49 protein-coding genes, 1 tRNA gene and 1 pseudogene (1 of these 51 running past the window's edge) are annotated in these 57215 nt (G+C 72.8%); 34 read left to right on the top strand and 17 right to left on the bottom strand.

Translation table 11 applies throughout. From position 1 onward, the window contains the following. Window positions 1-765 (top strand): PAS domain-containing protein (locus PATMI_RS0115415; RefSeq protein WP_026911533.1); only part of this gene is annotated, 765 nt, incomplete at its 5' end. A 35-nt stretch (window positions 766-800) separates the two neighbouring features. Here PATMI_RS0115415 and PATMI_RS30550 read toward each other — a convergent pair. Further along, the gene (locus PATMI_RS30550; RefSeq protein WP_036725960.1) at window positions 801-1490 is read right to left on the bottom strand and encodes a hypothetical protein; all 690 of its coding nucleotides are present in this window, start codon (window positions 1488-1490) and stop codon (window positions 801-803) included. A 139-nt stretch (window positions 1491-1629) separates the two neighbouring features. On the opposite strand from PATMI_RS30550, the gene abc-f reads away from it, so the two are divergent. Beyond that, window positions 1630-3750 (top strand): ribosomal protection-like ABC-F family protein, encoded by a 2121-nt coding sequence (gene abc-f, locus PATMI_RS0115425; protein ID WP_026911534.1) that lies wholly within the window; start codon window positions 1630-1632, stop codon window positions 3748-3750. Window positions 3751-3907: 157 nt separating this feature from the next. After that, window positions 3908-4867: a chorismate-binding protein gene (locus PATMI_RS30555; protein ID WP_051472385.1), complete on the top strand. Its 960-nt coding sequence runs from the start codon at window positions 3908-3910 to the stop codon at window positions 4865-4867. 3 nt (window positions 4868-4870) lie between these two features. Here the strand turns inward: PATMI_RS30555 and PATMI_RS0115435 are convergent, their stop codons facing one another. Continuing rightward, a complete protein-coding gene (locus PATMI_RS0115435) occupies window positions 4871-5752 on the bottom strand; it encodes an alpha/beta fold hydrolase (RefSeq protein ID WP_026911535.1) in 882 nt (293 codons plus the stop codon). Between the two features lie 75 nt (window positions 5753-5827). Here PATMI_RS0115435 and PATMI_RS0115440 point away from each other — a divergent pair, with 75 nt between their 5' ends. Then, window positions 5828-6418: a TetR/AcrR family transcriptional regulator gene (locus PATMI_RS0115440; protein WP_157260794.1), complete on the top strand. Its 591-nt coding sequence runs from the start codon at window positions 5828-5830 to the stop codon at window positions 6416-6418. A 61-nt stretch (window positions 6419-6479) separates the two neighbouring features. Here the strand turns inward: PATMI_RS0115440 and PATMI_RS0115445 are convergent, their stop codons facing one another. Beyond that, window positions 6480-7448 (bottom strand): GlxA family transcriptional regulator, encoded by a 969-nt coding sequence (locus tag PATMI_RS0115445; protein WP_026911537.1) that lies wholly within the window; start codon window positions 7446-7448, stop codon window positions 6480-6482. Between the two features lie 81 nt (window positions 7449-7529). Here PATMI_RS0115445 and PATMI_RS0115450 point away from each other — a divergent pair, with 81 nt between their 5' ends. Then, the gene (locus tag PATMI_RS0115450) at window positions 7530-9050 is read left to right on the top strand and encodes an aldehyde dehydrogenase family protein (RefSeq protein WP_026911538.1); all 1521 of its coding nucleotides are present in this window, start codon (window positions 7530-7532) and stop codon (window positions 9048-9050) included. 15 nt (window positions 9051-9065) lie between these two features. Here the strand turns inward: PATMI_RS0115450 and PATMI_RS0115455 are convergent, their stop codons facing one another. Then, on the bottom strand, window positions 9066-11546 hold the full coding sequence (locus PATMI_RS0115455) for a glycoside hydrolase family 31 protein (protein WP_026911539.1): 2481 nt from the start codon (window positions 11544-11546) through the stop codon (window positions 9066-9068). Window positions 11547-11735: 189 nt separating this feature from the next. Here PATMI_RS0115455 and PATMI_RS30560 point away from each other — a divergent pair, with 189 nt between their 5' ends. Next, window positions 11736-14174 carry a glycosyltransferase gene (locus PATMI_RS30560; RefSeq protein ID WP_036725963.1) on the top strand — a complete coding sequence of 813 codons (2439 nt, stop codon included), beginning with the start codon at window positions 11736-11738 and terminating at the stop codon, window positions 14172-14174. Between the two features lie 351 nt (window positions 14175-14525). On the opposite strand, the gene PATMI_RS0115465 is transcribed toward PATMI_RS30560, so the two are convergent. Further along, window positions 14526-15161 (bottom strand): DUF47 domain-containing protein, encoded by a 636-nt coding sequence (locus PATMI_RS0115465; protein WP_051471746.1) that lies wholly within the window; start codon window positions 15159-15161, stop codon window positions 14526-14528. 125 nt (window positions 15162-15286) lie between these two features. On the opposite strand from PATMI_RS0115465, the gene PATMI_RS30565 reads away from it, so the two are divergent. The 16 genes and pseudogenes from PATMI_RS30565 (at window position 15287) to PATMI_RS38790 (ending at window position 32479) form a co-directional block, all read left to right on the top strand. Next, window positions 15287-15646: a winged helix-turn-helix domain-containing protein gene (locus PATMI_RS30565; protein WP_051471749.1), complete on the top strand. Its 360-nt coding sequence runs from the start codon at window positions 15287-15289 to the stop codon at window positions 15644-15646. A 223-nt stretch (window positions 15647-15869) separates the two neighbouring features. Continuing rightward, entirely contained in the window at window positions 15870-17009 is a 1140-nt protein-coding gene (pstS, locus tag PATMI_RS30570; protein ID WP_051471751.1) for a phosphate ABC transporter substrate-binding protein PstS, read from the top strand. Window positions 17010-17138: 129 nt separating this feature from the next. Continuing rightward, window positions 17139-19142: a phosphate ABC transporter permease subunit PstC gene (pstC, locus tag PATMI_RS34730; RefSeq protein ID WP_051471753.1), complete on the top strand. Its 2004-nt coding sequence runs from the start codon at window positions 17139-17141 to the stop codon at window positions 19140-19142. Then, the gene (pstB, locus tag PATMI_RS0115485; protein WP_084269986.1) at window positions 19139-20029 is read left to right on the top strand and encodes a phosphate ABC transporter ATP-binding protein PstB; all 891 of its coding nucleotides are present in this window, start codon (window positions 19139-19141) and stop codon (window positions 20027-20029) included. Before pstC ends, pstB begins: the two co-directional genes overlap by 4 nt. A gap of 38 nt (window positions 20030-20067) precedes the next feature. Then, on the top strand, window positions 20068-20871 hold the full coding sequence (gene phoU / locus PATMI_RS30585) for a phosphate signaling complex protein PhoU (protein WP_084269987.1): 804 nt from the start codon (window positions 20068-20070) through the stop codon (window positions 20869-20871). Between the two features lie 165 nt (window positions 20872-21036). Continuing rightward, window positions 21037-21921 (top strand): response regulator transcription factor, encoded by an 885-nt coding sequence (locus PATMI_RS34735; RefSeq protein ID WP_084269988.1) that lies wholly within the window; start codon window positions 21037-21039, stop codon window positions 21919-21921. Between the two features lie 75 nt (window positions 21922-21996). Continuing rightward, window positions 21997-22353: a hypothetical protein gene (locus PATMI_RS0115500; RefSeq protein ID WP_026911542.1), complete on the top strand. Its 357-nt coding sequence runs from the start codon at window positions 21997-21999 to the stop codon at window positions 22351-22353. 98 nt (window positions 22354-22451) lie between these two features. After that, on the top strand, window positions 22452-22814 hold the full coding sequence (locus PATMI_RS30595; RefSeq protein WP_036725967.1) for a TadE/TadG family type IV pilus assembly protein: 363 nt from the start codon (window positions 22452-22454) through the stop codon (window positions 22812-22814). Beyond that, the gene (locus PATMI_RS0115510; protein ID WP_026911543.1) at window positions 22811-23200 is read left to right on the top strand and encodes a hypothetical protein; all 390 of its coding nucleotides are present in this window, start codon (window positions 22811-22813) and stop codon (window positions 23198-23200) included. Before PATMI_RS30595 ends, PATMI_RS0115510 begins: the two co-directional genes overlap by 4 nt. After that, window positions 23200-25164 (top strand): lytic transglycosylase domain-containing protein, encoded by a 1965-nt coding sequence (locus tag PATMI_RS34740; protein WP_051471757.1) that lies wholly within the window; start codon window positions 23200-23202, stop codon window positions 25162-25164. The genes PATMI_RS0115510 and PATMI_RS34740 overlap by 1 nt, the downstream gene beginning before the upstream one ends. A 110-nt stretch (window positions 25165-25274) precedes the next feature. Further along, window positions 25275-27374 carry an excinuclease ABC subunit UvrC gene (uvrC, locus tag PATMI_RS35990; protein WP_084269989.1) on the top strand — a complete coding sequence of 700 codons (2100 nt, stop codon included), beginning with the start codon at window positions 25275-25277 and terminating at the stop codon, window positions 27372-27374. Window positions 27375-27668: 294 nt separating this feature from the next. Next, window positions 27669-28667 (top strand): type I glyceraldehyde-3-phosphate dehydrogenase, encoded by a 999-nt coding sequence (gap, locus tag PATMI_RS0115525; protein WP_026911544.1) that lies wholly within the window; start codon window positions 27669-27671, stop codon window positions 28665-28667. 90 nt (window positions 28668-28757) lie between these two features. Then, a complete protein-coding gene (locus PATMI_RS0115530; protein WP_036725970.1) occupies window positions 28758-30005 on the top strand; it encodes a phosphoglycerate kinase in 1248 nt (415 codons plus the stop codon). 77 nt (window positions 30006-30082) lie between these two features. Further along, entirely contained in the window at window positions 30083-30841 is a 759-nt protein-coding gene (gene tpiA, locus PATMI_RS0115535; RefSeq protein WP_026911546.1) for a triose-phosphate isomerase, read from the top strand. After that, window positions 30838-31773, top strand: a pseudogene (locus PATMI_RS38785) (2,3-bisphosphoglycerate-independent phosphoglycerate mutase); the annotation flags it as partial. The gene tpiA and the pseudogene PATMI_RS38785, both read left to right, overlap by 4 nt. 121 nt (window positions 31774-31894) lie before the next feature. Next, window positions 31895-32479 carry an alkaline phosphatase family protein gene (locus tag PATMI_RS38790; protein ID WP_051471761.1) on the top strand — a complete coding sequence of 195 codons (585 nt, stop codon included), beginning with the start codon at window positions 31895-31897 and terminating at the stop codon, window positions 32477-32479. A gap of 121 nt (window positions 32480-32600) precedes the next feature. Here PATMI_RS38790 and wrbA read toward each other — a convergent pair whose 3' ends face one another. Next, window positions 32601-33221 carry an NAD(P)H:quinone oxidoreductase gene (gene wrbA, locus PATMI_RS0115545; RefSeq protein WP_026911547.1) on the bottom strand — a complete coding sequence of 207 codons (621 nt, stop codon included), beginning with the start codon at window positions 33219-33221 and terminating at the stop codon, window positions 32601-32603. A gap of 58 nt (window positions 33222-33279) precedes the next feature. Between wrbA and PATMI_RS0115550 the strand changes: the two genes are divergently transcribed. Both PATMI_RS0115550 and tgt read left to right on the top strand, forming a co-directional pair. Further along, window positions 33280-33765, top strand: a complete 486-nt coding sequence (locus tag PATMI_RS0115550; RefSeq protein WP_026911548.1) for a MarR family winged helix-turn-helix transcriptional regulator — start codon at window positions 33280-33282, stop codon at window positions 33763-33765. A 64-nt stretch (window positions 33766-33829) separates the two neighbouring features. Then, a complete protein-coding gene (gene tgt / locus PATMI_RS0115555; RefSeq protein ID WP_026911549.1) occupies window positions 33830-35101 on the top strand; it encodes a tRNA guanosine(34) transglycosylase Tgt in 1272 nt (423 codons plus the stop codon). Here the strand turns inward: tgt and PATMI_RS34755 are convergent, their stop codons facing one another. Genes PATMI_RS34755 through PATMI_RS0115570 form a run of 3 tightly spaced genes read right to left on the bottom strand, consistent with a single transcriptional unit; the run spans window position 35102 to window position 37828 of the window. Further along, entirely contained in the window at window positions 35102-36424 is a 1323-nt protein-coding gene (locus tag PATMI_RS34755; protein WP_051471762.1) for a protein kinase domain-containing protein, read from the bottom strand. Next, the gene (locus tag PATMI_RS0115565) at window positions 36421-37074 is read right to left on the bottom strand and encodes a hypothetical protein (RefSeq protein WP_026911550.1); all 654 of its coding nucleotides are present in this window, start codon (window positions 37072-37074) and stop codon (window positions 36421-36423) included. The genes PATMI_RS34755 and PATMI_RS0115565 overlap by 4 nt, the downstream gene beginning before the upstream one ends. A gap of 22 nt (window positions 37075-37096) precedes the next feature. Continuing rightward, window positions 37097-37828, bottom strand: a complete 732-nt coding sequence (locus tag PATMI_RS0115570) for a metallophosphoesterase family protein (protein WP_026911551.1) — start codon at window positions 37826-37828, stop codon at window positions 37097-37099. 194 nt (window positions 37829-38022) lie between these two features. On the opposite strand from PATMI_RS0115570, the gene PATMI_RS0115575 reads away from it, so the two are divergent. Together PATMI_RS0115575 and PATMI_RS0115580 are read left to right on the top strand one after the other, a co-directional pair. Beyond that, complete coding sequence (locus PATMI_RS0115575; RefSeq protein ID WP_026911552.1) at window positions 38023-38439, top strand: 23S rRNA (pseudouridine(1915)-N(3))-methyltransferase RlmH; 417 nt, start codon at window positions 38023-38025, stop codon at window positions 38437-38439. A gap of 35 nt (window positions 38440-38474) precedes the next feature. Then, window positions 38475-40220, top strand: coding sequence for an arginine--tRNA ligase (locus tag PATMI_RS0115580; RefSeq protein ID WP_026911553.1), 1746 nt, complete (start codon window positions 38475-38477; stop codon window positions 40218-40220). Window positions 40221-40290: 70 nt separating this feature from the next. Here PATMI_RS0115580 and PATMI_RS30625 read toward each other — a convergent pair whose 3' ends face one another. The 3 genes from PATMI_RS30625 to PATMI_RS34765 are packed head-to-tail and all read right to left on the bottom strand — an operon-like array spanning window position 40291 to window position 42244. Next, entirely contained in the window at window positions 40291-41049 is a 759-nt protein-coding gene (locus tag PATMI_RS30625) for a cytochrome c biogenesis CcdA family protein (protein ID WP_051471764.1), read from the bottom strand. A 2-nt stretch (window positions 41050-41051) separates the two neighbouring features. After that, window positions 41052-41666 carry a cytochrome c-type biogenesis protein gene (locus tag PATMI_RS34760; protein WP_051471766.1) on the bottom strand — a complete coding sequence of 205 codons (615 nt, stop codon included), beginning with the start codon at window positions 41664-41666 and terminating at the stop codon, window positions 41052-41054. Further along, window positions 41663-42244, bottom strand: coding sequence for a peroxiredoxin family protein (locus PATMI_RS34765; RefSeq protein ID WP_084269991.1), 582 nt, complete (start codon window positions 42242-42244; stop codon window positions 41663-41665). The genes PATMI_RS34760 and PATMI_RS34765 overlap by 4 nt, the downstream gene beginning before the upstream one ends. Window positions 42245-42390: 146 nt before the next feature. On the opposite strand from PATMI_RS34765, the gene PATMI_RS0115600 reads away from it, so the two are divergent. The 3 genes from PATMI_RS0115600 (at window position 42391) to PATMI_RS36785 (ending at window position 46326) form a co-directional block, all read left to right on the top strand. After that, window positions 42391-42463, top strand: a tRNA-Gly gene (locus tag PATMI_RS0115600). 690 nt (window positions 42464-43153) lie between these two features. Further along, window positions 43154-44092 carry a HamA C-terminal domain-containing protein gene (locus tag PATMI_RS34770; RefSeq protein WP_084269992.1) on the top strand — a complete coding sequence of 313 codons (939 nt, stop codon included), beginning with the start codon at window positions 43154-43156 and terminating at the stop codon, window positions 44090-44092. A gap of 2 nt (window positions 44093-44094) precedes the next feature. Further along, window positions 44095-46326, top strand: coding sequence for a DEAD/DEAH box helicase (locus tag PATMI_RS36785; RefSeq protein ID WP_157260795.1), 2232 nt, complete (start codon window positions 44095-44097; stop codon window positions 46324-46326). 100 nt (window positions 46327-46426) lie between these two features. On the opposite strand, the gene PATMI_RS0115620 is transcribed toward PATMI_RS36785, so the two are convergent. Beyond that, the gene (locus PATMI_RS0115620) at window positions 46427-46735 is read right to left on the bottom strand and encodes a hypothetical protein (protein ID WP_026911556.1); all 309 of its coding nucleotides are present in this window, start codon (window positions 46733-46735) and stop codon (window positions 46427-46429) included. After that, window positions 46732-47025, bottom strand: a complete 294-nt coding sequence (locus PATMI_RS0115625; protein ID WP_026911557.1) for an AbrB/MazE/SpoVT family DNA-binding domain-containing protein — start codon at window positions 47023-47025, stop codon at window positions 46732-46734. The genes PATMI_RS0115620 and PATMI_RS0115625 overlap by 4 nt, the downstream gene beginning before the upstream one ends. Before the next feature lie 151 nt (window positions 47026-47176). On the opposite strand from PATMI_RS0115625, the gene PATMI_RS0115630 reads away from it, so the two are divergent. Both PATMI_RS0115630 and PATMI_RS0115635 read left to right on the top strand, forming a co-directional pair. Then, window positions 47177-47416, top strand: coding sequence for an AbrB/MazE/SpoVT family DNA-binding domain-containing protein (locus tag PATMI_RS0115630; protein ID WP_026911558.1), 240 nt, complete (start codon window positions 47177-47179; stop codon window positions 47414-47416). 172 nt (window positions 47417-47588) lie between these two features. Next, window positions 47589-47813, top strand: coding sequence for a helix-turn-helix domain-containing protein (locus tag PATMI_RS0115635; RefSeq protein ID WP_084269993.1), 225 nt, complete (start codon window positions 47589-47591; stop codon window positions 47811-47813). Here PATMI_RS0115635 and PATMI_RS0115640 read toward each other — a convergent pair. After that, on the bottom strand, window positions 47810-49186 hold the full coding sequence (locus PATMI_RS0115640) for a tyrosine-type recombinase/integrase (RefSeq protein ID WP_026911560.1): 1377 nt from the start codon (window positions 49184-49186) through the stop codon (window positions 47810-47812). The genes PATMI_RS0115635 and PATMI_RS0115640 overlap by 4 nt on opposite strands. Window positions 49187-49865: 679 nt before the next feature. On the opposite strand from PATMI_RS0115640, the gene PATMI_RS0115645 reads away from it, so the two are divergent. Further along, window positions 49866-51689 (top strand): CHAP domain-containing protein, encoded by a 1824-nt coding sequence (locus PATMI_RS0115645; RefSeq protein WP_026911561.1) that lies wholly within the window; start codon window positions 49866-49868, stop codon window positions 51687-51689. A 100-nt stretch (window positions 51690-51789) separates the two neighbouring features. On the opposite strand, the gene PATMI_RS0115650 is transcribed toward PATMI_RS0115645, so the two are convergent. Then, a complete protein-coding gene (locus PATMI_RS0115650; protein WP_026911562.1) occupies window positions 51790-52140 on the bottom strand; it encodes a hypothetical protein in 351 nt (116 codons plus the stop codon). Between the two features lie 81 nt (window positions 52141-52221). Between PATMI_RS0115650 and PATMI_RS0115655 the strand changes: the two genes are divergently transcribed. After that, window positions 52222-53718 (top strand): hypothetical protein, encoded by a 1497-nt coding sequence (locus PATMI_RS0115655; protein ID WP_026911563.1) that lies wholly within the window; start codon window positions 52222-52224, stop codon window positions 53716-53718. 136 nt (window positions 53719-53854) lie between these two features. Here PATMI_RS0115655 and PATMI_RS30645 read toward each other — a convergent pair whose 3' ends face one another. Next, entirely contained in the window at window positions 53855-54754 is a 900-nt protein-coding gene (locus PATMI_RS30645; RefSeq protein ID WP_036725976.1) for a LysR family transcriptional regulator, read from the bottom strand. A gap of 93 nt (window positions 54755-54847) precedes the next feature. Here PATMI_RS30645 and PATMI_RS30650 point away from each other — a divergent pair, with 93 nt between their 5' ends. Beyond that, window positions 54848-57215 carry the 5' portion of an AAA family ATPase gene (locus PATMI_RS30650; RefSeq protein ID WP_036725978.1) on the top strand. 407 nt of this gene lie beyond the right edge of the window, so 2368 of the gene's 2775 nt are visible here — the first part of the coding sequence; its start codon is at window positions 54848-54850; the stop codon falls past the right edge of the window.

The raw sequence follows: 57215 nt of genomic DNA on the forward strand, positions 1-57215 counted from the left end.
GACGACGGCGGCGCCGCGCCGCCGCCGGGCGCGATCGGCGGCGACCCCGTCGCCGCCGCGCTGGCCGGCACGATCGACGACGTGCCGGGGCTCTCGGTGCTCGTCCTCGACGGCGAGCAGCGGATCACCGCCGTCGCCGGAGCCGTGCCGGTCGAGGGCACGGTCCTCGTCGGCCGCCCCGTCGGCGACGCGTTCGCCCCCGACGCCCGGGCGGCCGTCCTCCCCGCGGTCGCGGAGGCGCTGGCCGGGACGGCCACGACCGTGCTGCTGCCGGACGACGACCAAGGCGGCCTCGAGGTGCGGTGCCGACCGGTCGGCGGCGGACATCCGGGTGCGGTCTGCCTCGTGCAGGACCTCGCCGCCCAGGCGGACACCTCGCTGCTCCTGGAGGCCACCCGGGCGTTCGAGATCACCTTCCGGCACTCCCCGATCGGGCAGGGCCTGCTGTCCCGGAGCGGCCGCTGGCTGCGGGTCAACGGGGCGCTCAGCGAGCTCGTCGGACGCTCCGCCGACGACCTCGTCGGCGCCGAGATGGGCGAGACGCTCCACCCCGAGGATCGCGACGCCGAGCGCGAGCGGCTGCGGCGGCTGGTCGACGGGCCCGACGACCACCACGTCGTCCGCGCCCGGTTCCTGCGCGCGGACGGCCGTGCGGTCCACACGCACACGCGGATGACCCGGATCACCGACGACGGCGGCACGGTCCGGGGGTTCGTCGCCCAGGTCGTCGACGCCGCGGCCTGGAAGCGGTTCAGCGGCCGCTGAGCGCTCCGGGCCGCCCGGGCACGGCCGTCCGTCGGTCAGCTCTTCTCGACGTCCGCCTCGCACGGGGCGGGGTCGGAGGCCTCGAGGTCGGTGTCCAGGCGCTCCAGCGCCCCCGCGGCGGCCTCGAAGCGCTTCGCGGCGGCCTCGACCCGGTCCCCGGTGGCGTCGCCCCCTGCGGTCGCCTTCTTCTGCGCCGTGAGGAGCTCCCGGCCCGCGTCCCGGACGGCGGCGAGCGCGTCGCGGTCCTCCTCCGGCCCGCGCAGCGCGGCGCGGCACCGCTCGCTCGCCTCGATCCCGTCGATCGCCTTCGCGCTCTCGTCGTAGGCGCGCACGACCCGGTCGCTCCCGGTGACCAGCCCCTCGACCGCCTCGTCGAGGCACGCGACGTCCTCCTCGCCGCAGGCCTCCGCGTCCTCGCCGAACGTCGCGAACGCGTCCAGGGCGTCGGCGGCGGAGCGGCAGGCCGGGGCCGTGGTCCGGAGCACCGGACCGGCGGCCTCGAGCTCCTTGCACTGCTTCCGCGCGGTGCTCACGTACCGCTGGACGTCGGCTGCGGTCTCCGGGTCGTCCTTCGTGAGCTCGACGGCCTCGCGGTGCTGGCGCACCAGCACGTCGAACTCGCCCCGCGACAGGCGGGTCCGGTCGTCGTCGCCACCACCGCACCCCGCGAGGGCGGCGGAGCAGCAGAGCACGAGGGACAGGGACAGGGAGCGGGACCCACGCATGGGCGCCAGGATAGCGGCGACGCGCCATGGTCTCGGCGTCCGCCCCGGGATCGTCCGGGTCGTGCCGCCGCCGCGCGTGGCCTCCGTTCCCGTCGCACACCGGCCCGGCGACGCGCCGCCTACCATGGAGGGTCGACCCATGGCCGTACTCATCGCCTCCGACCTGAAGAAGGACATCAACGGCAACCCGCTGTGGAAGGGGCTGTCGTTCAAGCTCGAGCGCAAGACGCGCATGACGCTCTCCGGGCGCAACGGCGCCGGGAAGACGACGCTCCTGCGCATCCTCGCGGGCCAGTCGAAGGCCGACGGCGGCGACCTCTCGTTCGAGAAGGGCGCCCGCGTGATCCTGCACGACCAGCGGCCGCCCCGCGAGCAGGGGATCACGCTCGAGGAGTACGTCACGTCGGGCCGCCAGGACCTCATCGACCTCGAGGCGACGCTCCGCGAGCTCGAGCAGAAGATGGCCGACGGCGACATGGAGGTCTTCGACAGGTACGCCCGCGCGCAGACCGAGCTGGAGTCGCTCGGCGGCTACCGCTGGCGCGACGAGGCCGCCGACACCGTCCGCGGCCTGGGCTTCACCGACGAGGACCTCGGGCGCAACCTCGAGACGTTCTCCGGCGGGCAGCTCACGCGCGCCTCGCTCGCCCGCGCGCTGTCGGCGAAGCCGGACCTGCTGCTGCTCGACGAGCCCACGAACCACCTCGACCTCGAGTCGCTCGAGTGGCTCGAGAAGACGCTCGTCCAGTACGAGTCGGCGATCGTCCTCGTCGCCCACGACCGCTGGTTCCTCGAGGCGGTCGGCACGTCCGTGCTCGAGATCGAGGCCGGCCGGGCGAAGTTCTTCCCCGGCACCTGGCACGCGTGGCGTCGCGAGCAGGCCGCCCGCGAGATCGCGCTGGGCAAGTCGATCGCCAAGCAGGAGGCCCAGATCGCGCGGATGGAGGACTTCGTCCGCCGCTTCTCCGCCAAGGCGACGAAGGCCAAGCAGGCGCAGAGCCGGGTCAAGGCGCTCGACAAGATCGAGAAGATCACCCGCGATCCGACCGACAACCGGACGATGGGCTTCAACTTCAAGAAGGCCGAGCGCGCCGGCGCGATCATCTACGAGCTCGAGCACGGCCGGATCGAGGTGCCGCCGCCGACGATCGTCAAGGACGTGAACACGAACCACACGACGACGGTCAGCGACCCCGACGCGCGGATCCTCCTGGACGACGCGGAGCTCTGGCTCGAGCGTGGGGAGCACGTCTGCCTCGTCGGCCCCAACGGCGTCGGCAAGACGACCCTGATCGAGACCCTCGCGGGACGGCGACCGCTCGCCGACGGCGTGATCCGCACCGGCCACAACGTCAAGGTCGGGTACCTCAGCCAGCACGGCGAGGAGATGCACCACGGGGGCGCCCGGACCATCCTCGAGGCCTGCATCAAGGCGACGACCCTGAAGCCCGGCGAGGCCCGGGCGCTGCTCGGCAAGTTCCTGTTCACGGGCGAGGACGTCGAGAAGGCCCTCGACGACCTCTCCGGCGGTGAGCACAAGCGCCTCGGCCTGGCGATCCTCGTCGCCTCCGGCGCCAACGTCCTGATCCTCGACGAGCCGACCAACCACCTCGACATCGAGTCGCGCGAGGCCCTCGAGGACGCCCTCTCGGGCTACGACGGCTCGATGATCATGATCAGCCACGACCGCGCGCTGCTCGAGGTCGTCGGCACCCGGACGGTCGCGGTCGAGGACGGCGAGCTCCACAGCTACCTCGGCGGCTGGCAGGAGTACGTCGAGGTCCGCGAGGAGCGGCAGGCCGCCGCGCGCGCGGCCAAGGAGGCCGGGAAGAAGGCCGACGCGGCGGAGCGGAACGGGACGGCGGCGGGCGGTGCGTCGAAGAACGGCACCGCGAAGAACGGGTCGGGGAAGACCGGCGCGGCGAAGGCCGGCGGGTCGAAGAACGGTGCCGGGAGCACGACGGGCTCCGGCGGCGGGTCGTCGGCCGCGGGCCCGGCCACGCGGTCGGCGGGCGGCGGGGGCACGGCCACGAAGCTGCCGACCGGCCCGCCGATGTCGAAGAACCGCCGGCGCGAGATCGAGAAGGCCGAGTCCCGCATCGAGGACGCCGAGGTCGCGCTCTCCGCGCTCGAGGAGGAGCTCGCCGCGCCCGGCGCGTGGTCGACCCCGGAGGCGACCGAGAGGAACACGGCCCGGCACGAGGCCGCCAAGGCGAAGGTCGCCGACCTGTACGAGACGCTGGAGCGCCTCTCGGCCTGACGGCCGGCGGGACGGGGTCAGCCACGTGCACGGACTCCGGCATCCCGCCGCCGTCGCCCTCGGCGGCACCGCGCCGGTCGTCGGGACGGCCGATGGCACGGCCCGGCGGGCCGGGACGGCCCCGCGCGCGGTCGTCGGCGGGTTCGAGGCCACCGGTCTGCTCGACGTCACGGACGACCCCGCGGCGCTCGAGTCCGCCGGGCGCTGGGCGGTGGTCCGGACGTTCGAGGGCCGCCTGACCGCTGCGAGGTTCGCCGACTGGCGGCCGCTCGGGCCCACGCCGGGTGGCGTCCCGGACTGGGCGCCGGTCCCGCCCGGTGCGTGGTCGTCGAGTCTCGACGGCCAGGCGTTCCGGGCCGGGGTCGCGGACGTGCGCGAGCGGATCGCGGCGGGCGACGTCTACCAGGTGAACCTCTGCCGGGTCCTGGCCGCGCGGCTCCGGCCCGGGACGACGCTGCACGGCCTCCACGCGCGGCTGGCCGCCCGCCATCCGGCGCCGTACGCCGCGCACGTCCACCTGCCCGGACGCGGGCTCGACGTCGTCTCGGCGTCGCCCGAGCTGTTCCTCTCGCGCGACCGCGACCACGTCGTGTCGCGCCCGATCAAGGGCACCGCGCCGACGGCGGCGGAGCTGCTCCCGAAGGACCGCGCCGAGAACGTGATGATCGTCGACCTCGTGCGCAACGACCTGGGGCGCGTGTGCCGCCCCGGGACCGTCCGGGCACCGGAGATCTGCGCGGTCGAGGAGCACCCGGGGCTCGTCCACCTCGTCTCGACCGTCGAGGGCCGGCTCCGCGAGGACGCCGGCTGGCCGGAGCTCCTCGACGCGACCTACCCCGCCGGGTCGATCGTCGGTGCCCCGAAGCTCGCGGCGCTCGACGTCATCGACGAGCTCGAGCCGACGCCGCGCGGCCCGTACTGCGGGGCGATCGGCTGGGTCGACGCGGACCGCGGCACCGCCGAGCTCGCGGTCGGCATCCGCACCTTCTGGCGCGAGGGGACGACGCTCCGCTTCGGCACCGGCGGCGGGATCACCTGGGACAGCGACCCGGACGGCGAATGGCGCGAGACGGAGCTGAAGGCCGCCCGGCTGCTGGCGGTCGCCGCGGGGGCCTGACCCTCAGCGGCTCCCGGCGCCGCGCGGCGCGGTCTCCGCCAGGAACGCCCCGACGTGCTCGATCACCGCGTCGGGCCGGTCCTCCGGCATCAGCGTGTAGGAGTCGTCGACCTCGACCAGCCGACCGTCCGGGAAGAGCTCCGCCAGCCGGGGCCCGTGCTCGCGGGGCATCATCTTGTTCTCCGGCGCCCAGAGGACGAGGACCGGTCCGGTGAACGCCCGCTGGCGCTCGGCGAGGTCCAGCAGCTCGTCGCGGTCGAAGCGGGGCGCGCCGTAGCGCTTGAGGTCGCGGCGGATCCGGCGATCCGTCGTCACGCCGTGGAGCCAGCCGTCCATGACGTCGTGGGGGACGGGGCGCTTCGACATCCAGCCGAACGTCATCGGCAGCCGGCGCAGCGGCCGGAACCGCAGCGGCTGCATCGCCGCGTTGATGCCCCCGGGCATCCGGGCCGCCATCCCCGCCGTGCGACCGGGGAGCCCCGGCGGGAAGTTGTCGAACGCCTCCGACGGCAGGATCACGTAGCGGCCGACGCGCTCGTCGAGGCCGTACGACGTGAGCAGGGGACCGCCACCCCAGTCGCAGCCGACGATCGTGACGTCCCGGAGATCCAGCTTCTCGAGGAACTCGGCGATCCGTCCGACGTGCCCCCGCAGCGACATGTCGGCGTCCTCGTCCATGGGGATCCGGTGGCCGCCCAGGGGGAGCAGCGGGACGACGCAGCGGGCCCGCTCGCGCAGCCCCGCGACGACGTGCCGCCAGAGCGTCCCGTCCATCAGGACGCCGTGGACGAAGACGAGCACCGGGGCGTCCGCCGCGACCGCGGGATCGCTCGGCCCGACGTCCTCGTAGGTGATGGTCCCGCCCGACAGGCCGATCTCCGGCATCCGCTCGCTCCCGACTAGATAGATCGCTCTAGTGAGACCCTAGCTATGCTCGGCGAGGACGACAAGGGAGCGGGAGTGACGACGAGCAGGGAGCGGATCCTCGAGGCGAGCACGACGCTGCTGCGCCGCCAGGGCCTGAGCGGGACGGGCATCAAGCAGATCCTCACCGCGGCGGAGGCGCCGTTCGGCTCGCTGTACCACCACTTCCCGGGTGGCAAGGACGAGCTCGCCGACGAGACCATCCGCACCGCCGGCGCCGCGTACGGTCTGCTGTTCCCGGCGATCTACGGCGACGCGCCCGACCTCGTGACCGGCACGACGACGGCCTTCGCGCTCGCGGCGATCGACCTCGAGGCGGCCGACTACGCCGACGCGTGCCCGATCGCCACCGTCGCGCTCGAGGTCGCCAGCACGAACGACCGCCTGCGCCGGGCGACCGCCGACGTCTTCAACGGCTGGATCGACGAGGGCACCGCGTTGTTCGCCGCGCGTGGCCTGGACGAGTCGACCGCGCGGCGCGTGATCATCGCGCTGATCGCGGCGCTCGAGGGCGCGTTCGTGCTCAGCCGCGCGCTGCGCAGCACCGAGCCGCTCGCGGCCGCGGGGCGGGCGATGGAGGCCGTGGTGCGGGACGCGCTCGACGGGGCGGAGGACACCTCGGTCTGACGCGGGGCCGGGGCGGGACGCCGCCCGACGGGATCGGCCTTCCCGCGTCGCCCCTGTCGCGCTACGCCGCAGGCGTCGGTCGCCCGCGGAACGTGCCGCGGTACCCGGTCGGCGTGGTGTGGACGATGCGCGCCAGGTGGCGGCGGAGCACCGGGGCCGTCCCCAGGCCCGTCCGACTGGCGACCTCGTCGACCGACGCGTCGGTCGACTCCAGGAGCTCCCGCGCGAGCGCGACCCGCTGCGCGGTGACCCACGCCTTCGGGGTCGTGCCGACCTCGGTCGCGAAGCGGCGGGCCAGCGTCCGGGGGCTCATGTGGGCGTGCGCAGCGAGCACGGCCGCGTCGAGGTGCTGGTCCAGGCGTCCCCGGGCCCACGCGAGCGTGGGGGCGAGGTCGTCGCCGGCGTGGACGATCGGGGTCGGCACGAACTGCGCCTGCCCGCCGTCGCGGTGCAGCGAGACGACGTTCCAGCGGGCGAGGGCGGCCGCGGCGGCCGCGCCCTCCTGCTCGCGGACGATGTGCAGGCAGAGGTCCATCCCCGCGGCGAGGCCGGCGGAGGAGAGCACGTCGTCCTCGTCGACGTAGAGGGCGTCGGGGACGAGCTCGACGGCGGGGAAGCGCTCGCGGAAGGCGTCCGCGAACGCCCAGTGGGTCGTGGCCCGCCGGCCGTCGAGCAGGCCCGTGGCGGCGAGGTCGAACGCCCCGACGCAGATCGACGCGACGCGGGCACCGCGGGCGTGGGCGGCCCGGATCGCCGCGATCGCCGCGGGGGAGGGACCGGGGTCGCTCGACACACGCCCCGGGAGGACGACGAGGTCCGCATCGTCGAGCGCCTCGAGTCCGGCGGGGAGGTCGATCGAGAACCCGTCGCCGGTCGGCAGCGGCCCGGGCTGCTCGCCGCAGGTGGTCAGCTGGAACCCGGCAGGCGCGCCCTCCGGTCCCGGGCCGCGCGCGAACGCCTGGACGGCGATCCCCAGGTCGAAGGACACGACGCCCTCGAGGACGAGCAGCGCCACGCGGGTGATGGGCATGCCGTGAGCATGGCAGAAAACGGCCGACAGGTGTCGTTGTTGCCACTCGTCGGACCCGAGGGCCCGGCGTACGGTCGCGCCATGTCCACCGTGAGCGTCACCCACCACCCCCTCTTCGTCGACGGGCGACACGTCGACACCGCCGAGCGCTACGACCTCCGCGACCCCGCGACGGGCGAGGTCGTGGGGACCCTGGCGAAGGGCACCGTCGCCGACGTCGACACGGCGGTCGAGGCCGCGCGGCGTAGCTTCGCGGCGGGCGTCTGGGCCGGCCGGACGCCGGCGGAGCGGTCCGCCGTGCTGTCCCGCATCGCCGGGCGGCTCGCCGCCGAGGTCGACGACCTCGCCCGCCTGGAGGGCAGCGTCAACGGCGCGACGATCCGGCAGGCGACCGCGTTCCACGCCGGCTTCGCCGCGCCGCACCTGCAGCACTTCGCGGACCTCGCGGCGAGCTACGCGTTCGAGCGGGTGATCGACACGCCGCCGGTCCCGACGCTCTCGACGAACCGGATCATCCGCGAGCCGATCGGCGTCTGCGCCGCGATCGTCCCGTGGAACTTCCCGCTCGTGCTCGGCATCTGGAAGATCGGCCCGGCGCTGGCCGCCGGCAACTCCGTCGTCGTGAAGGTCGACGAGCGCGCCCCGCTGACGCTGCTGCGCCTGGCCGAGATCGCGCACGAGGAGGGCGTGCCGGACGGCGTCCTCAGCGTCGTCGCGGGGCCGGGGCCCGAGGTCGGGGCCCGCCTGGCGTCGCACCCGGACGTCGGCAAGGTCGGCTTCACCGGGTCCACCGTGGTGGGCCGCGAGATCATGCGGCTCGGCTCCGGGACCGTGAAGCACGTGACGCTCGAGCTCGGCGGCAAGGGCCCGGCGATCGTGCTCGACGACGCCGACCTCGACATGGCCGTGGAGGGGATCCTCTTCGGCTGCATGCTGTTCTCCGGGCAGATGTGCGAGTCCGGGACCCGGCTGCTCGTCCCCGCGGCAGGGCGGGACGAGATCGTCGGCCGGCTCGTCGAGCGCGTCCGCGCGCTGCGGCTCGGCGACCCCCGGGACCCGGCCACGGACGTCGGCCCGGTGATCTCCGTCGCCCAGCGCGACCGGGCGCTCCACCTGATCGGCCGGGCCGTGGACGCGGGCGCGACGGTCGCCGTCGGCGGCGGGATCCCCGAGCTGCCCGGGTTCGAGGGCGGCAGCTGGATCGAGCCGACGATCGTCACCGGCGTGACGAACGACATGGAGCTCGCGCAGGTGGAGGTCTTCGGGCCGGTCCTCGCGGTCCTGACGTACGAGAGCGAGGACGAGGCGGTCGGGATCGCCAACGACTCCGACTTCGGCCTCGCCGCCGGCGTGTGGTCCCGCGACCTGCGGCGCGCCGGAGAGATCGGCCGTCGGCTCCGAGCCGGCACCGTCTGGGTGAACACCTGGCACGGCGTCGACAACAACGCCCCGTTCGGCGGCTACGGCCAGAGCGGCGTCGGCCGGGAGATCGGCCCCGACGCGCTCGACGCCTACACGGAGACCAAGCACCTCCACGTCGACCTCTCGCGCAGCGCGGGCGAGCAGATCTTCGCGCTGCTCCAGCCGGGGCCCGGCGCCTGAGCGCGGCCGCCCCGGCTACCGCTCGGCCGTCGTGACGTCGTAGCCGGCCGGGAGGTCCCACCGGCCGCGGACCCAGCGCACCGGGGTGCCGTCCGGCAGGTGGGCGAGCGCGCGTCCGTGCGTCGGGACGCCCCAGAGCGTCGCGACGTACGGGACGTCGGCGTCCGCGGCGGTCCCGAGGCCTCGGGCGACGTGGTGGGCGGGGTGGCTGATCACGATCGCGCCGGCGCGGACCCACACGGGCGTGCGGTCCAGCGGGGCGTCGACGGCGATGGCCGCGCCGCCGGCGGACACGACCTCGCGTCCGCTCCACGTCTCGATCCACCGGCCTCGCGGCAGCGGCACCGTGCGCTCGCGGACGCCCTCGTCGACGACCGGCGCGACGACGAGCGACGGCCCGTACGCGAAGGCGTCGGGGACGCCCCAGAGCGCGTCGTCGGACGGGTCCAGGAGGCTCAGCGGCCGGACGATCGGCAGGCCGGTCCGCGCGGCGGTGCGGGCGGCGGCGCGGACGTACGGCACGAGCATCTCGTGCATCAGCACGGCGCCCCGGAACAGCGCGAGCGTCTCGTGGTCGTAGGTCCACGGCTCCTGCTCGAGGCGCGCGTGGGCCTGCATCAGCGGCGTGAAGCACCCGAGCTGCGCCCACCGGACCAAGAGCTCGCCGGTCGCGCGCTTGACCCCGGCATCGCCGAGGTAGCCGCCGACGTCGTGCGACCAGTTCGAGATCCCGGAGTGCGCGGCGGAGACCGTCGCCGCCAGCAACACGCGGAGCGACCAGAAGTCCGACGCCTGGTCGCCGCCCCAGAGCATCCCGGTGGCCTGCTGGCCCGTCCACCCGGAGCGACCGAAGAGCACGCCGTCGCCGGGGTGCGCGTTCTGCAGCGCCCGGCGCATCGACCGTCGGTAGTCGTCGCCCCAGCGCCACGCGCGCGTCGCGCCGGTCGAGCCGTCGGCGAAGCGGACGTCCTCGGGCAGGTAGTAGCCCTCGCCGTCGTCGGCCTTGATCCCGCGGACGCCGAGCCGCAGCGCCTCCTCGGCCTGCGCGCGCCACCACGCATCGCCGGGACCGGTGAAGTCGATCGGCGACCCGCGACCCATCCACCACTGCGCGAGGTACGGGATGTCCGCATCGGGGACGCCCTGGAGCTCGTCGTCCCCGGCGCGCTTCATCGTCGACCGGATCTCGCGGGCGTGCTCCCGGACCTCCGCCGCGGGGGGCCGGAGGTAGGCGCGCGTCCGGGCGCCCTCCGCGTAGGTCTCGGCCGGTCGCCGGTGCATCCGGATCGACGCCGGGTCCGACGGCGACTGGCCGCCCGCGGAGTCGACGTTCACCCACGGCGTGACCCAGACGACGGTCCGGACGCCCTCCTCGAGGAGGCGCGTGACCATGCCCGCGAAGTCCGGGAACTGGTGGGGGTTCGGGCGCCAGGTGTTGTAGTTCGTCTCCCACGGCGAGTCGAGGACGACGGCGTCGACCGGGATGTCGTGCCAGCGGCACCCGTGGACGTCCTCCATCACCTCGTCCTGGTGCTGGTGGATGTCGCGGGACTTCCAGAACCCGTAGCCCCACGCCGGCAGCAGGGCGGGACGCCCCGTGGCACGGGCGAACGCGAGCAGCCGCGCGACGGGCGTCGCCTGCAGGTGCAGCCGGAGCCGGAGCGGGCCGGCGACGGTGCGGACGCTGGGGGCGACGAGACCGTCCTCGAGGTCGAACCGGGTGCCGTTGCCGGCGGTGTCGAGCCACGCGGCCCAGCCGGCGTCGGACTGCAGGAACGGGACGGGCGCGTAGTCGCCCTGCGGGATCCCGCCGCGCTCGGCGAGCGCCGGGGCGCACCCGGGACCGAGGTACCGGCGGTCGGCACCGAGCTGGATGGCCCGCCCCGCGTGGTCGACCGACGGGTGGTGCCGGGCGCCCAGCCCGGTCAGGCGGGCGTCGTCGGCCGGCCACCGGACACCGGTGCGCAGGTGCGGGCCCGGGCCCGGATCGGGCTCCGTCCCCCGGCTCCGGCGCGCCGGGCGGGGCGCGGCCGTGGCACGCGGCGGCGCGTCGGACGTCAGGTCGATGTGGACGACGTCGTCGGACGGGAGCGCCACGCGCAGCGTGCCGGTGCGCCCGGAGCGGAAGCGCAGGGCGATCGTCGCGGCGTCGGCGGGCGGCACCGCGCGACGGGCCGGCGGCACGCGGGGGTCGTCCTCGTCGAGGGCGTACGCCACGTCGTTCGGTCCCCGGCCGGCCGGCGACGCCGGGACGGGGCGCGCGTCGACCACCGCGTCCTCGGGCTCGAGGTCCTCCCGCGGCACCACGCCCTCGGTCACGCGGACGAAGCGGTCGTCGACCGTCCCGTCGACGGCCCACGGCTCGAGGCCCGTCACCACCGCCCGGCCGTCGCGCAGCACGTCGACGCGCAGCGGGTCGAGGCCGATCCGCACGCTCGTGCGTCCGCGCGCGAGGGCGACGGGCAGCGCGGAGGTCGGCGGCGCGGCGAGGCTCACGGGAGCATGCTGGGCCACCACCGGAGGGTCCCGGTGAAGGTCCCGTGAAGGTCGGGTCCGTCACAGAACCTCCTGCTATTCGACGACTTCCCGCTGGTCCTCGGAAATCCGTCGATCTTCACGCCATCGTCACCGGTCGGACACGTCGCCGTCACTCGACCCGGGCCGGGGGAGCGGACCCTCCCAGGTATGAGCCCCAGCCCAGGCAGCTCCCCGAACGTCCCCCCGGCGCTCTCGCGCTGCGACCTGCACGTCCACTCGACGGCGTCGGAGTTCTCGAAGCTCGGCGTCCAGCGCTCGGTCGGGATGCCGGAGTGCGCCACGCCGCCGGAGGAGGTCTACGAGCTCGCCAAGCGGCGCGGCATGGACTTCGTGACGATCACGGACCACGACACGATCGCCGGCGCCCTCCAGATCGCCGACCGCCCGGACGTCTTCGTCGGCGAGGAGCTGACCGTCTGGTTCCGCGGCGAGCCGCAGGCCGTGCACGTGCTCTGCCTGGGCATCAACCAGGACGACCACGACTGGCTCCAGGCGCACAACCACGACGTCGTGCGGTGCGCCGAGTACCTGCACCAGAACGAGATCACGACGGCGCTGGCGCACCCCTTCTACTCCGTCGAGGCGCCGCTGACCGCGCGCCACCGCCGGCAGCTGGCCGAGCTCTTCCCGATCTGGGAGGTCCGCAATGGCTCCCGGGCCCGCGAGCTCAACGCGCCCGCCGCGACGTTCATCGACGTCCGGGGCGGCATCGGCATCGGCGGCACCGACGACCACGCCGGTGTCGACATCGGTCGCACGTTCACCGAGACCCCGCTGGCCTACACGCCGGAGGAGTACCTGGCGCACATCCGCGCCGGCCGCGCCGTCGCCAAGGGCACGCAGGGCAGCGCCGCGAAGTGGACCCACGCCGCCATGGGCATCGCGATCCGGTCGCTCGGCGTCGACCCCCGCGGCGAGGACGACGGGGTGGGCGGGACCGCATCCCGCCCGCGCCCCGAGGCGATCGCCACGATGGTCTCCTCGCTCATGAGCGAGGGCGACGTCCGGCGCGGCGCCGAGGACCAGGACCTCTCGCCCGACGACGCCCGGGCGCTGCTGCGCGCCTGGATCGACTCGATCGGCCTGCAGGACCTCACGGCCCGCCAGCTCCTCTCGATGTTCCAGGAGGACGACTTCGACCACCGCGACCTGTTCCGCCGGGCGCGCGTCGCCCACGAGCAGAAGCTCGCTGCGACGGTCGACACGGTGCTCGCCGCCGCCGAGGGCGTGACCGCGGGGGAGGACCCGGACCTCACCGCGATCGGCGGTCAGCTGCTCGACGCCCTCCTGCCGGCGCTGCCCTACGCGCCCGCCGCGGCGTTCCTCGGCCGCGAGCGCCGCAAGCTGAAGACCCGCCTGGACGGCGAGCTGCCGCGCGTCGCGCTGGTCGCCGACGGCATCGGCGGCATGCACGGCGTCACGCACACGATCGACACCATCCGTCGCATCGGGGTCCCGGGCTACGAGGTCGAGGTCATCGGCACCGACGTCCGCGTCGACCGCCGCCTGCCCGCCGTCGCCGACGTCGACATCCCGTTCTACGCGGGCCTGAAGGTCGGCATCCCGGGCGTCCCGGCACTCGTCGAGCAGATCGCCGAGGGCCGCTACGACGTCGTCCACCTCTGCTCGCCCGGCCCGGCCGGGATCGTCGCCGGCGCGCTGGCGAAGATGCTCGACATCCCGGTGCTCGCCAGCTACCACACGGAGCTCGGCACCTACACCGGCACCCGCTCGGCCGACCAGAAGCTCCAGACGTACGCCGACCTCGTGCTCGCGGTCTTCTACGGCCAGGCCGACGTCGTGGTCACGCCGAGCCCGCAGAGCGACGAGGCCGTCCGCGAGCTCGGCGTCGCCGCCGACGCGATCGGCCGTTGGGACCGTGGTGTCGACATCGACCGCTTCACCCCGAAGCGCCGCAACGACGAGACCGCGCGGCGGATCCTCGGCGCCGCGCCGAACGAGACGTCGCGCGTGAACGTCCTCTACGCCGGGCGCCAGAGCGTCGAGAAGGGCGTCGACCTCCTCTGCGACACGTTCCTCGCCGCCCGGGCCCGCGACCCCCGGCTGCACCTGCTGCTCGCCGGCGGGGGGCCCGAGGAGCACGTCCTGCGCGAGCGCCTCGGCGAGCACGCGACGTTCCTCGGCTGGCTCTCCGGCGACGACCTCGCCGACGCCTACGCCAACGCCGACGTCTTCCTCTTCTGCAGCCGGACCGACACGTTCGGCCAGGTCATCCTCGAGGCGCAGGCCTCCGGGCTCCCGGTCGTCGCGGTCGGCGAGGGCGGTCCGCTCTCCCTGATCGAGGACGGCATCTCCGGCCTGCTGCGCCCGGCCGACGCCGGCGCGCTCAGCGACGCGCTGGTCGCCGTCGCCGGCCGCCCCGGGCTCCGCCGCCGCCTCGCGCACGGCGGGCTGCTCCGGGTCGAGGACCGCACCTGGGACGCCGCGATGGGCCGTCTCGCCGACGGCTATGGTCGCGCGCTCTCCGCCGGCACCCTGCGCGCCGCGCGCCGCGAGGCCGAGGCCTCCGCGGCCCGCGAGCTCGTCCGCCCGAAGCGCGGCACGGGCCAGAAGCGCATCGCCTGAGGGCACGGCGGCCGGGGCGGCGGGCCGGGACCGGGCTTCGTGTCGGATCGTGTACCTCCCGGGTACCGAATCCGACGCGGAGTGCGGGCCGATCGCCCGGGCCGGATGCGTGTCGGATCGTGCACCTCCCGGGTACCGAACCCGACACGGAGCGCGGCCCAGCCACCCGGGCCGGCTGCGGGTCAGATCGCGTACCGCCCGCGTACCGAACCCGACACGGAGCCCCAGCCGCCGGCGGGCCGGGGCCCGGCCGGCGCCGTCGTCCCTGCTCGGCGAGCGGGTGGCCCGAGCCTTCGGAGGTCCGACGCGCTCCGACCCGAGACGCTCGGGCCGGGGCCCGCAGAGTCTCTCTCACCGCGCTTTGAGCGCGATGCCCTCCAGGTGGTGCGCGACCGTCTCGCACGCGTCGATCGCGTTCTCGAACGCGCCGTAGATGTCCTTCCAGCGGATGACGAACAGCGGGTCGACGCCCTCGTCGAACAGGGACGCGATGGCGTCGCGGCTGATCCGGTCCCCGTCGTTCTCCAGGCGGTGGATCTCGACGAGGGCCGGGCCGAGGTCCGCGCCGCGGCAGAGCGCACCGAGGGCGATGGCGACCTGGTCCCCGGAGTGCACGAGGATGTCGGCGAGCTGCGTCGCCTGGTCCGTCGGCGCCTCGACGCGGTACACGGCGAGCATGTCCCCGGCGGCCTCGGCGTTGTCGACGACGTCGTCGAGCGCGGTGGCCAGGCGGAACCCGTCCTCGACGTCGAACGGCCCGGGCGACCGTCGACCGCTCGCGCCGTTGAGGAGGTGGATCAGGTCGTGGGCGATCCGGTCGCCCTCGTGCTCCTCCGCGACGAGGTCCTTCAGGAGCCCCGTGCCCTCCGGGTAGGTCTTCACGAGATCCCGCAGGAGCCGCGTCGAGCGCTCGATGGTCCTGGCGAACTCCTCGAGGAGGGTGGCGATCGGGGCGTCGATCGAGGGGGCGCGTCGGCCGTCCAGCATTCGACTGCACGCTAGCGGCGCGGGCACCCCGATTGGCCGAGCCGGACGAGTGTTCACACCGCGTTCACGGTCGGTTCACGGTCCGGTAACCGGATCGGCGGGCGGGCGGCGGACACTCGACGTCGATGAGCACGGAGACGCGAGCTGCCGACGCGGCGAGCCCGGGCGGCGATGAGCCGATCCGGATCGCGCAGGTCGAGATCCGCCCGACCGAGGGCCTGGCGGTCGTCGCCGGCCGCGCCGTGGCGCTGTCGGTCCGGGAGTTCGAGCTGCTCTCGGCGCTCGCCCGCCGTTCAGGGCACGTCGTCGCGCGGGAGGAGCTCTTCTCCAGCGTCTGGGGCGGACCGCTCCGCTCCGGCGACCGCTCGATCGACGTCTACGTGCACAAGGTCCGCCAGAAGCTCGAGGCCGCATCGCCCGGCTGGAGCTTCATCCACACCCACATCGGGTTCGGCTACCGGTTCTCCCCGGAGCCGATGGCGTGACCCTCCGATCGCGCTGCGCCGCCCGGGCGGCGCACGAACGATCAGCAGATCTTCCCGCCGGCGGCCCTCCGGGCCGCTGTCCCCCCGCGAGGTCGTCGTCGAGAACCGACGGCAACGCGTTTTTCACATCCGTTTCACACCCCGACCACCGTCGAGTAACAGGATGGGCAGCGAGCGCTGCCAGCCTCCTCGGCGTCACGTTCTGAGCAATCAAGGAGACCACGTGCGCACTCGTACGTTCGCCGCGTTCGGCGCTTCCGCCGTCCTCGCCCTGGGAGTCGCAGCTTGCGGCTCCGACGACAATTCCGACAGCACCAGCACGTCCGGCGGCTCCAGCAGCTCCACGCCGGCCGAGACCTCCTCCGTCAAGTTCTCCGGCGCGATCAACGCCGGCGGCTCGACCTTCGCCAAGCCCGTGTACGACACGTGGGGCTCGAAGAACAAGGCCGGCGGCCTGAGCTTCAACTACGCCGGCACGGGCTCCGGCGCCGGCATCGCCGGCGTCACCGACGGCACGCTCGACTTCGGCGGCTCCGACTCCGCCACGGACGACGACGAGCTGAAGGCCGCCGAGAAGAAGAACGGCACCGTCCTGAACATCCCGATGTTCTTCGGCGCCGTCACGGCCTCGTACAACGTCGAGGGCGTCAAGACCGGCCTGAAGCTCGACGGCGAGACGCTGGCGAACATCTTCCTCGGCGACGTGAAGACCTGGAACGACAAGCAGATCGCCGACCAGAACCCCGGCGTCACGCTCCCGTCCTCGAAGATCACGGTCGTCCACCGCTCGGACGAGTCCGGCACGACGAAGGCGTTCCTGTCGTACCTCGGCGCGTACTCCAAGAAGTGGGAGGACGGCCCGGGCGTCGACAAGTCCGTCAAGTGGCCGACCGGCACCGGCGCGAAGGGCAACGACGGCGTCGCCGGCGCGATCAAGTCCACGCCGAACTCCATCGGCTACGTCGAGCAGGCGTACGCGCTGAACAACAACTTCACGTACGCGTCGCTGAAGAACAAGGCCGGCAACTACGTCGACCCGACGCTCGAGTCCGTCTCGGCCGCCGGTGACAGCGTCACCGTCCCCGAGGACCTGCGCTTCGCGATCGGCAACGCCGAGGGCGACCAGACCTACCCGGACGCGTCGGCCACGTTCGTCGTCGTCGCGAAGGACCTCTGCAAGGCCGGCAAGACCCCGGCCGTCGCCAAGGACGTCAAGAACTTCCTGACCTACGGCCTCGGTGCCGGTCAGGACGAGGCCAAGCAGCTCGCCTACGCGCCGCTGCCGGACAGCGTGAAGACGAAGGCCCAGGCCGCCGTCGACTCCCTGCAGTGCAACGGGGCGCCCATCGCCGCATCCCGCTGATGACCCCGCGGGCCCTCGGGCCCGCGGACCCCGGATCGTCCGGCCCGTCGCGCATCGCGGCGGGCCGGACGGCCCAGCAGTCGCAGTGACGCCCCGATCACGCCGCAGAGAAGACCACCAGCCGCCGCCATGGAATCCAGCACCGTCAAAGCACCGACCGACGCAGGGGCGCGACTTCGCGACCACCTCGCCCGGACGAAGACCGGGAGCTGGCTCGACCCGTGGGTCAAGGGCGGCCTCACGGCGCTCGCCGGCCTGATCTTCGTCCTGCTCGCGTACTTCCTGATCAAGCTCTTCATCGAGTCCCGCCCGGTCTTCCAGGCCTACGGGGTCTGGGACTTCGTCTCCAAGGTCGACTGGCTCCCGTCGCAGGACACCTACGGCGCCGGCGCCCTGGTGGCCGGCACGTTCATCACCTCGATCGTCGCGCTCGTGATCGGCGTCCCGATCGCCGTCGCCACCGCGCTGTTCGTCACCGAGCTCGCACCCGCCCGCTTCCGCGGCCTGATCTCGGGCACGCTCGAGCTGCTCGCCGCGGTCCCGTCCGTCGTCTACGGCCTCTGGGGCTTCCTGTTCCTCGCGCCGAAGCTCAAGGGCGCGGAGCAGTGGTTCGCCGACACCTTCTCGTTCATCCCGTTCGTCGGGGGCGACGTCTCGCCGGCCAACTACTTCATCACCGGCCTGATCCTCGCGATCATGATCATCCCGATCGTCTCGGCGATCTCGCGCGAGGTCATGGCGACGGTCCCCGCCGACCAGAAGGAGGCGGCCCTCGCCCTCGGCGCCACGCGCTGGGAGATGATCCGCTCGACCGTCCTGCCCTACTCACGCGCCGGCATCGTCGGCGGCTCGATGCTCGGTCTCGGTCGCGCGCTCGGCGAGACCATCGCCGTCGCCATCCTCATCGGCGGCGCCACCGCCGGCGTCGGCGACTCGATCTTCTCGCAGGGCTCGACGCTCGCCTCGGTGATCGCGCTCGAGTTCCAGGAGGCCACGGCCAGCCCGGAGCACCGCGCCGCCCTGATCGGTGCCGGCCTGCTGCTGTTCGGCGTCACGCTGATCATCAACGCGATCGCCCGCGGGTACATCACCCGCTCGGAGGGCCGCCTGGTCCGCGCCGAGAAGGAGGCCAAGGAGGCCGCCGCCCGCGCCGAGCGCGGCGACGCCCCCAAGGGCCCCGGCCTCCTCGCCTCGATCCCGCGCCCGAAGCTCCCGGAGCTCGTGTCGACGCTCGAGGGCCGTCAGCGCGTCGACAAGGTCGCCCGGAGCACCGTCGGCGGCCTGACCGCCCTGGCGATGCTGCCGCTGGCGCTGCTCCTCGGCTTCCTCGTCGTCAAGGGCGGCGGGGCGATCTCGTGGGACTTCTTCACGACCGACCCGACCGGCGCCGCCGGCGCGGTCAGCAACGCCAACCGCTTCCTCGGCGGGGACGCCGCGGCGTCCACCGCGACCCAGGACCTCGGCGGCATCCGCTCCGCGATCGTCGGGTCGCTCGAGGTGGTCGGCATCGCCGCCCTCGTCGTGGTCCCGGTCGGCATCGCCGTCGCGGTCTACCTCGTCGAGTACGGCCAGGGCACGAAGTTCGGCAGCTTCGTCCGCTACCTCGTGGACGTCATGACCGGCGTGCCGTCGGTCGTCTTCGGCCTCTTCGTCTACATCACGCTCGTCGTCTCGCAGGTCGGCGGCGTGCCGTTCGCCGGCTGGAAGGCGTCCGTCGCCCTCGGCCTGCTGATGCTGCCGATCGTCATCAACTCGTCGCTCCCGGTGCTCCGGCTCGTCCCGGCGTCGCTGCGGGAGGCCGCGCTCGCCCTCGGCGTGCCGCGCTGGAAGGTCATCCTCCGGATCGTCCTCCCGACCGCGCTGCCGGGCCTCGTCACGGGCTCGCTGCTCGCGATCGCCCGCGCCGCCGGCGAGACCGCGCCGATCATCTTCACCGCCGGCGTCGCCACGGCGCTGGTGGGCGACCCCAACGGGCCGCTCAACACCCTTCCCGCCCAGATCTACGCCGACGTGACCGCGTCGTCCTCGGCGCAGCACGACAGGGCCTGGGGAGCAGCACTGACCCTCGTGGTCCTCATCCTCCTTCTCAGCCTCGTCGCACGACTCGCCCAGCGCAGGAGCCGCATCTCATGAGCAGCACCGACCCCCAGACCTCCACGCGGACCGACGACGGGATCGCCGACGGCGTGGAGACCCCCCTGCAGACCCCGGCCGCGATCGTCGAGGACCCGAACCAGGGCCCCGCGAAGCCGAAGGCCAAGGCCACCGGCCACGAGGTCGTCCTGAAGGACGTCAAGTCCTTCTACGGCGACAACATGGCCGTCAAGGGCGTCGACCTCGAGTACCGCGCCAACCAGGTGACGGCCATGATCGGCCCGTCGGGCTGCGGCAAGTCGACGCTCCTGCGCTCGATCAACCGCATGCACGAGGAGATCCCGGGCGCGCGCGTCGAGGGCGAGATCCTCCTGGACGGCGTCGACATCAACGCGGACGGCACCGACGTCGTGGCCATCCGCCGGATGGTCGGCATGGTCTTCCAGCGGCCGAACCCGTTCCCGACGATGTCGATCCGCGAGAACGTCGCGGCGGGCCTGAAGTTCAACAAGATCAAGGACGTCAACCACGACGAGCGCGTCGAGTGGGCGCTCCGCGGTGCCGGCCTGTGGGACGAGGTCAAGGACCGCCTGAACGCCCCGGGCGTCGGGCTCTCCGGCGGCCAGCAGCAGCGCCTCTGCATCGCCCGCACGATCGCGATCAAGCCCGACGTCATCCTGATGGACGAGCCGTGCTCCGCCCTGGACCCGATCGCGACGCTGAAGGTCGAGGAGCTCATCCAGGAGCTGAAGACCGAGTTCACGATCGTGCTCGTCACGCACAACATGCAGCAGGCCGCCCGCGTCGGCGACCGCACCGCGTTCATGTACCTCGGCGACCTCGTCGAGGTCGACGAGACGTCGAAGATCTTCACGAACCCCTCGGACACGCGCACCGAGGAGTACGTGTCCGGGAAGTTCTCGTAAAGGGGTATCACCGTTCCCCTACGGGTACGGTCAGCTCTGTGACGACGCGTACGCAATACCGCGAGGAGCTCCAGAACCTCGAGCAGGCCACGCTCGGGGCGCTGGACCTCATCGTGCGGCAGGTCGAGCGGGTGACCGAGGCCCTGGAACAACAGGACGTCGAGCTCGGCACGTTCGTGATCGCGGACGACGACCGCGTCGACGGGCGCTACCTCGACGTCAACCAGGGCGTCCTGTCGCTGTTCGCGCTGCAGGCGCCCGTCGCGGGCGACCTGCGGCTCGTCGCGTCGCTGCTGCACGTGGCGAAGCACTTCGAGCGCATGGGCGACCAGTGCGTGAACATCGCCAAGCTCATCCCGCTGACGGGCAACGACCCGCCCCGGCGGTCGGAGGTCCTCAAGCCGATCATCCGCATGGGGGCCCTGGCCCGCGACGAGGTCGTGCAGTGCCGGCAGGCGCTCGAGCTGCGCGACGTCGACCTGGCGCTGGACATCGTCCGGCGCGACCAGGAGCTCAACGAGCTCAACCGCGAGGTCTTCCGCCTCGCGATCGAGCTCGGCGACGACATCGACACCCGCGAGTGGCTGATGACGATGACGATGGTCGCCCGCGCCTTCGAGCGCATCGGCGACAACGCGGTCGACATCGGTGAGCAGGTCGCCTTCGTGGTGGAGGGCATGTACCCGGAGTTCGGCGACCGCGCGGCGCGGCTGCTGCGGGCGAAGGAGAACGGCACGCCGCCGCCGGCGCCGGGCCGCTCCCCGACGGACGGCTTCTCCGAGGACGGCCGGTCGCCCGACGACGGGTCGTCGGACGCCGGGGACGACCCGCCCGGTTCCTGAGCGCTCCCGCGACGGACCGGGCGTTCCGTCCAGGGTGACGCCGTCACCCTCGTGGCAGAGGACACGAAGGGTGTCCAGTGTCCACACGGAAACAGTTGTGAAGAGGTTGTGTCCGTGGTGGGAAACACGGATCACACGCCCAAGGGGGGTCTACACTCCCCCGGGATGCAGGAGCACTCGACCGCCCCCGCGCCACCCGCGCCGGGCGCCGCCTCCGGGACGACGACCTCGCGCACCCTCCGGGTCGCGTTGATCGACACCGACAGCGGCTTCCTCCACGTCCTCGGCAAGCGCTTCGAGCGCGCCGGCTGGCAGCAGCGCACGCTCGCCAGCCCCGTGCCGGTCGAGGATCTCGTCGCCATGCGCCTCGCGGCCCTCGTGGTCGACGTCCAGGTGCTCGGCCCGCAGGCCTGGGAGTACCTCGAGAAGGTCGCCACCCGCATGCCGGGTCTCGGCATCATCGTCTGCACCGGCCAGTCGAGCGTCGCCCAGCGCGTCCGCGGCCTGCGCCTCGGCGCGGACGACTGGGTCTCGAAGCCCTGCCACCCCGACGAGCTGATGGCCCGCATCGAGGCCGTCGCCCGCCGCCGCCGTCGCGTCGAGCCGCAGGAGGAGCAGCGCCCCCGCGTCACGGGCGAGCTCGAGATCCGCGGCGACCAGTTCCAGGCCTTCGCGCGCGGCGTGTCCGCGGAGCTCACGAAGCGCGAGTTCGAGCTCATCGACCTGCTCGCCGCCGCCGAGGGCCGCGTCCTCGAGCGCGAGGAGATCTACCAGCGCGTCTGGGGCTACGCCATGGCCCGCGGCGATCGGTCGGTCGACGTCTTCGTGCGGAAGCTGCGCCAGAAGCTCGACAAGGCCTCCCCGGGCTGGCGCTACATCCACACGCACTTCGGTGTCGGCTACCGGTTCGCCCCGGAGCCCGAGACGGATCTCGTCGCCGAGCCCGATCGCCCCGCCGGCCGCGTGCGCACCCGCGAGGAGCTCCTCGCGGAGGAGGGCACGTCCGTCAGCGGCGACGACCTCGAAGCCGCGTTCGCCGAGCGCGTCTGAGTCCCGTCGCACGCCCCGGTCGCCCGTTCCGCCCGACGGTGGTGCGGGCACGGGGCCGCGCGGTACAGTGACCGCGTGACGACCAACGTCCGCACCGTCCTGATCATCGTCGCGATCTCCGCGGCGGTCTGGGCGATCCCCTCCGGCCAGGGCAGCGCCCAGGCGGTCGGCAACGCGCTGAGCGCGATCATCCTCGCGGCGATGGTGCTCTTCGGCGTCCGCGCGTACCGCGAGACCCGCGGCCGCGTCGAGACGCTGGGCGACGCCCATCGCGCGCTCCTCTACGCCGGTCTCGGCTGCTTCGTGGTGGCGATGGCCGCCCGGCCGTCGCTCACGAACACGGGCCCGGGCACGCTGCTCTTCATCGTCCTCATCGCGATGCCGCTCGTGATGCTCTGGGCGGTCTGGCAGCGCTGGCGCGAAGTCGCCTGAGCCCGGTCCGCCGCGGGCGGATACGCCACTGAGTCGGTGCAGATCCGGCACGACCGGGGACTGGTCCGGGCACGGGGCCCGGAGCGAGGGTCCCGGGCATGCCCCCGCCCGCACGGCCGATCCCGGCCCCGCACCCGCTCGCCGACGACCGAGGCCAGGGGTCGGTGGAGCTCGTCGCGCTCCTCCCGTTGCTCGCGCTCCTGCTGCTGGCGCTCGTCCAGGCGACGCTCGCCGGGTACGCGGCGTGGTCGGCCGGGACGGCCGCGCGGGCCGGCGTCCGCGCCGCCGCCGTCGGGCGGGACCCCGTGGTGGCGGTCCGCCGTGCCGCGCCGATCGGCGGCCGTGACGCGCGCATCCGCCAAGACGGGGACACCCTCCGGGTCCGGCTCCGCGTCCCGTCCGTCCTGCCGGTGTCGTTCGGCACGGTCGGCGGCAGCGCGCACCTGGAGTCGCAGCGATGAGCTCCGCGACGTCCACCGGACGGGCGACGGTCGGCCGCGTGCCGGCGCTCCGGGGCGGTGAGGCCGGCCAGGCGTCCGTCGAGGTGGTCGCGATCGCCCCGGTCGTGGGCCTGTTCGTCGTCGGGCTGGCGCTCGCGCTCCAGGCGCACGCGGCGGGCGAGGCCGCCGGCCTCGCGGCCCACGCGGCCGGGATCGCGGTGATGCAGGGGCGGGATCCGAAGGCGGCGGCCCGCGAGGCGGTGCCGGACGTCGACCGCGACCGCCTGCGCGTGACCGTCGACGGCGGCACCGTCCGGGTGTGGGTCCGGGCGTCCGGTCCACGGGCGCTGGTCGCACCGTTCGACGCCGATCGGCGCGTCGTCGCCCGCCCCGTGGGAGGCCGCTGATGCGCGTGTTCGACGGCCTGCGCCGGACCCGGCTCGCGGCGGGTGACGGCCGCCAGGGTGGCACCCACCCCGGCCACGAGGACGAGGACGCGGTGGCCGGCGGCGTGGTCCGCGACGCGCTCGAGGACGACGCCTTCCCGGTCGTCGAGCACGCGGCCGAGGGCCTCGCGGTCGTCCTCGCGCCGGCGGACCGGGCGCTGCTCGCGGGAGCCGCCGTCGCGGCGGAGCGGGTGCAGCGCGGCGGTGCTCCCACCCTCGCGCTGTGGGACCCCCGGCGCACGTGGGACGCCGGGGAGTCGGCGACGAGCACCGGGCGCTCACGCCGCGCGGCGCTCGCGGCCGAGGCCTGTGGCGTCCGGGCGGTGGCCGTCGGGCGCACGGTCCGCGTCGTCCTGCCCGACGACGACGTCGAGGCCGTCGCCGCCGCCGAGCGCCTCGAGCTCGTGGACGGCGTGGGGCCCGTGGTGCTCGTGATCGCAGGCCCGTGGGGCGCACCGTTCCTCGGGCCGATCGAGCGCGCCGGGCGCGTCCACGCCGACGGCGGCCCGGCGGCGCTCCGGGCGTGCTCCGCCACGCTGGCCCGGCACGGGGTGGACGTCGTCCCGGTGCCCACCGCCACGGGCCCGGTCGCACGGTCGCTGCTGCGGGCGGGGTGGGTCGGGCGCTCCCAGCTCTCCGGGAGGGGCGGGAACGACTCCGGGCAGTCGCTGCCCTTCGTCCTCGGCGCCCTGCTCGTGGCGATCGTCCTCGCCGGGGTCCTGGGGGCGGTGGCCTCCGCGATGAGCGGCCGCGAGGAGCGCCAGCGGGCCGTCGACGTCGCGGCGCTGGCGGCCGCGGACCGCATGCGCGCGGACTGGCCGGCGCGCGCGAGCCTCCCCGCCACGATGGGCATCGACCGCTACCGCGACCGGGCCGCCGACGCCGCGAGGCGTGCCGCTCGGGCCAACGGGATCGACGACGTCGACGTCGACTTCCCCGACCCGGAGGCCGACGACGCCGGCCCGCTGACGGTCCGCGTCCGCTCGGCGGGGCGCGCGCACGTCGCCGGCGTCCCACTCGGCACCGGGGCCGAGGCGACGGCCGAGCTCTCGCCGCCGGCGCTCCCCGAGGCCGCGACGACGGGCGACGAGTACCGCGGGCCCCTGGCGAAGCGGGACGGCAAGCCGATGCGGCCCGACGTCGCGCTCGCCTACGACCGCATGGACGCCGCCGCCACGCGCGCCGGGCATCCCCTGTCGGTGACCAGCGGCTACCGGTCCAACGCCGAGCAGGCGAAGCTGTTCGCCGCCCATCCCGACCCGAAGTGGGTGGCGCGCCCCGGGGCGAGCCTGCACCGGATGGGCACCGAGCTCGACCTCGGCCCGCCCGGGGCCTACGGCTGGCTGGCGGCCAACGCGACGCGGTTCGGCTTCAAGAAGCGGTACTCGTGGGAACCCTGGCACTTCGGGTTCGTCCGGGAGACCGGGTCCGCCCACGTCGCCGAGCAGGGACGCAACCCCGCGGCGCCCGCGCAGAAGGGGACGTTGCCGCCCTGGGTGCCGCAGCAGTACCGGGCGACGATCCTGGCGGCCAGCATCCGGTTCAAGGTGTCGGCGGCGCTCCTGGCCGCGCAGCTCAAGCAGGAGTCCGGGTTCGATCCGCGGGCGCGGTCCGGCGCGGGCGCTCAGGGCATCGCGCAGTTCATGCCGGGGACGGCCGCGGCGGTCGGGTTGCGCGACCCGTTCGACCCGGCGCAGGCGATCCCCGCGCAGGCGAGGCTCATGTCCACGCTGCTGCGGCGGTTCGGGTCGGTGCAGCTCGCCCTGGCGGCCTACAACGCGGGGGAGGGCAACGTCGCCCCGTGCCAGTGCGTCCCGCCGTTCCCCGAGACCCGGCACTACGTCGCGACGATCATCGCGCTGATGCGGGGCTACGACCCGACGGGCGGGCTGGCGGACGTCTTCACCATCCGCCTGGTGCGATGAGGACGGCCGGACCCCCGCCCGCAGGGGCGCCCCGGAGCGCACGACGACCCACCGTCCGGAACGCCCCTGCGGACCGGGGTCGTCCGCATGCCCGGCGTATCCTGGGACGGATGGCATCTCGCTCCACGGACGCGGACCGCACGGCGCGGCTCACGACCCAGCGCCGGGCCCTCCCGGACGGCCCGGGCGTGTACCTGTTCCGGGACCGCGGCGGCACCGTGATCTACGTCGGCAAGGCGATCTCGATCCGCAAGCGGGTCGCCAACCACTTCAACAACTCCGTCACCCGTGGCGCGGTCGAGATGGTCGACGTCATCGACGACATCGAGTTCGTCCTCGTCTCGAGCGAGACCGAGGCGCTCCTCGTCGAGAACGGGTTCATCAAGCAGTACCAGCCGCAGTTCAACATCCGGCTGCGCGACGACAAGTCGTACCCCTACATCTGCGTCACGCTCAGCGAGGAGTATCCGCGGGTCTACTCGACGCGCGAGAAGCACCGCCCCGGCTACCGCTACTTCGGGCCGTACTCCAACGCCAAGCGCGTCCGGAACACGCTGGAGATCCTCGGCCGGCTGTTCCAGTACCGCACCTGCCGCGGGCTCGAGCCCGGCCGCCGGTCCGGTTCGCCGTGCCTCGATTACCACATCGAGCGCTGCACGGCCCCCTGCGTGGACTACGTCAGCAAGGCCGAGTACCGCGACCAGATCGACGGCGTGATGACGTTCCTCGCGGGCCGGTACCGCGAGATCGAAGGCGCGATCGAGACCAGGATGAAGGAGGCCGCGGCCGAGCAGGACTACGAGCGCGCGGCCCGCGAGCGCGACCGCCTGCAGTCCGTGCGGTCGCTGCTCGAGCGCCAGCGGGTCACGAGCGACAGCATCGGCTCGCTGGACGCGATCGCCGTCACCGTCGAGGGCGACGACGCCAACGCCCAGGTCTTCCAGGTCCGCGACGGATCGCTCGTCGACCGGCAGTCGTTCTACCTGACCGGGGTGGCCGGGGAGGCCCTCGCCGCACGGGCCGAGGCCCTGGAGGCCGCGACGGCGGACGACGGCACGGCCCCGGACTCCGGCGCCGCGAACGGCACGGCCCCGAACGCCGCGGCCGCGGAGGGGACCGCGGGGCCCGAGGCCGACGACGACCCCGACGAGGAGGCCGTCCCGTTCGACCCGGTCGAGCGCGGCGGGTTCACGGCGCAGCTTGCTGCCGACGACGCGGTCGTCGCCGAGGTCCTCGAGCAGTTCCTCCTGCGGTACTACGCCGGCGCCGTCGTGCCGCCGGCGGTGCTCGTGCCCGACGCCGTCAAGGACCACGCACCGCTGACCGCGGCGCTCGCCGAGATCCGGGGCAAGAAGGTCGACGTCATGACCCCGCAGCGCGGCGACCGGCGTCGCATCCTCGACATGGCGATGCGCAACGCCGAGCTCGCCCTCGGCCAGGAGCGACTGCGGGCCGAGCGCAGCCGCGAGCAGCGGTCCGGGGCGCTCAGCGACCTGCAGGAGGCCCTCGGACTGGAGCGCCTGCCGATGCGGGTCGAGTGCTACGACATCTCGCACACCATGGGCACCGAGACCGTCGCGTCGATGGTCGTGCTCGAGGGCGGGATGCCGGCGAAGGAGCACTACCGCCGCTTCGTGATCCGCGATCTGGAGGACGGCACCCCCGACGACTTCCGGTCGATGAACGAGGTCCTCCGGCGCCGGATGGCGCAGTGGACGGGGCAGCAGGAGAAGGGGCTCGACGAGCCGAACCGCGACGCGTCGTTCGCCGCCCTGCCGGACATGATCGTCATCGACGGCGGCAAGGGGCAGCTGTCCGCGGGCATCGGGGCGCTCGAGACGTTCGTCGAGCGCGGCGTCGCTGTCGTGTCGCTCGCCAAGCGGATCGAGGAGGTCTTCCTGCCCGGCAGGAGCGTCCCGGTGGTCCTCGGGCACGACACGCCGGGGCTCCAGATGCTCCAGCGCGCCCGCGACGAGGCGCACCGCTTCGCGATCACCCACCACCGCGGACGCCGCGACAAGAAGCTCACGGCGTCGGTGCTCGACGACCTCCCCGGTGTCGGGCCCGCCCGGCGCAGGGCGCTGATCCAGCACTTCGGCTCCCCGGACGCCGTCGTCAACGCGAGCCGCGACGAGCTCGAGGCGACGCCCGGCCTGCCCGGGAAGCTCGCCCGCGAGATCTACGTGCAGCTCCACCGCGGCGGCTCCTGAGCCGCCGGCTCCGGCGTGCCCGCTCCACCGCGTCGCGGCCGGGCGTCCGCTCGGGGCGCCCGGTCCCGGCGGGCGCGTGGTGAACACCGGAAACCGGTCCGCCCCGACCCCGGCGCGCCCGCCCCGGCCCGGCCGTCCCCGACGACCGTCCGGGACGTCGGTGCGTGGCGTCGCGAAAGGGCCTTCCTCCTATAGCCTCAGACGTCTTCCCAGGTCTCCCGGTGCGACGGTCGCCGCGGGGGACCTGCGTCGTTTCCTGCATCGCACCCTCGACTGGACCAGAAGGACGGCTTCATGACCGTACGCGTCGGCATCAACGGCTTCGGCCGCATCGGCCGCAACGTCTTCCGCGCCGCCAAGGCATCGGGCGCAGACATCGAGTTCGTGGCGGTCAACGACCTCACGGACCCGAAGACGCTCGCCCACCTCGTCAAGTACGACTCGCTGCTGGGGCCGTACCCGGGCACGGTCGAGGCGACCGGCGACGGCATGGTCGTCGACGGCAAGGAGATCAAGATCTTCGCCGAGCGCGAGCCCGGGAACATCGACTGGGCGTCCGTCGGCGCGCAGGTCGTCATCGAGTCGACCGGCTTCTTCACGGACGCGGAGAAGGCCAAGGCCCACATGACGGGCGACGTCTCCAAGGTCATCATCTCCGCCCCGGCGAAGAACGAGGACATCACGCTCGTGCTGGGCGTCAACGACGACCAGTACGACAAGGAGAAGCACCACGTCATCTCCAACGCGTCGTGCACGACGAACTGCCTCGCGCCGTTCGCCAAGGCGATCAACGACGCGGTCGGCATCGAGCACGGCCTGATGACGACGATCCACGCGTACACGGGCGACCAGCGCCTGCTCGACGCGCCGCACAGCGACCTCCGCCGTGCCCGCGCCGCCGCGACGAACCTGATCCCGGCCTCGACCGGCGCCGCCAAGGCCGTCGGCCTCGTCCTGCCCGAGCTCAACGGCAAGCTCTCCGGCTTCGCCGTCCGCGCCCCCGTGCCGACCGGCTCGGTCGTCGACCTGACGATCCGCACCGCGAAGGACACGACGGTCGAGGAGATCAACGCCGCCGTCAAGGCCGCCGCCGACGGTCCGATGAAGGGCATCCTCGCCTACACCGAGGACCCGATCGTCAGCTCCGACATCACGACGGACCCGCACAGCTCGATCTTCGACTCGCTGCTGACCGTCGCGCTCGACGGCCGCCTCGTGAAGGTCGTCTCCTGGTACGACAACGAGTGGGGCTACTCCAACCGCGTCGTCGACCTCGTCGGCCGCGTCCTCTAGCCGACCGAGTACCGAAAGCCCGGCGCCCGCGACCACCGCGGGCGCCGCGCGTTCCGCCCCGAACACCCGACGAACGAGCCCTTCCGCCGCATGACGCCCGACGCCGCCACCACGCCCATCCGCACCCTGGAGGGTCTCGACGTCCGGGGGAAGCGCGTCTTCGTGCGGGTCGACTTCAACGTCCCGCTCAGCGGGCCGGCTCCTGCCGACTCGAACGCGCCGGACGAGGTCATCACGGACGACACCCGCATCCGCGCGGCCGTCCCGACGATCGAGAAGCTGCTCGCCGACGGCGCGGCGCTCGTCCTCGCCGCCCACCTGGGCCGGCCGAAGGGCGTCGACCCGGCGCTGTCGCTCGCGCGGGCCGCGGCCCGCCTGCAGCAGCTGCTCGGCGAGTCCGTCACCCTCGCCCCGGCCGTCGTCGGCGACGAGGTCACCGCCGCGGCCGCGGCGCTCGAGCCCGGCGTCCAGGGCAAGCGCGTCCTGATGCTCGAGAACGTCCGCTATGAGGCGGGGGAGACGAAGAACGACCCCGAGCTCGCGAAGGCCTTCGCGGCACTCTCCGACGGCGTCTTCGTCAACGACGCGTTCGGCGCCGCGCACCGCGCGCACGCCTCCACCGAGGGCGTCGCCCACTACGTCGAGCAGTCGGCCGCCGGCCTGCTGCTGCAGGGCGAGGTCGAGACCCTCGAGGGCATCCTCGAGAACCCCGGCCGGCCGCTCGTCGCCATCGTCGGCGGCGCGAAGGTGACCGACAAGATCGGCGTCATCGACGCGTTCCTCGACCGCGCCGACACGGTGCTGATCGGTGGCGCCATGGCGTTCCCGTTCTTCAAGGCCCAGGGCCACGACATCGGCTCGTCGCTGTGCGAGGAGGAGGGTGTCGAGCCCGCCGCCCGCGCGCTGCGCGACGCCGAGGCCAAGGGCTGCCGCCTGCTGCTGCCGAGCGACCTCTCGCTGGGCAAGGAGTTCTCCGCCGACACCGAGCAGCAGGACCTCGACGGCGTCGACACGCCCGACGGCTGGATGGGCCTCGACGTCGGCCCGAAGACCGCGCAGGCGTACCGCGAGGAGATCCTCTCCGCGGGCTCCGTCTTCTGGAACGGCCCGATGGGCGCGTTCGAGCTGGCGCCGTTCGAGCCCGGTACCCGCACGGTCGCCGAGGCCGTCGCCGAGACGAAGGCCACCACCGTGGTCGGCGGCGGCGACAGCGCCGCGGCGCTCCAGCAGTTCGGCCTGGGCGACCAGGTCACCCACCTCTCCACGGGCGGCGGCGCGTCGCTCGAGCTGATCGAGGGCAAGACGCTCCCGGGCGTCGAGGTCCTCCGCGGCTCCTAGCCGCACCCGCACCGTCCTCTGGACGGCGCGCCCGAAGCACCACCGCCACCGCACCCACGAAACCACCGAGGTCCTCGATGTCCCGCACCCCGTTCGTCGCCGGCAACTGGAAGATGCACAAGACGGTCGCCGAGGCCGAGGAGTTCATCACCGCGCTGCTGCCCCTGGCCGGCGCGGTCGACGACGTCCAGATCGGCGTCTGCGTCCCGTTCACCGCGATCCAGGCCGTCGTCGACTCGACGCGCGGCTCCTCGATCGAGGTCTACGCGCAGAACGTGCACGAGGCGGAGAAGGGCGCCTACACCGGCGAGATCTCCCTCGCGATGCTCGACGAGCTCGAGGTCCACGGCGTCGTCGTCGGCCACTCCGAGCGCCGCCAGTACTTCAACGAGACCGACGCCGCACTGCGCGCCAAGGTCCCGGCGATCCTCGCCGCCGGCCTGACGCCGATCCTCTGCTGCGGCGAGAGCGACGCCCAGCGCGAGGGGAACGAGACCGAGGCCGTGCTGCGCACGCAGGTCGTCGAGGGCCTCGCAGACGTCGCGGACGAGGACCTCGCGAAGGTCACGATCGCCTACGAGCCGATCTGGGCGATCGGCACCGGCAAGGTCGCCACCCCGGAGCAGGCGCAGGAGACGTGCAAGTACGTCCGCTCCCTCGTCGCCGAGCGCTCGCAGGAGGCCGCCGAGGCCATCCGCATCCAGTACGGCGGCTCCGTGAAGCCCGGCAACGCCGCCGAGCTCCTGTCCCTCCCCGACGTCGACGGTGCCCTCGTCGGCGGCGCGGCGCTCGAGGCCGACTCGTTCGCCGGGATCATCGAGGGCGCCCGCGCATGAGCGACGCGCCGTCGGTCGCGCTCGTCATCCTCGACGGCTTCGGGCTCGCGCCCGACGGGCCGGGGAACGCGGTCTCGATCGCGAAGACGCCGACGTTCGACGGCCTGTGGGAGCGGTTCCCGCACGCGCAGCTGATCGCGTGCGGGCCCGCGGTCGGCCTGCCGGAGGGCCAGATGGGCAACTCCGAGGTCGGCCACCTGAACCTCGGCGCCGGCTCGGTCGTCAAGCAGGACCTGATGCGGATCGACGAGGCCGCGCGCGACGGCTCGATCGGGCAGATCGAGGCGATCCGCCGCGCGCTGACCGGCGACGCCCCCTCGGGGGACGACGACGGCGCCGCCGGGTCCCAGGGCACGGCCCCGGACCCCGCCTCCGCGACCGACCCGGGCGCCGGCCGCCGCGTCCACCTGATCGGCCTCGTCTCCGACGGCGGCGTGCACTCGTCGATGGAGCACCTCCACGCGCTGATCCGCGCGGGGGTCGACCAGGGGGTCTCCGACCTCGTCGTCCACGCCTTCACCGACGGGCGCGACACGCTCCCGACCGGCGGCGCGGGCTACCTGCAGACGGTGCAGGACTGGGCCGCCGAGGCGTCGACCGACGCGACGACCGTGCGCATCGGCACCGTCGTCGGGCGCTACTTCGCGATGGACCGCGACCAGCGGTGGGACCGGGTCCAGCAGGCGTACGACCTGCTCGTCCACGGCACCGCGTTCCACCACGCCGACACCGCCGTGCAGGCCGTGAAGGACGCCTACGACCGCGACGAGACCGACGAGTTCGTCGCCGCGACCAGCGTCGGCGACGAGGCCACGATCCGGCCCGGCGACGCCGTGATCGTCACGAACTTCCGGCCCGACCGCGTCCGGGAGATCACCCGCGCGCTCGCCGAGCCCGGCTTCACCGAGGTCGACCGCGGCGAGGTCGAGGGCCACGCCGCCGGCGATCCCGTCGTCGCGACCTCCGACTACGTCTGCATGACGACGTACAAGGCGGACTGGCCGTACCCGGTCGCGTTCCCGCCGCGCCTGCCCCGAGATCACGCTCGCCGACGTGATCGAGGCCTCCGGAGCGGCCCAGGTGCACGTCGCCGAGACCGAGAAGTACCCGCACGTCACGTACTTCTTCAACGGCGGCATCGAGGACGAGCACCGGCAGGAGTACCGGGACGTCGTCCCGAGCCCGCGCGACGTCGCCACCTACGACGAGAAGCCGCAGATGTCGGCCCGCGAGGCCGCCGACGCCTTCATCCGCCTGTGGGGCGAGCGCGACCCGCGCTTCGGGATCATCAACTTCGCCAACCCGGACATGGTCGGCCACACCGGCTCGATCCCGGCTGCGGTCACCGCGATCGAGTTCGTCGACTCGTGCCTCGCGGACGTCGTGCAGACGGTGATGGACGCCGGTGGCGTGCTGCTCGTCACGGCGGACCACGGCAACGCGGACCACATGCTGGAGCCCGACGGGTCGCCGAATACCGCGCACTCGCTGAACCCGGTGCCGTTCGTCGTCACCCGTGAGGGCCTGACGCTCCGGGACGAGGGCATCCTCGCCGACGTCGCGCCGACGGTGCTCGACCTGCTGGGGATCGACCAGCCGGCCGCCATGACCGGCGAATCCATGATCCGGAAAGCGTGAGGCAGGCGGGGACGCGTCGCATCTCGCCACGCGCGGCGCTCGGCCGTGCGGATGCACAGCGCTCGCTCTGCGCGCGGCGACCTGCTCGGTCCCTGTGCACCTCCATCCCTGCGGTTGCGGACTAGGGCTTCTCGCGCAGCGGCTGGATGAGCCGGGTGACCTGCGCCAAGCGGGCGCCCTGCGCCTTCGCGGCCTCGACGTACTCGTCGGGCAGCGGCGTGTCCGTCGCACCGCCGCTGGCGTAGCCCGTGCCGTAGGGGTTGCCGCCGGCCGTGTACGGGTTCGCGCTCGTGTAGCCGGACGGCACGATGATCGCGCCCCAGTGGGAGTAGACGTTGTTCAGCGCGATCAGGGTCGACTCGTTGCCGCCGTGGGCGTTGCTCGCGGAGACGAACGACGTCGCGGCCTTGTTCGCGAGGTCGCCGTTCTGCCACTGCGGCCCGAGACCGTCGATGACCTGCTTGAGCTGCGCGGCCGGCAGGCCGTACCGGGTGGGGGTGCCCAGCGCGTAGCCCTCCGACCACACGAAGTCGTCGGGCGTGACGTCCGGGACGTCGGAGACGGCCTCGAGGTGGGCCTTCCACGCCGGGTTGGCGGCGACCGCCTCGTCCGGCGCGAGCTCGGGCGCGCGGCGCAGGCGGACCTCGGCACCCGTCGACTCCGCGCCGGCGGCCACCGCCGCGGCGAGCTGGTGGACGTTGCCGGTCGACGAGTAGTACGCGACGAGGATCTTCGTGCTCATGCGGAGCCGCTACCCGGGCCCGGTGGTGCGATGCACTTGTCCCTGCAACAATGCTGGTATGGCAGCACCGGAGACCGACACCGAGACCCGCCTGCTGGACGCCCGCGAGCTCGCGTCGTGGCGCGGCATGCTGCGCTCCTACGTCCTGCTCCAGCGCGACCTCGAGCAGGGCCTGGATGAGCGCCACGGGCTCCAGCACTCGACGTACGAGGTGCTGATGCACCTCTCGGACGCCCCCGACGGCCGCATGCGGCTGTCGGACCTCGCGAAGCTCGCGGTGCTCAGCCGCAGCGGTCTCACGCGGCTGATCGACCGCCTCGAGAACGACGGCCAGGTCGTCCGCGAGCGCTGCGCGACCGACGCCCGCGGCTACTTCGCCGTCCTCACGGAGGAGGGGCGCGAGCGCGTCGACGCGGCGCGTGGCGAGTACCTCGACGAGGTCCGCAAGCGCTTCCACGACCTGCTGTCCCCGGAGGAGCAGGCCGTCCTCGGCGACGTGTGGACGAAGGTCCTCGACAACCTGGAGCCCGGGCTGAAGCCCTGACCACCGTGGGGCGGCCGGTCGTCGCCCCCCGCCGGTCTGGCCCGCCCGCCTACGATGGCCGGGCATGCCGGAACCCCGTACCGCCCCGCCCGCGCTCGACGCCCCGCCCCGCCCGGCGGCCGAGCGGCCGCGCCGGGCCTTCGAGATCGTCGCCCGCGCCGAGGACGGCGACCTCCGCGCCCGGGCGGGCGTCCTCCACACCGCGCACGGCGACGTCCGCACCCCCGGCTTCGTGCCGCTGGCGACGAAGGCCAGCGTCCGCGGGATGCTGCCCAGCGAGATCCGCGCCCTGGGCTTCGACATCGTCCTGGGCAACACGTTCCACCTGATGCTGGCGCCCGGCGACGACCTGATCCGCCGCGCCGGCGGGCTGCACCGCTTCATGGGCTGGGACGGGCCGATCATCACGGACTCCGGGGGCTTCCAGGTCTTCTCGATGGGGCACGGCACCGTCGCCGACGAGATCAAGGGGCGCACGAGCGGCAAGGGCGTCCGCGGGCACGGGCGGATCGACGCGATCGAGGAGGAGGGCGTGCGGTTCCGCTCGCACCTGGACGGCTCGAAGCAGTTCCTCTCGCCGGAGCGGTCGATGGAGGTCCAGGCGAACCTCGGCACCGACCTGGCGGTCGTCTTCGACGAGTGCACGCCGTTCAACGTCGACCGCGAGTACACCGCCCGGTCGACCGAGCGGACCCACCGCTGGCTCGAGCGCTGCCTCACGTTCCACGAGCAGCAGGCGCCGGACTGGCAGCTCGTCTACGGGATCGTCCAGGGCGGCGTCCACCGGGACCTCCGGGTCGAGGCCACCGAGCTCGTCGCCTCCTCCCGCGTCGACTGCGTCGCGATCGGCGGGTCCCTGGGGGAGCACAAGGACCAGATGAACGAGGTCGTCGGCTGGGCCACCGCCGCGCTGGGCGGCGCGCACGAGCACAAGGCCCGTCACCTGCTCGGGATCGGCGAGATCGACGACCTGATCCGCGGCGTCGAGCAGGGGATCGACACGTTCGACTGCGCGATGCCGACGCGCATCGGCCGGCACGGCATGGCGCTGGTGCCCGACCCGGAGAAGCGCTGGCGGGTCGACCTCACCCAGGCGCGTTGGAAGGACAGCGACGAGCCGATCTGCGAGGGCTGCCCGTGCCCCGCCTGCGCGCACGGGTTCAGCCGCGGCTACATCCGCTTCCTCATGCACACCCGCGAGCTCCTCGGGATGCGCCTGGTGACCGAGCACAACCTCGCGTTCGTCTCGCGCGTCATGCAACGCCTGCGGCAGGCGATCATCGACGGGCGCCTGCCCGACGAGGCCGCGGCGCTCCGGGGCGGTCTGCTGCCCTGACTACTTCGTGTTGTCGTCGATGAGCTTGCCCAGCCCGTCGACGACCTTGCCCGGGGTGTCGCCGTTGATCTCGCGCAGGCGCGGGGCGACCTCCTGCTGCAGCACGTAGTAGATGCCGCCGCCGACGATCGCGGCGAGGATCAGCAGGATCACGAGCGTGCGTGCCAGGCGGCCGAGGCAGCCGCCCCCGGACTTCCGGACCTTCTGCGCCGGCTGGTCCTGCACCCAGCCGCCGGGCTGCGCGACGCGACCGGTCGGCTGCGCACGGCGGGGCTCGCGCACCGTCCGCGCCGGCACCGCCGGGCGGTCCTGCGTGACCTGCGCGCGACGCCCGGCGACCGGCTGCATCATCGTGCGGTCGGCCTCCTCGTCGTCGCCCGGGTCGAAGTCCCGCTCGATGTCGTCGATGTCGCCGCGCGGGACGATCGCTGTCGCGCCGGTGAACGGGCCGGTGGCCGCGGAGACGCGGGTGCGGTCCTCGTCCGTCGACGGGCCGACGCCGGCAACGCCGTCGTCGAGGGCGCCGGCGTAGCTCTCGGCGCTCGAGTACCGCATCTCGGGCTCGAGGCTCAGCGCGCGGTCGACGACGAGGCCGATCTCCGGTGGGACCTCGGCGTTCAGCTGGTCGAGCAGCGGCGGGGCCTCGCGCTGCTGCTTCAGCGCGAGCGCGGCCAGCGAGTCGGCCTCGTACGGTAGGCGCGCGGCGAGCATCTGGTACGTGACGACCCCCAGCGCGTAGATGTCGGCGGCCGGGCCGACGTCGCCGCCGGTGGCCTGCTCGGGGGCCAGGTAGCTGGCGGTGCCGACGACGGAGCCGATCTGGGTGATCGAGGACTCCTCCGCCATCGCCTTCGCGATGCCGAAGTCGGCGATCTTCACCGTGCCGTCCTCGGCCAGCAGGATGTTGCCCGGCTTGACGTCGCGGTGGATGACGCCGTTGCGGTGCGCGTAGTCCAGTCCGCGGGCGGCCTGGCCGACGATCGAGATCGTCTCCGGCACCGAGAGGTACCCGCGCTCGTGCAGGAGCTCCGCGCCGGACTGGCCGCGCACGGCCTCCATGACGATGAAGTACCGGCCCGAGTCGTCGTCGAAGCCGAAGTCGAAGACCTGGACGATGTTGTTGTGGACCAGCCGGGCGGCCGACAGGGCCTCGCGACGGAACCGCGAGACGAACTGCCGGTCGTCGGCGAGGTGCTCGGCCAGCAGCTTGACGGCGACGTGGCGCTCCAGCCGGCGATCGAACGCGAGGCGGACGGTGGACATGCCACCGCTGCCGAGTCGGTCGCCGAGCTCGTAGCGGCCCGAGAGCAGGTCGATGCTCACCCGCCACCCTGCCCGCGGAAGTACTTCTCGGCCCGCTTGCGGGCGTCCTTCAGGCGCTTCTCGAGCTTGTCGAGGCCGTTCCCCTTGCCCTGGGGGGCCGAGCGCTGGGTCGCCCCCGCACCCGGACCGTCGACGCCCGGGGTGACCCCGCCCGAGCCGTCGTCTCCGTCGTCCGGCAGCGTCGGGTCCGTCCCGCCGGTCGTTGTCGGGTCCAGCGGCTGCGTGTCGCTGTCCGGCGGGTCCAGCGGAGTCGGGTCCGTCGACGGGTCCGGCTCCGTGGGCGTCGTGTCCTGGGTCGACGTCGTCGTGTCGGACGGCGGCGTCGTGGTCGTCGTCGGGGTCTCCCGCGTGGACGTCGTCGTCTCGCAGTCGGTGGTGACGCGGGACGAGAGGTCCGCGAAGCCGCGACTCAGGTTGTCCTTGAGCTCGGCGTCGACGCTCGACGGCAGCTCGGCGACCTTGGCGGCGCCGGCCTTCGCGGCGGTCCGGGCCTTCGCGCACTGGCCGTCGTCGATCGCGGTGCGGACCCGGCTCAGGCTGCTCTGGAGCTCGGACGCGCTGTCGCCGTCGAGCAGGCTGGAGCCGCCGCAGCCCGCCAGGGCGACGGCGGCACACGACAGCACGAGGGTGGCGGAACGACGGGGACGCATCGGCGTGGGGATCGAGGGAAGGCTACCGGCCGACGCTCAGGCGGTCGGCCAGTGACGTGGGCAGGCCGGCGTCGCGGATCGCCTGCGCGGCGCCGTCGACGTCGTAGCGCACCCGGTGCCAGACGACCCGGCCGTCGTAGGGGTGCAGCTCCATCCAGGCGGCGCGGGGGTCCTCGTCACGCGGCTGGCCGACGCTGCCGGGGTTCAGGAGCCACCGCTGCGCGCCGATCTGGGCCTCCTCGCCGTCGGCGCGGCGCTGGGGGACGACGGCGCGGCGACCGTCGCGGGCGAACGACAGCGCGATGTGGCTGTGGCCGATCAGCGCGACCTGCTCCTCGAACGCGTCGAGCGAGCTCTCTGCCTGCTCGGCGGTCAGCACGTACTCCCACACGGGGTGCAGCGGGCTGCCGTGCGCCAGGACGAACGACTGGGCGAGGCCGTCGGGGCGCAGCGACCCCAGCCACGCGCGGTGCTCGGGCGTCAGGGCCTCGCCGGTCCAGCGCGTCGAGACGGCGGCGTCGGGGCTGAACGACTCGATCGACATCGACCCGATCGCGGCGAGGTCGTGGTTGCCGGCGAGGCAGACCGACGCGAAGCCGCGGACGGTGGAGCAGCACCCGTTGGGGTCGGCGCCGTAGCCCACGACGTCGCCGAGGCACCAGACCTCGTCGCAGCCGCGGTCGTCCGCGTCCGCGAGGACGGCGTCGAGCGCGTGGCGATTGCCGTGGATGTCGGAGATGACGGCGACGTGCATACTCGGGCGATGGCGTCGGTGCGGAACCAGGGACGGTGCGGCGGCGGGAGGCCGGCGACCGCTCCTGACCGCTGGACGGGACGCGACGGGGCGCGTCCGGGTCGTGGAGCGTCGAACGGACGGTGTCCGTTCGTCGACGGCGAAGGGTACTTCACCCCCGGGTGCCCCCGTCTTCCGCGGGTGAGGACGGCCCCGTGCGGGTGACCGTCGTGGCCGTCGGCCGCACGCGTGCACCGTACGCCGACGACCTGGCCCACTACGAGAAGCTGCTGCGGCCGTACGTGAAGCTCGACCAGGTCGAGCTCCGGGACGATGCCGACGCCGAGCAGGTCGCCCGGCGCGTCCCGGAGCGCGCCCACTGCGTCCTCCTGGCCATCGACGCCCCCGCGCGGGACAGCGTCGCCCAGGCCACGTGGCTCGAGGAGCGGCGCCAGAGCGGTCGGGACCTCTGCTTCGTCCTCGGCGGCGCCGACGGGCTGGACCTCGAGCGCGCCGACGAGCGTGTGTCGTTCGGTCCGATCACGCTGCCGCACCAGCTGGCGCGCGTGATCGTCCTCGAGCAGCTCTACCGCGCCCACCGGATCCTCCGGGGCGAGCCCTACCACCACTAGGCCCGGAGCGGGCGCGGGTCCGTAACCTGGGGTGGGTGACGTCGCCTTCCCCGCTGCAGCGCCTACGCACCGTCCTCGACGACGCCGTGCTGAACGTCACGGGGGGTGAGCGCCCGAAGTCCGCGCCGACCCTCGAGCGCCCGAAGCAGGCCGCCCACGGCGACTACGCCACGAACGCCGCGATGCTCCTGCCGAAGCTCGTGGGCGCCGCGCCGCCGATGATCGCCGAGCGCCTGTCGGTCGCCCTCACCGAGTACCTGGGCGACGACCTGCAGGCGATCGACGTCGCCGGGCCGGGCTTCCTGAACCTCCGCCTGTCGGACGCCTGGCTGGCGCGCGCGCTCGCCCAGGTCCTCGAGGCCGGCGACGCCTACGGCACCGCCGGGGCCGGCGACGCAGCCGAGGCGATCCACCTGGAGTTCGTGTCGAACAACCCGACCGGCCCGGTCCACATCGGTGGCGCCCGCGGCGCGGCGTTCGGCTCCGCGCTCGCGAACCTCCTGACGTTCCACGGGCACCGCGTCCACCGCGAGTACTACGTCAACGACCACGGCAACCAGGTCGAGCTGTTCGGCGCGTCGCTGCAGGCGCGCGCACGCGGCGAGGAGCCGCCCGAGGGCGGCTACCAGGGCGACTACGTGACCGAGGTCGCCTCGCGCATCCCCGAGGCCGCCACGCGCCCGGTCGGCGAGGTCGCCACCGAGGGCATCGCGCTGATGGTCGCCGCGCAGAAGGCGTCGCTCGAGGCGTTCCGCACCACGTTCGACCAGTGGTTCTCCGAGCGCTCGCTGCACGCGCCGCGCGGCGACGGCAACCCGACCCACCCGTCGGGCCCCGGGGCACCGGACGCGACGGCCGGCGCCGACGGTCCGGCCGACGCCACCGGCCCGAGCGAGGTCGACGAGGCGTTCGCGGTCCTCGCGGAGCAGGGCCGCACGTACGAGCGGGACGGCGCGCTGTTCCTGAGCACGACGGAGCTCGGCGACGACAAGGACCGCGTGCTGGTCCGCGCCGACGGCCGCCCGACGTACTTCGCGTCCGACGTCGCCTACCACCACGACAAGCGCGTCCGCGGCTACGACCGCGTGATCGACGTCCTCGGCGCCGACCACCACGGCTACGTCGCGCGCATCGAGGCGGCGTTCGAGGCCCTCGGCGGCGACCGCGACCGCATCGAGCTCCTGATCACGCAGTTCGTGAACCTCTTCGAGGCGGGGGAGCGCGCGAAAATGAGCAAGCGCGCCGGCGAGTTCGTCGCGCTGGACGACCTCGTGGCGGACATCGGGGTCGACGCCGCCCGCTGGTACCTGCTGGCCCGCTCGCACGACACGACGATCGACCTCGACCTCGTCGACGCCCGCGAGCAGGCGCCCGAGAACCCCGTCTACTACGTGCAGTACGCGCACGCCCGCATCCGCTCGATCCTCGTGCGCGCCGACGCGGGGGAGACGACCGCCCGCGAACCCGACGACGGCTCCGTCAACGCCAGCGAGCGGGAGCTCGTCCTCGCGGTCCTCGCCTGGCCCGACGAGGTCGCCGAGGCCGCGGCCCGCCGCGCCCCGCACCGCATCGCCACCTACGCGCTGTCCCTGGCCCGCGGCTTCGCGGCCTTCTACCGCGACTGCGAGGTCCTCGCCGAGGGCCTGCCGGCCGACGTCCGCGCCCGCCGCCTCGACGTCTGCAGCGCGACGGTCGCGGTCCTCGCGTCGGCGCTGGGGATCCTCGGCGTCGACGCCCCGGAGCGGATGGACCGCGAGCACGCCGAGGTCGACGCGGCCTGAGCCCCGGTTCTGCGTTCGCGTCGCAGGGCGACGAGAACGCAGCATCGCCCGTGGCGGGGTGGTCGGGCCCTCAGCGCTCGAGCGCGCGGACGATGCCGTCCAGCCCGACGGCGTTCAGCGCGTCACGGGCCGGGTTGACCAGGCGCGTCATCTCGTGGTTGGCGACGAGCCAGCCGATGATGATCAGGAGGACGCCGCCGACGGCCGTGATGACCGTGTAGTGGTTGCGGACGATGCGGGCGGCGTTCGTCACGCGCTCGAGCGCCAGGGCGGCGCCCATGAACGGGACCGCGAGCCCGAGGCCGTAGGCGAGCAGCAGGAACGCCCCGCCGCCCACGCCGCTCTGGGTCGCTGCGGCGGCGAGGATCGCGCCCAGGATCGGCCCCGCGCACGGCGTCCACGCGACGGCGAAGGCCATGCCGGCGATCATCGGACCACCCGCGCCGGCCTTGCGCATCAGCGACTCGGGCCGGAAGGACCGGTTCAGCAGCGGGATGAACGGGCTGGCGAGGAAGATCACGCCCATCGAGATGAGCAGCACGCCGGCGACGACGTCCAGCGTGTTGCGGCTACCGCGCAGCGGCGCGCCGAGGCCCTGGGCGAACAGCCCCAGGACGACGAACACGAGAATGAAGCTCATGCAGAAGATCGCCGCGGGGCCCAGGATGGCGCCGGTGCGGCGGTCCTCCTTGACGCGGACGCTCTCCCCGCCGGTGAGCACCGACAGGTAGCCGGGGACCAGCGGCAGCACGCACGGTGACGCGAACGACAGCAGGCCGGCGGCGAACGCCGCGAAGACCGTCGGGTTGGCCTCGGCGAGGACGACCATGCTCAGGCGTAGCGCTCCAGCTCGGCGTCGAGGCGCCGACGGTCCTCGTCGGTGATGTCGGGGGAGGACGACTCGAGGTCGGGCGTGCCGGAGGCCGGGACGTCGCCGTCGCCGCGGTCGGGCGAGCGACGCCATCGGCGGACCAGGACGATCAGGAGCCCGGCGCCGAACAGCGCGGCGCCGGCGGGCAGCGCGATGCGGGCGATCTTCAGGCCGCTCTCGGGCGGGTCGATGAGGACCTCGTCGCCGTACGCGGCGACCATGCCGTCGATCGCCTGCTGCTTCGTGGCGCCGCCGGCGATCAGGCGCTCGATCATCGCGCGCTCGCGGTCGGCCTGACGGGCGTCGCTCTGGTTCAGCGGCGTCTTGCACGTGACGCACATGAGCTCCGCCTCGACCTCTTCCAGCGTCGTGCGCGGCGTGGCCGCGTCGACGGGGGAGACCATCGAGAGGAGCATCAGGAGCAGCGCGAGGATCGTGACGATCCCGGCCCACCACGACGGGCGGGCCGGGCCCGGGGCGGCGCCGGGGGTCGCGTGCTCGCTGGTCGCCGACGTCGACGACGCGGTCTCGGCCGGTGCCTGCGTCGACGCGGTGCCCCGCTCGTGGTCGCTCATCGGGACAGCACCTTCGCCGGGACGCCGGCCCGCTCGAGGGCGGCGTCCATGAACTTCTGGTCGACCTCGGTCCGCGCGATCGCGTGGATGCGGCCCTGGGTGTCGATCACGAACGTCTCCGGCATCAGCGACGCCCCGTAGGTCTGCGACATCTTCTGGTCCGGGTCCTGGAGGCTCGGGTAGGTCAGGCCGTGGCGCTTCTCGAACGCCCGGCTGTCGTCGGGTGCGTCGACGTGCGTGACGCCGAGGACCGTCCCGACCCCCGCCGCCTCGAGCTTCTTGTGGTACCGCTCGAGCAGTGGGGCCTCGTCCTTGCACGGCGTGCACCACGAGCCCCAGAAGTTCAGGACGACGACCTTGCCGCGGAACTGCCCGAGCGTCTTCTTGGCGCCCCCGGCGAGCGGCTGAAGCGCGAGGTCCGCGCCCGGTGCCCGGACCGGGATCCCACTCTCGACCTGCGCGTCGAGCCGTTGCTTGTTCTTCTGGTCGTCGGGCGACCGCGTGAGCGCGAACGCGAGGACCGCCACCAGGGCGACGGCGAGGATCCCGAGCAGCGCGGGCACGGCAGAACGACGCATCGACCCCGAACGGTACGCCCTCGCGCGCGACGGGGTCGTGCACGCCACGGCCCGTCCGCCGACCCGCACGGCCCGGAGGACGCGTCCCGCCGGTCCACGAGCGGCGCCCCGTGACCGACCCGGGAGCGGTATCGTCCCCGGAGCGCGCGGCAGTAGCTCAGTTGGTAGAGCATCAGCTTCCCAAGCTGAGGGTCGCGAGTTCGAATCTCGTCTGCCGCTCCTCAGAGACCCCCGTCCAGGACGGGGGTTTCGTCGTTTCGGGTGTTTTCGCGGGTGGGCTAGAGGGGCGCGGGTACCACTTGCGGGTACCACTTCGGGAGTCTGACGGGCAGTTCGCGCGCGGATTCTCGTCCGGACTCGACTCCGGGTACGAAGACTTCGGTCGTTGGACGACAGGTCCCAGGGTCATCGGCCGGCCGGCGAGTCTCGGCGCCAGGTTGCGGTCGGCGGAGCCGGAGAGGCAGAGGACGGAGGGGAAGTCGACCGGCGACCCGTTACACGGGTTCAGGCATGGTCGTCGGCCACGTCGATCTCCTAGACGGAGATCACCGAGGCTTCCTCCGCGCGAAATCGACTTCGTCGATCCGCGCACACAGTATCCACCCCGCCGAGCTTTAAGGACAGGCGCCCCAGCGAACTACGAACGGTGTCTGGGCTTCCTAGAAGCGACCTTTGCTCTCGACGGCTCTCGCACGCCGACGCATCGCGCCTTACGAGTCTCGCGGCCATGCGGGACGTGCGGAAGCGACACCCACGCGGGCCGAGTCTGGTGAACAGCGGGAACCGTCTGGCCACTCCGCGAGCTAGCAGCTGCAATGTTCTGTCGCCTGTTAGGCGGAAGCAGAGTGAGTTCAGCGGGCAACGTATGGCCAGAACGAGGGGAAGCTGGACGAAGGAGGGAGGTAATTCGTGGCACGCAACGAACGAGGACGTGTGGTGAGGGTTCCCGGTCCCGACATAGCTGCAATAGCGGTACGGGTCAGCCTTGCCCACCCCGACACTCCGATTTACGGGTTCTGCGTGGGCCACGAGAGCGGGCTGTGGCGCAAGAACGTCCTACTCCGGTTCGCTGGGGGATTTCTCCTGAAGTTCGCGCTGCGATACGACGAGCTGCGGCTTAGTTCCGATGCAGATTGGCAAGGCTCCATCTACAGGGCCGCTGAACTCGTCTTCTCATCTCCGAACTACAAACGTAGGGGAGAGTTCGGTGAGCTTCTCTTGCACGCGTTGCTGGAGTCCTTCTTTGCCACTGAGCCAGCGATCGCGAAGATCTACTGGAAAACAGGACTGGGGGACACCGTAAAGGGGGCCGACGCCGTCCATGTGACGCTCGAGCCGTCGCCAGACGGGGGAGACGAATTGTTCCTCTGGCTCGGCGAGGCGAAGTTCTACGGCGACTCGAAGTCGGGTTGGAAGGCCGCCGCGAAGAGCGTCGCGGCCTCGCTCGTTTCGACGAAGCTTAGGAGCGAGTTCGATGCGATTGTCAGGCTGCACGATCCGAGTTGGCCGCACAGTCAGCGACTAGCTGGCCTGCTGCACCGGGATGTGAGTCTGAGCGCTATCGCGGACCGCATCGTTGTGCCCGTGCTGGTCACCTATGACAGCGCAGCTTTGAAGGCACCTGGGCCTCAAGACGCGACGTACCCCGATGTCCTTTCGCTGGAAGTCGATGCCTGCGCCAACACGTTCCGAGTAGAGCTCCAAGAGCTCGCCGGTGAAGATGACGAGCTTGCCGGGATCCTAGGACGCGTCTCGGTGGTCCTCCTGACGGTCCCGCTCCTCGATAAACAGGACGTCGCACGCCTGTTCCATTCGCGCCTCCAAGGCCTGATGCTCGGGACATCCTGATCATGGATCTCGTCGAGGTAGCCAATGCGTTGCGAGAGAGTCCCGCTGATTCCGGCGCGCTCTTGGAATCCGCGTTGTCGGCTCTGGCGAGGGCCACGCCTCTAGAGTCTGCACCCCCGGTCGGCTTCACCGAGGTTGTCGCTCGATTGCTCGAAGACGGTGGGGATGTACGTGACCGCCCCATATTCGCCGCGCTCCTGCGGGAGGCTGGCCTTTTTCCTTACCTGAGCCAGGCAGATCCGTCCGACGTCTTCGACCAGATCGCGATCGAAGCGCACACCGCGGCGTCGCACATCGGTGGTCGAAAGCTGGTGATGCACCGAGACCAAGCGACTGCATTCTTGTACGCCGACGCTGGTCACGACCTCGCGCTCAGCGCGCCAACGAGCTTCGGGAAGACAGCGATTGCGCACCAGCTGATCCGAACAAATAAGCACGCGAATATCTTGGTCGCCGTCCCAACCCTGGCGTTGCTAGATGAAACCAGACGATCGCTTGCAAATTGCGGGGAACACTACAAAATAGTAACTCATCCGGATCAGGTGCCTGCGGACAGAAATCTGATGATTCTGACACCGGAACGTGCTCTGGAGATGTTGCCTAATTGCGTCTTTGACCTAGTTGTAATCGATGAATTTTATACTCTCGACGATGCTCGCCGGAGGCGACTTGAAAATGCTCACGATGAGCGCAGCACGACGCTGAACGCGTTGTACTCGCGGGTCGCTGCGACGGACGCTCAGGTCGTAATGCTGGGCCCGTCAATCTCGGGCTTGGCGCCTGATGTCTCTCCTCGTCTGAGACGCTCGTTCGTCCGGTCGGAGTCTCCGACGGTTCATCTCGAGCTCAACCGGCTAGATGATCCAGGGGAGCGTAAGCGACCTGCGCGCGCTGCCGAACTAGTCGAATCTCTGAGTGATCCGACTCTCGTGTACGCCAGTGGCCCAGCTAGGAGCGAGACCGTTGCCCGTGCCGTGGTGGCCTCTCGTTCTCGGCCTGAACGTCTGGACCAGTCTGTTGACGATGCGGTCGCTTGGATCAGGGAGAACTACGGTGGCGGATGGGTCGTTGCTGACGCGTTGGCGGCGGGGGTCGGCCTTCACCACGGCGCACTGTCGCGAGGGATAGCCCGCTTTATGGTGAGAGCGTTCAACGACGGAAGACTCAGCTGCCTTGTGTGTACCTCGACTCTCCTCCAGGGGGTAAACACTGCCGCAAAAAATGTCGTAGTAGTCGACCAAAAACTGGGGACCGGGGAGTTCGACTCGTTCGCGTTCGCGAACATCGCCGGCAGGGCAGGACGGATGGGTCGCTACTTCGTCGGACGCGTGTACCACTTCGGAGTGCCGCCAGCGGATAGTGGGAGGATCATTGACGTTCCGGTCGTGTCGCAGGGGCCTGATACGCCGGATGAGTTGGTCGTCGAGGTTCTCCGCGAGGATCCGGTGTCCGATGACGAACGGCAGGCACTGATTCGCGAGGAGCTGGACGCGGCGCAGCTCAGCATCGAGACGGTGCGAACCAACATTGGCGTGCCGCTACCGCAACAGCTGGCGTTGGCCCGGCGCGTTCGCGAGTTGAACGACGGTCAGCTCCGCGAGTTCGCGTGGACTACCGCCACACCCAACACGTCTCAATTGACGGCCATCACGAACCTGCTCTGGGACAGCTTTTCTTCCGCGCCCACAGAGGACTTCTTCGCGATCAAGCCGTTCATATCCAGTGTCGGCCAGCTGCGGCTCCGTCTGAAGCAGCTGCAGCAGTTCGGTCCCGGGCGAGGGTTCTATGCCGCGGTGTTCGCGGACCAACGCGCTTATGCGGCCACAAAGAAGCGTAAGGAACCGGATTTCGGGGCGACGATTCGAGACGTGAACCGGTTCATGCGTGACATCTGTGGATACCGGATTCCTTCGCGTCTCCGAGCGGTGGAGAGCGTGCTTCGACCGGTGCTTCAGGAGCACGGTATACCTGCGGCGGATTACCGCGGCTACGCCTCCACCATCGAAAACCTCTATATGGGAGTGGCAGTTGCGGCCCTAGACGAGCTCGGAATTCCTCCGCAACTTATTGCGAAGATCAGTCCGCAGCTGCGCGGGGCACAGACCGCAGATGCCTCGTACGGCGTCCTTCGGGGGCTCGAGACCGGCGCGTTGTCCCTGACCCCGTTCGAGCGCGAAATCCTGGACGAGGCAATTGGTGGTCTCGGCGGCGGTCAGACAACCATGAACATCTAGAGAGTAGGCGTCGACGATAGAAGTAGAGACCACCGTGGCGTCGAGGTCCACGCAATATGCCCAGATGCTTTCGGCTCCAAGTTGAGCCTCGCTGGGCAGACTACGGAGACGCAAAGACGTCGTGATCGCCAATGCGGCGCCACCGAATTCCTTGAGTGTCGCCGATGGTTACCCACTCCCAGGTCGCACGCCCGTCTGGGTCGTCCATGCTCCAAGTGACTTCCCAGACGCCCTCTGCGCCTTTCACCGGTTTGACCCGCATGCCGTTCGGCCATGGAGCCGTTTCGCCGGCGGCAGCGCGCTCGGCCGCAGCGTTGAAGCGGGGGACGAGCTTGCGGAACTTCGCCTGGTGCTGCTTTGAGAGCCGCTTGTAGTCGCGGTCGAACGCCGGGGTGGTCTGGAACTTCACTCGTCCGCGAGGGTGTCGAGGTGCGCAGCGAAGTCGTCCGCAGAGTCGTGCGTCGTGACCTCGCCGGCAGCGACGTGGGCGTCGACCTCCCGCTCGCGGGTCTGCCAGCGCTCGGTCCAGAACCACTGCTGATCCGCGGCGACCGGGAGGTGGGGGCGGAGCTCGATCACGCCGTCCCGTTCGATGACCTCGACCTGGGCCCCCGGCTCGTCGAGGTGATACCGGCGGCGGACGTCGGCCGGCAGCGCGAGAGTTCCGCGGCTCTGCACGGTGACGAAGGTGGAAGCCATTCATCGAGGATAGGCGGGTACGGCAACGCTGTAAAGCAGCAATGCGGCTTAATGGCTCCAGGAATGCGAGTCTAGGCCGGTGCCGCGGGGAAGCAGCGATTTCCCTCTTCGACCGTGTGCGTTGCTGTATATACATGGATATATTGGCCCCGTGAACCTCGTCAAGGTCCGCCGCGTCGGCAACAGCAACGTCATCTCGCTCCCGCGGGCTCTCGAGGCAGGTGGCTTCGAGCCGGGGGTGTCGGTCCTCATCGAGGACCTCGGGAACGGTGAGCTGCGCGTCCTTCTCAGTGACCAGGTTCGGGAACGCATCGGGGACGTCGGTCGGCGCATCGTCGAGGAGCGCGGTCACGCGCTTCGCGAACTCGCGGGTCACGATCGCGACGAGTAGGCGCTGGGCCCCTCCGTGACTCGAGGAGTCGGGTAGTCACTTGTGACCACCTCTCGAGCGCGCCACGCTCGTGGTGAGCACAAGCGACCACTCCGTCGCCGCCGCCCTGTCATGCCGTGGTGGGCGCAAGTGCCCACTTCCGCCACGCACCTGACGACGGTAGGACTGCTCCATGCGAACGAACCGCGGGGGAGAGGGGGCGCCGGTCCTGCGGCGGAGGTCGCTCACCCGCGAGGACGTGCTGACCGCCGCCGAGGTCGGCGAGCTGCTCAGGCTGCCGAAGTCGACCGTCTACGAGCTGGCGCGGCGCGGGGTGTTGCCGTCGGCGCGGCTTGGGCGGACGCTGCGGTTCGTCCGGGCTGACATCGAGCGGTGCGTGCGCGGGTCCCGCGGTTAGTCGTCGCCGGCCGGCGGCCTGACGTGGTCGGGCGCCGGGAGCTCGCCGAAGGCCGCGTTGACCGCCGCGACCGCGGCGGCGTCGATCTTCGAGTGCAGGTAGCGGTTCGTCGTCTCGATCTTCGCGTGGCCGAGGATGTCGCGGACCGAGACCAGCGGCATCGAGCGGGCCATGACCGAGCCGGCCGCGTGGCGCAGGCCGTGGAGCTTCACATCGCGGAGGCCTGCGGCGTCGCGGGCGCGCTTGTAGCGGGAGCGCATGGCCGAGCCGTCGAGGCGGCGGCCCAGGCGGTTGACGAAGACGTAGTCGTCCGGGCCCATGAAGTCCTCGCGGGCGCCGACCCGGGCCAGGGCCCTCGTGGCGGGGCGGGGGACCGGGACCTCGCGGGCGCGTCGTGATTTTGTGCTCGTCTCCTCGCCGGCCGACACGTTGCGGCTGACCGTGAGGATCGCGCCCGACATGTCGGCGAGGAACACGACGTCGTCCCAGCGCAGCGCGAGGCCCTCGGAGAGCCGCAGGCCCGAGAAGAAGAGGAGGCGGAAGAAGTCCGCGTCGCGCTGATCTTCGGCCCGGCGGGCCTCGAGCTCTGCCTCCTGGTGCTCGACCGGGACGCCGCGGAAGGTCCGGATCCCGCGGTGCAGCCCCTGCTCGCAGGCGCGCGCGAGGGCCTCGACCTCCTCGTACTCGTAGAAGTCCAGACGGGCCGCCGGCGGCTCGCGGCGGCGCGACGTGGCGGCCACCGGGTTCTTCTCGAGCTCGTAGGTGTCGGCCCGCATCGCGTAGGCGAAGATCGCGTGCAGCGTCTGGCGGTGGCGGTTGACGTTGCGCCCGGAGAGCCCCGCCGCGTCGAGCGCCGACAGCCATCGGGCGACTTCGCGCGGCGTCACGTCCTGCACCGGTCGGTCGCCGAAGGCGCGCATCAGGCGGCCCTCGCAGGTCCCCTGGCCGCGCCGGTGCTTCGTCCCGGGCTCGGCAAGCATCGAGCGTTGGTTCGCGAGCGTCGAGGGCTTTGCGCCCTCAACTGTCCTCAGGTGGGTGAGCCACTCGCCGGCCAGGCGCCGGACCGTCAGCGTCGCGTCGATCGCCTCGCGCGCCCTGCGGGCGGCCGCCTGGTCCTCGACCTCCGTGACCTGCGCGAGGGCCGCGAGGTAGGCCGTGCGCTCGTCGAGCCAGCCGTCCGGCGTGCGTCCGCGGCGCTTGTGCCAGCTGCCGTCCCTATCGCGTTCGATCCAGGCCGGACCGAGTCGGCGTTTCACCTGCCGGCCCTCGCTCCGCCACTTCGCCTCGAAGAACGGCGTGCCGTCCTTTGCGACCCGGACGACGACGGCCGGCGCGGGGGCGGTCGGCGCGGTCGTGGTGCTCGAACTGGGCATCTCGGCGGGGCGGGGAAGTAATGGGACGGCGGGCTGCGCGGGGGCTCGGATCTGGACCTTCGGAGTGCGGCCCGACGGCCCGTCAAATTCCTGGGTACCAGCGAAACGGCTGCGGGTACCACTCCGGGTACCAGACGCCGCGAAGACGTCTAGAAAACTGGCATCTTCGCTGTAAAGAACCCCAGTCTCCTAGTCGTTTCGGACTCCGATAGTCCGGTTCCCAAGCTGAGGGTCGCGAGTTCGAATCTCGTCTGCCGCTCCTCAGAGGCGCCCCGCGTGAGCGGGGCGCCTCTCTTGTTCTCGGGCCCATCGTGCAAGCCTCTCCGGCGGCGTCCCACGGTGGCCGGGTCCGGCGAACCGCTCGCCGGGACACCGCAAGCTGTCCGCGGCGACGTCAGCGCGAACGCTCTGGCGGGGTGGTTCTCGACTCGTCGGGATCCAGCGGACGGGTCCATGCCTCGTGGCGCAGGGCCGACGCGGTGCTTCAGGCCGCGTCGAGCACGCGGTCGGACGGCACCCCGTCGATCCCGGTATCGGTCGACCGACGGGTGTGCGGACCCGATGTTCCGTCATTTGGCGGATCGAATCCCGGGCTCGGTCGATGTACGGTCCGCCGGTGCTCCGACCAGTCGGCCGACGTCCATCACCCGAGGCCGCTGCGCCATGGGCCGGACGTGACGTGGCACGCCGCCTCAGCATCCTGCTGGCGTTCGCCGTCGCGCTCTTCGCGGTCCTGGCTGCGCCCGGATCGAGCGAGGCGAAGGCCAGGAAGGCACCGTTCGTCACGCAGCCGGCTCCGCAGCTTCGAGCCGCCGCGAAGGGCGCCAGGACGATCCTGGTGTCCGCCCGGGCCACGCGCGGGGCGACCTGCGTCGCGAACGTCAGCGTCAAGAAGGTGAGCCAGACCCTCGCGAAGGTGAAGGCGACCAAGAAGGGGCGTGCCTCCTGGCGCTGGCAGATCCTGCCGACCTCGCCTTCCGGTACGTGGCGCTTCAAGGTGACGTGCACGAAGGGCAGGAAGAAGGGCTCCGCCACGCGGCAGGTGCTCATCGTCACCGGCAACAAGACCGGCAGGGGTCCTATCGGCGACCCCACGTCGCTCGTGAACCCGGACGGCGAGATCGCCGGCCTGGGCGGTGACGATTGCGGCCCGTTCAATTCCCCGCCGCTCAAGCAGTGCACGTGCCTGGCCTGGCAGAAGCGCCGCGACGTGTACGACACGTCGGTCGCCCGCGGCGTTCCCAGGGTGGGAGGACGGGGCGGCGGCTATTTCGTGTGGGACGGGGGCCAGTGGCTCGTCAACGCCAAGCGCGGCGGTTTCCCGACGGGGAGCCAGCCCGTCGCCGGAGCCCTCGTGGTCTGGGGCGTGGCCAACAGCGCGTCGTACGGGCACGTCGCGTACGTCGAGAAGGCCGAGTCGCCGACTCGCGTGCTGGTGACCGAGTGCAACTACGACTGGAAGGGGAGTTGCCGCACCATCTGGATGAACCCGATCGCGAAGGGCGACCTCCAGGGCTACATCTACGGAGGACCGGCGGGGAGTGCCCCGGGCGCGAGCCCGGGAGACACCGTGGGAGGAGCATCCCCGGCGAGCACACTGCCGTCGTTCGGTGGTGCCGGGTGGCAGACGGCCTTTCGCGCGAGCGACGGGGGGCTGTGGACCATCGGCGGCGACAACCGCGGAGCGCTGGGGCTGGGCGTGGCGGCGAACACGAGTCCCGCGATCACGCGGGTGCAGGGCGGCGGGTGGCAGACCGCGTTCAGCGGCAGCGATGGCGCGCTCTGGGTCGTCGGGAAGGACAACAAGGGCTCGCTGGGTCTTGGGATGAAGCCCGGGACGAGTCCGAGCATCGCCGGGCTCGCGTCCGGGGGCTGGGTCTCCGCCTTCCAGGCGTCCTCGAACAGCCTGTGGGTGGTCGGCGCCGACAACAAGGGCGATCTGGCGCTCGGGATGGATCCCGCCTCGAGCCCGAGCATCGCCGCTCTCGCGGGTGGCGGATGGCAGGCCGCGTTCCAGGCGAGCAGCCATTCGCTCTGGGTGATCGGGAAGGACAGCAAGGGCGACATGGGGCTCGGGATGCGACCCGGGACCAGCCCGAGCGTCACGGGGGTCGAAGGTGGCGGGTGGCAGGCGGCGTTCCAGGCCAACGATCGCTCGCTCTGGGTCGTCGGAGCGGACAACAAGGGCAATCTCGGTCTCGGAATGGCAGATGGCACGTCGCCGAGCATCACGGGCATGGCCGGTGGTGGCTGGGAGGCCGCGTTCCAGGCGAGCGACAACACGTTGTGGATCGTCGGGAAGGACAACAAGGGCGCGATGAACCTCGGGATGAAGCCGGGCACCAGCCCGAGCATCACGGGGCTGTCCAACGGTGGTTGGGAGGCGTCGTTCCAGGCTCCCGACGGGCGTCTGTGGGTCATCGGATCGGACAACAAGGGCGCGTTGGATCTCGGATTGGCGGACGGCTCGAGTCCCGCGATCTCGAGCTATTCACCGAGTTGACGGAGGTCATCGCCGGCCGCTGCGACCTCGACCACGTCCGCGGAGTCGCACGGCCCGATGCACGGCGCGGGAGCGCGTCCGGGTCCGGCGAGCTCGGCCATCAGCCGAGCTTGAAGCGCACCACCCGCGGCCCCGGACCCTTGCAGACGATCCGGAAGCGGCCCGACGCAGTCGAATCCCGGCAGACGTAGCTGCGGATCCTCACCGCCCCGGGACCCTGGACGACCGTCTCGCGGCCCCACCTCCGGGCGATCGTGCGGGCGTTGGCGCACGAGGTGCCGGTCGCCCGGATGCTCACCGCGTCCGCGGGGTCGCTGCCCGTGGGCCCCATGTCCTTCACGGACTTGCAGGACTTCGCGGTCGCGGCCGCCGACGAGGTGCCGGGTGCGACACCGGCAGCGAGGGTCAGGGCGCAGAGGGCGGGAACGGCCAAGGCATGCGTGCGGGGCATGCGGGGCCCGGTACCCCGGACGGCGGACGCGAACAGGTCCGGGTCGCGGCCGTCGGGGATGCCGTGTGCGACGGTGTCGGGATGTCCCGCCCCCGCACACGTCGACCACGCCGCCGCACCGTCGCCGCGGCCGTCGTGCTCGTCGCGACGATCGTCGTCGTCGCCTGGCTCGTGCTCGGCGGCGGGAGCGATGACGACGAGCTCGCGGAGCTCCGGGCGCTCCCCGACGTCGCGACGGCCACGACCGACGACGGGGACGTGCTGGTGGGCCTCCGCGCCGGAGCGGCACCCCGACAGATCGCCACCGTGCTGGACCGGGCGCCGGACGACGCCGGCCGTACGACGCTGCGGCTCGGCCGGGCGTCGCTCGAGGTCGAACGAGGCGACCCTGCGGACGACGAGCTCCTCCGCGCCTTCGTCGCGCTCTCGGCGGTCCGGTCGCCCGGCGGCATCGCGACCATCGAGCGGCTCTCCGCCGACCAGCGCGTCGAGGTCGAGGTCCGGCGACCGGAGCAGGCGGCGCCCCTCGCGCGCGAGATGCTCGCGAGGCTCACCACGCAGGGACGACCGGTCCGCGGGATCGATCGCATCGAGGTCGCGCTGCAGGACGCCTTCCAGTCGGACCCGAAGCCGGTGACCCTGGGCCGGCTCGGCGCCACGGACGGGCGCGTCGAGCGGGCGATGCTCGACGCCGCGATCGCGCTGCGCGAGCGCCGGCCGCGGGTGGCGGTGGTCGGCTCGAGCATCGAGCTGCGTCCGCGGGCCGACGGCGCCGGTGACGCGGGGGCCGCGTGGCGGGCGGCCGCCGCGGCGATCGACCTCCCGGCGGCGGACCGCCGCGACGCGCAGATCTACGTCGACGAGGCGTCCACCGAGGACGGCCGGGAGCGGACGCACACGCTCCTGTCCGGACCCGCCGGTGCCGACGCCGACCGGGCGCTGGCGTTCCTGCGATCGGTGTCCGGCGTGGTGTCCGCGCCGTTCGCGAGGACCGACCTGTCCTTCGCACAGGGCGACGCGCGGACCCTGCGGGCGGCACGCTCCCTCGCGGCGTCGGCCGAGGACGCCGGCGCCCGACGGCTCCGGCTCTCCGTGGAGGCCGACGGCGCGAGGGAGACCTCCGGCGACGAGGACCGCTCCGGTCGCGGGGCCGCCGACGACACGGCCCGGACGCAGATCGAGGACACCCCCGCCCGGGTCCGTGCGCTCCTCCCCGGCGTCGCACGCACCCGTCGGCTCGGCATCCGGGCCCTGGTCTGGACGAGGCCCGCGGGCGCGCTCGCGCGGCTGACGATCGCGACGCCCGGGTGGCTCGACGAGGCGGACCCGGCCGACGACCCGTCGAAGGTCCTGCGACGTCTGTCCCGTGCCGTCCGGGCGCTCGGCTGGCAGGACACGGCGCGCTTCGGGCTCCCGCTGCCGCGCGGCACCTGCGAGGACCACCCCTCCGCGCACGGCGTGACGCAGATCGAGTCCACGAGCGACGGCCGGACCCGCACCATGGGGACCGTGAACGACTGCACCGGCGCCGACGACCTCGCGGCGGGCCGCGCGGCCTGGAACGCGACGGCGGACTGAGCGCGAGCCGGCGTCCGCGCGCCGAGTTCTCGACGTCGGGCCGGACACGCCGGCACGGAGCATCGTCCCAGCGCCGTCGAGACCGTCCGCCGCGTTCACCCGGGCGCGCCGCGGTGCGTGTCGCGCGCCGGTCGGCTCAGCCCGTGCGGCGCAGCATCCGCCGGGCGAGCGCGACGAACGCCCGTACCCGCGGATCCTCGCTCGCGGGGTGCCAGCCGACGTCGATCGTCGTCGGGGCGACGTCCCGTACGGGGACGAAGGCCACCCCGGTCGCGCCGCTCATGCGGGCGGGCGCGGATGCCGGTACGAGGCCGACGGCGCCGGCGTGGCGCACCGCGTCGAACAGCCCGTCGAACGACGAGATCGTCGCGGCGTACCGCGCGGGCGCGCCGCGCTCGGCCTCGGCCGTCCAGAAGGCGCGCCACACCGGATCGGTGTCCGAGCCCGCCCACGGCTCGTCGACGAACTCCGTGATCGAGAGCACCTCGCGCTCGGCGAGACGGTGATCGGCAGGCAGGATCGCCATCCGGTCCTCGACCACGAGCGTCTCGAGGGCGACCCCGGCCGCCGCGACCGGTGGGCGGAGGAAGGCGACGTCGACGCCGCCGTCGGCGAGTCCGCCGCTCGGGTCGGTCCACGGCGCCTCGCGGAGCTCCAGCGCGACGTCCGGGCGGGCCTCCCGGAACGCGGCGATGGCGGGGGAGACGAGCTCGAGCGGGATCGCGGCCGCGATCCCCACGGAGAGTGAGCCGCTCTGCCCTCGATCGGCCCGCCGCGTCTCGCGGACCGCGGCGAGCGTCGCCTGCTCGAGTCTCCGGGCGTGCTCCTGGAGCACGGCACCCGCCGCCGTCAGCGCGACGCTCCGGGACGTCCGTGCGAGGAGCTCGACACCGAGGACGTCCTCGAGGCGCCGCACGTGCCCGCTGACCGACCCCTGGGCGAGGTGCAGGCGATCCGCGGCGCGTCCGAAGTGCAGCGTCTCCGCCACGGCGAGGAACGTCCGCAGGAGCCGGGGATCGAGGTCGACGTCCTCCATCGCTCCTGAGTCTCGCGCATCGATCGCCGTACGTGAACGATCGGGGGTTGGATCCGGATGGCCGCCGGCGGGCCCTCGGCGCACGATGCACCCATGATGACCCGCCGACCCTGCGTGCTCCACGGCCGCGACACCGCACGACAACGGCTCGGGGCGCTCCTCGACGCCGCACGCGACGAGGTCGGCGAGACGCTGCTCGTGGTCGGCGACTCCGGACTCGGCAAGACCGCGCTGCTGGATGCCGCGGCGGACGACGCGCGAGGGTCCGGTTGCACCGTCCTCCGCTCGCGCTCGGTCCCGGGCGAGCACCACGTGCCCTTCGCGGCGCTCGGCCACCTGCTCCGCGATGCCGGACCGGCGGACCTCGACGCCACGCCCGAGGCCGTCCGTGCGCCGCTCGCGACGGTACTCGGGCTCGAGAGCGGACCGCCGCCCTCGACCGTCGGCGTCGCCGCCGGGGTCGTCGCGGTCCTCGCGGCGCTGGCCGAGGACGCCCACGGCCTGCTCCTCGCGCTCGACGATGTCCACTGGATGGACGAGTCCTCGCTCACCACGCTGCTCTTCGCGCTCCGGCGCCTGCGTCGCGAGGGCGTCGCGGCGCTCGTCGCGGCGCGACCGGCCCCGGAGCGCGGCCTCTTCGACCACGGCATCGAGGTGCTCGAGCTGGCGCCGCTCGACGATGCGGCCGCCGCTCGGATCGTCCGGGACGCGCTCGACGAGGGGACGGCCGCCGTCCCCGGCGATCTCGAGGCCCTGGTGTCGCGGGTCGTCGGACTCGCGCGTGGCAACCCGCTCGCCCTGCGGGAGATCGCGTCCGCCGCCTGCGAGGGACGCCTCGGCCCCACCGGCGCGGCGTCGCCGAGCCTCCTCGTCGACCGGGCGTTCCGTCGCGAGCTCGACGCCCTGCACGCCGACACCTGGGGTGCGGTCGTCGTGCTCGCGGCGGACGAGCACCCGCTCGCCGAGCGGGCGATCGCGGCCGCCGGACTCGACCCGGCGAGCCTGCAGGCGGCCGAGGCCGCCGGCGTGGTCGTCGACGACGGCGAGGGGCCGCGCTTCCGTCATCCGCTCCTGCGCGGCGTGGCCTACCACGCCGCGTCCAGCGACCTGCGGCGGCTCGCGCACCGGGCGTGGCGCGGGCTCGAGGACCTCGATCCGATCAGCCGCGCGTGGCACGCGGCGGCCGCGGCGAACGGCCCGGACGCGGAGACCGCCGAGATGCTCGACCGGGCAGCGGGGGCGGCCGCGGCGGCCGGAGGGGTCGGGGCCGCGTGCGACGCGATGGCGCGCGCCGTGGCGCTCACCCCCGACGACGCCGGGCGCGCACGCCGGCTCCTCGAGGCCGCTCGCCTGGCCGCCGCGGCGGCGCGGACCGACGATGCGGCGCGGTTCGCGGACGACGGCCTGCGCCTCGCGGGCGACGACGCGTCGCTCCGGGCCGCGCTCCACGAGGTCCGCAGCGTCATCTGGATCCGTCGCGGCGACCTCGACGCCGCCCACGCGACGATCGTCGAGCACGTTGCTCCGATCGCCGCGGTCGATCCGACGCGGGCGGCGGCGGGGCTCCTGGCAGCGACCGTGCGCGACCGCGTCGTCGGCGACTACCCGGCGATGCGGGAGCTCGCCACCCGCGCCGTCGCCCTGGCACCGTCCGGCGGGACCACCGCGGGGATCGCCCGGCTCACCGTCGCGACCGTGGACGTCCTCCAGGGCGCCGGGGACCGGGCCGTGCCGGTCTTCGACGATCTCGCCCCGGCGGTCGCGGCCGCGAGTGCCGAGGGCTGGGCCGGCGAGGTCTTCCTGGCTCCGGTCCACGCCCAGGTGTGGCTCGGGCGGTTCGGCACGGTCGAGCCGGTCCTGGAGGCCCACGTCGCACGACTCCGCTCCCGGGGTCGCGTGGCCGAGCTCCTCTACCCGCTCGTCGTCCGTGCACAGCTGCACCTCCGCCGAGGCCGCCTGACCTCGGCCCTCGCGGACGCCACCGAGGCGCGGGAGATCGCGGAGGCCGGCGGCCTGCGCGGACAGGTGGCGGTGGCCGCCGGTGCCCTGGCGGCGGTCGAAGCGGTGCTCGGCCGGGAGGCCGACGTGCTGCGACGTACCGACGCGGCCCTCGCGATCACCGACGCCCGGCCCGCCATCGGGCTCTGGTCCCGCGCGGCGCTCGGCCACCTCCATCTCGCGCTCGGTCGGCCGGGCGAGGCGCTCGTCGCCCTCCGCGAGTGCGAGCGCTCCGCCGCCGGGATCGGGATGGGCGACCCGTCGGTCGTGGCGTTCGGGGCGGACCTCGTCGAGGCGCTCGTCCGCAACGGCGCCCACGCCGACGCCACGGTGGCGCTCGACGGATGGTGCTGCGCGGGTGCGGAGACGCCGTGGCGGCGCGGTGCCGCCGCGCGCTGCCACGGTCTCCTCGCGGAGGACCCCGCCAGCGCCGTCGCGGCGTTCGAGGCCTCGGTGGGGGCGT

This window comes from Patulibacter minatonensis DSM 18081 (assembly GCF_000519325.1).
GTDB classification, from domain to species: Bacteria; Actinomycetota; Thermoleophilia; order Solirubrobacterales; family Solirubrobacteraceae; genus Patulibacter; species Patulibacter minatonensis.

Bases quoted from the DNA above. Each gene is read 5' to 3' on its own strand.
- PATMI_RS30550 (WP_036725960.1), bottom strand. From the start codon at position 1,490: ATGCGTGGGTCCCGCTCCCTGTCCCTGTCCCTCGTGCTCTGCTGCTCC.
- abc-f (WP_026911534.1), top strand. From the start codon at position 1,630: ATGGCCGTACTCATCGCCTCCGACCTGAAGAAGGACATCAACGGCAAC.
- PATMI_RS0115435 (WP_026911535.1), bottom strand. From the start codon at position 5,752: ATGCCGGAGATCGGCCTGTCGGGCGGGACCATCACCTACGAGGACGTC.
- PATMI_RS0115445 (WP_026911537.1), bottom strand. From the start codon at position 7,448: ATGCCCATCACCCGCGTGGCGCTGCTCGTCCTCGAGGGCGTCGTGTCC.
- PATMI_RS0115450 (WP_026911538.1), top strand. From the start codon at position 7,530: ATGTCCACCGTGAGCGTCACCCACCACCCCCTCTTCGTCGACGGGCGA.
- PATMI_RS30560 (WP_036725963.1), top strand. From the start codon at position 11,736: ATGAGCCCCAGCCCAGGCAGCTCCCCGAACGTCCCCCCGGCGCTCTCG.
- PATMI_RS0115465 (WP_051471746.1), bottom strand. From the start codon at position 15,161: ATGCTGGACGGCCGACGCGCCCCCTCGATCGACGCCCCGATCGCCACC.
- PATMI_RS30565 (WP_051471749.1), top strand. From the start codon at position 15,287: ATGAGCACGGAGACGCGAGCTGCCGACGCGGCGAGCCCGGGCGGCGAT.
- pstC (WP_051471753.1), top strand. From the start codon at position 17,139: ATGGAATCCAGCACCGTCAAAGCACCGACCGACGCAGGGGCGCGACTT.
- pstB (WP_084269986.1), top strand. From the start codon at position 19,139: ATGAGCAGCACCGACCCCCAGACCTCCACGCGGACCGACGACGGGATC.
- PATMI_RS34735 (WP_084269988.1), top strand. From the start codon at position 21,037: ATGCAGGAGCACTCGACCGCCCCCGCGCCACCCGCGCCGGGCGCCGCC.
- PATMI_RS30595 (WP_036725967.1), top strand. From the start codon at position 22,452: ATGCCCCCGCCCGCACGGCCGATCCCGGCCCCGCACCCGCTCGCCGAC.
- PATMI_RS0115510 (WP_026911543.1), top strand. From the start codon at position 22,811: ATGAGCTCCGCGACGTCCACCGGACGGGCGACGGTCGGCCGCGTGCCG.
- PATMI_RS34740 (WP_051471757.1), top strand. From the start codon at position 23,200: ATGCGCGTGTTCGACGGCCTGCGCCGGACCCGGCTCGCGGCGGGTGAC.
- uvrC (WP_084269989.1), top strand. From the start codon at position 25,275: ATGGCATCTCGCTCCACGGACGCGGACCGCACGGCGCGGCTCACGACC.
- gap (WP_026911544.1), top strand. From the start codon at position 27,669: ATGACCGTACGCGTCGGCATCAACGGCTTCGGCCGCATCGGCCGCAAC.
- PATMI_RS0115530 (WP_036725970.1), top strand. From the start codon at position 28,758: ATGACGCCCGACGCCGCCACCACGCCCATCCGCACCCTGGAGGGTCTC.
- tpiA (WP_026911546.1), top strand. From the start codon at position 30,083: ATGTCCCGCACCCCGTTCGTCGCCGGCAACTGGAAGATGCACAAGACG.
- wrbA (WP_026911547.1), bottom strand. From the start codon at position 33,221: ATGAGCACGAAGATCCTCGTCGCGTACTACTCGTCGACCGGCAACGTC.
- PATMI_RS0115550 (WP_026911548.1), top strand. From the start codon at position 33,280: ATGGCAGCACCGGAGACCGACACCGAGACCCGCCTGCTGGACGCCCGC.
- tgt (WP_026911549.1), top strand. From the start codon at position 33,830: ATGCCGGAACCCCGTACCGCCCCGCCCGCGCTCGACGCCCCGCCCCGC.
- PATMI_RS0115565 (WP_026911550.1), bottom strand. From the start codon at position 37,074: ATGCGTCCCCGTCGTTCCGCCACCCTCGTGCTGTCGTGTGCCGCCGTC.
- PATMI_RS0115570 (WP_026911551.1), bottom strand. From the start codon at position 37,828: ATGCACGTCGCCGTCATCTCCGACATCCACGGCAATCGCCACGCGCTC.
- PATMI_RS30625 (WP_051471764.1), bottom strand. From the start codon at position 41,049: ATGGTCGTCCTCGCCGAGGCCAACCCGACGGTCTTCGCGGCGTTCGCC.
- PATMI_RS34760 (WP_051471766.1), bottom strand. From the start codon at position 41,666: ATGAGCGACCACGAGCGGGGCACCGCGTCGACGCAGGCACCGGCCGAG.
- PATMI_RS34765 (WP_084269991.1), bottom strand. From the start codon at position 42,244: ATGCGTCGTTCTGCCGTGCCCGCGCTGCTCGGGATCCTCGCCGTCGCC.
- PATMI_RS36785 (WP_157260795.1), top strand. From the start codon at position 44,095: ATGGATCTCGTCGAGGTAGCCAATGCGTTGCGAGAGAGTCCCGCTGAT.
- PATMI_RS0115625 (WP_026911557.1), bottom strand. From the start codon at position 47,025: ATGGCTTCCACCTTCGTCACCGTGCAGAGCCGCGGAACTCTCGCGCTG.
- PATMI_RS0115635 (WP_084269993.1), top strand. From the start codon at position 47,589: ATGCGAACGAACCGCGGGGGAGAGGGGGCGCCGGTCCTGCGGCGGAGG.
- PATMI_RS0115640 (WP_026911560.1), bottom strand. From the start codon at position 49,186: ATGCCCAGTTCGAGCACCACGACCGCGCCGACCGCCCCCGCGCCGGCC.
- PATMI_RS0115650 (WP_026911562.1), bottom strand. From the start codon at position 52,140: ATGCCCCGCACGCATGCCTTGGCCGTTCCCGCCCTCTGCGCCCTGACC.
- PATMI_RS0115655 (WP_026911563.1), top strand. From the start codon at position 52,222: ATGTCCCGCCCCCGCACACGTCGACCACGCCGCCGCACCGTCGCCGCG.
- PATMI_RS30645 (WP_036725976.1), bottom strand. From the start codon at position 54,754: ATGGAGGACGTCGACCTCGATCCCCGGCTCCTGCGGACGTTCCTCGCC.